Genomic DNA, 57,671 nt, shown 5'->3' with positions numbered 1-57,671 from the left:
AAGTGAAGGATTGGAGCCGCACATTACGCGAGGTAGTCAAATGATCCGTGTCCAGAACGTTTATTATATGCTGGCTTATGCGTTCCAAGTGCTGCATGAGCAAGGGTATAAAAATGTCGCCACCGAAGAGTTTGATAATGTGGCTGAACTTCTGGCTGCTATTCTCTGCCGTGGAGTATCTGTCCAGATAAAGAGAGGCTTAATCAGACAATACATTTCGAGAGAGGAAGCACTTGCGTCTCCCCGTGGGAAACTTGAAATTGGTGAATCCATAAAGACACAGGTTATTCGCAAGAAACAGCTCGTTTGCAATTATGATGAGTTTTCGGTTGATGCCTACCCCAACCGAATCATCAAAACAACAATGGAATTGCTGCTTCGTGGAAGTATTTCAAAAGCCAGAAAAAAGGAGATCAGGAAGTTGATGATTTTCTTTGATGGCATCAGCATATTGGACATCCATAGTATCAACTGGGACATTCAATATGATCGCAATAATCAAACATATCGGATGTTGATAGCCGTTTGCCGATTTGTGATAAAAGGGCTTTTGCAAACGACAGCCGATGGCTCAACAAAGATTATGGATTATGCGGATGATCAAACAATGGCGAAGCTATACGAGAAGTTTATTCTCGGATACTATCAGCGTGAGCATCCAGAGTTAAAAGCATACTCTCCACAAATTGCGTGGCAAGTCACAGATGGGTACAGAACGCTTTTGCCGACGATGCAGTCTGACATTGTGATTACGAATAAGGCAGCAAAGAAAACGCTCATCATCGACGCCAAATACTACACGCACAATATGCAAATGAAAGCACCGTACATGACGCAGACGCTTCATTCTGGAAATCTGTATCAGATTTTCACCTATGTGAAGAACTGGTCTGCCGCGCCGAATGAGGTCGTTTCCGGTATGCTTTTATATGCGGGAACAGACGATGCGATTCAGCCAAACAATGATTATCAAATGAGCGGGAATCAGATCAGTGTGAAGACATTGGACATGGACTGTGACTTTTCTAAAATTGCAGCGCAGCTCGACAGCATTGCTGATCGGATAAAGTAGGGTGTAGGCACTGGACAGCCGTTCTTCTAATCTCACCGCTTCATAAACAAGCAGATATGCTCTCCGTGGAAAGGAGCAATCATGAATATACTTGAAAATCCCATACCGAATGAGGTGTTGGATAATGCAACAAGCCCTCTCACCGATGACAGGGCAGCGTACAAAGACAGCACCTACGAGATCGTTTCAAAGGTGGCTTACCTGATTGGCGTGCCAAAACGCATCTTTGACAACGAACATGAAGCCCCAAAAGTTGAAGTATACAATCGGTTGGACAGCGATAAAACAGCTCGAATTATAAGACATCTTTGCATTGTACGAACTGCGATTGAGCGTAACTTCAAGCGCATCAATGAACGCATGAGATTCCAGTATGAGACCATTCTGAGTATGCCGGAATATGTTCCGCAGGAAAGCATAAACCAGCTAAGTCTTGACGGAGTGAACTTCATCAAAAACACCAGCAAAAAACTGTGCCAACACGTTGTCGAGATTAACAGGTTGATTTGCGATAGAATCAACAACTGCAAGAAGCTCTTTCCCCTCTGGATAAATTGGGATTACATTAAAGCACTTTTCGTCATGCCTGACGGTTTGAAGGAAGATGGTACAAGAGAGGCTGCCAACATTTATTACTCTCATTTGCTTTTTTATCCCTATCAGATGTACATAAACTGGCAGCCGGAGGAAGTCGGCAACATTCTTTACAATGATAAGAAGTTCGTTACCTTGCTGTACAGTTGGAACAATGACTATTTCACTGAATATAGCAAAGTCTCAGATGCAGGGAGTTATATCAAAGGAAGTATCTATGAGTTTATTGAGAGCAGCGAAAAGACCGTTATCGTTGTCGATTGTGAAAACTCTGATCCCTACAAGCTGTGTGCTACCTTAAAAAACCTCGATCACGAGTATACACAAAAAATTGCGTCGATCATTCTCTTTGATGATGTGCATACCGCCTCCGCATGGAGAATATTAGACAGCTTCACCGCAATCCATGTTGAACACATGATGATTGAACGGGTGAAGCAAAGCAAGTCGCTCGTTGATGTCATGCTTATTGCCCGAACTTGTCAGGAACACTACAAGAATAACGTCGATTCCTTTATTCTTGTTTCCAGCGACTCCGATTACTGGGGGTTAATCTCGTCTCTGCCGGAAGCACGTTTTTTAGTTATGATTGAACGAGAGAACTGCGGACCGGACTTGAAGAATGCACTTCTGAATGCAGGGATATTTTATTGCTATATTGATGACTTCTACTCTGGAAATGCTGAGGACATCAAGCTCGGCGCACTTTTCAAAGAAATGGAGCGTTATATTGACCAAACCGTCAGGCTCAATATCAACGAGATGTTCAGTGCCGCTTTGAAGGTAACGCGCATTGAGATGAGTTCGTCTGAGAAAAACCAGTTCATCGCAAAGTACCTAAAATCAATGCAAATGGAAATTACAGATGATGGTGACGTGGTTTTGCAGTTGAAACGAAAATAAGTCCGGTATTTGGGATACTTGCTATGATAAAATAGAAATGAGGACAGGCTGGCAACCAACAAATGATCCTCTAGTATTGGAGATGAAGATATGGCATACCAAAGCGAAGCGGCTCTTGAACAGCAGTTTATAGAGCAACTGAACAAGCAGGAATATACCACAGTCGCAATTCCTGATTATGACGCGCTGGTGGAGAACTTCAAAGTTCAGTTTGAAGCCTTCAATGCGCCAAAGCTGGATACGCCTATCACTGATAAAGAGTGGGAGCGTATCTTCAACCTCATGCTCGGAAAGTCAGTTTTCCAGAGTGCAAAAATCTTGAGGGATAAGTTTGTCCTTGAGCGTGAAGATGGTACAAAGGTATATCTGTCCTTCTTTGATCAGGACCACACGAAGAACATTTTCCAAGTCACTCATCAAACAACCGTAGTTGGAAAGTACGTCAATCGTTACGACGTTACGATTCTCGTAAACGGCTTGCCCCTGATCCAAGTAGAATTAAAGCGCCGTGGCATTGACATCCGCGAGGCAGTCAATCAGGTCATGCGTTATAAGAAGCACTCCTACAACGGGCTGTATCATTTCATTCAGCTCTTCATTGTCTCCAATGGTGTTGACACAAAGTATTTTGCCAATTCCGACAGAGACTTGATGTATAGTCTTGCTTTCTTCTGGACTGATTTCAATAACGTCCGCATCACCAATTTGAAGGACTTTTCGATTTCTTTCCTTGCAAGGGATCACATCATCAAAATGCTGACCCGCTACACCATCCTAAATGATACCGATAAGATTTTGATGGTCATGCGTCCCTATCAGGTTTATGCCGTAGAAGCGCTGATCCGTCAGGCAACGCTCACAAACCGGAATGCGTATATCTGGCACACAACCGGCGCGGGCAAGACGCTTACATCCTTTAAGACGGCGCAAATCCTCGCAGCAAATCCGAACATCAAGAAAGTCATTTTCCTTGTTGACCGAAAAGACTTGGATTCTCAGACAACCGAAGAGTTTAACAAGTTTGAGGCTGGCTCCGTTGATGTGACAGATCGCACCGATGTTCTTGTCCGCCAGATGAAGGACAAGAACAGACAGCTTATCGTCACCACGATGCAGAAGATGGCAAACGCTGTAAAGCGCCCTCAGTACGAGAAAGTAATGGACGCATACAAAGACGAGAAGGTTGTCTTTATCATCGACGAGTGCCACCGCAGCCAGTTTGGGGATATGCACAAGGACATTGTGCGGCATTTCAGAAAGGCACAGTTTTTCGGCTTCACGGGGACACCTCGGTTTGAAGTCAACGGTAAAACTGAGGGTAAAATCACGCAAACAACAGAAATGCTCTTTGGTGAGTGTCTTCACAATTACCTGATTAAAGACGCCATCTTCGATAATAATGTTCTGGGCTTCCACATCGAATACATAAAAACAATGGAGGGTGATTTTGATTGGGATGACCCGACACTCGCGGACGCGATTGATATAGGCGAACTCTATATGTCCGATGAGCGAATGTCTCTGATCGCCAATCACATCATCCAGAACCACAAGGCGAAAACCCGAAATGGACAATATACGGCTATTTTTGCCGTGTCCTCTATTGATGCCCTTGTTAAGTATTACGACATTTTCAAGAAGATCAAGCATGACCTGAATATCAGCGGCATCTTCTCCTACGGGCAGAATGAGGATGCCGAGGGCAAGGACGAGCATAGCCGTGATTCGTTGGAGCGTATCATCAAGGACTATAACGAGATGTACGGAACCAATTTCTCCACGGATACGTTCTCAGCTTATCACAAGGACATCTCTGACCGAGTAAAGGGAAAGAAAACAAAGTCGCTTGATATTCTCATCGTCGTGAATATGTTCCTGACCGGATTTGACAGCAAGCCGCTCTCTGTCCTTTATGTGGACAAGGACTTGAAGTATCATGATCTGCTGCAAGCCTATTCCCGCACAAACCGCGTTGAGAAGGAAACAAAGCCCTTTGGCATTATCATTTGCTACCGCAACCTCAAAAAACGTACTGATGACGCGCTGACACTCTTCTCTAAGAGTCAAGATACCTCTGGCATCGTTGTTCCGGGTTATCAATACTTCGTAGAGAAGTTCAACGAAATGGTGATGAAGCTCAAGGAAATTGCTCTGTTTCCGGAGTCCGTGGACACAATGCAGAACGAGGACGATCAGAAGAAGTTTGTCGTGACCTTTCGTGAGCTGACAAAGTACCTCCAATCGTTGCAGACTTTTATTGAGTTCAGCTTCGATCAGGATGCTCTTATCATGTCCGAGCAGGAATACCAGGACTACAAGAGCAAATACCTCATGCTCTACTCAAGGCAAAAAACAGACCGCGAGGTTGTTTCCGTCCTGAACGACGTTGACTTCTGCATCGAATTGATGGAGAGTGACAGGATCAATGTGGCGTACATCATGAACCTGATTCGCAACATCCATTTCGACGATCCCAAACAGAAGGATTACGATATTAAACACATTAAGGACGAGCTGGGCAGAACCGACAATCCGCAGTTGCTTCGGAAAGTCGAAATTCTGCAAGCGTTCTTGGATCGTGTTGTTGTCGGCTTGGAAAGTGCGGATGAAATTGATGCAGCATATAATGACTTTGAAAATGAAGCAAAGCGCGAAGAGATCGTTGCCTTTGCGAAGACTGAGGACATTGACGCATCTATGTTGACGGATATTATTTCGGAATATGAGTTTTCTGGCACAATGGATGCAGGAAATATCCGAGATAGGATTGAGAAGCCCTTGCCGCTTTTGAAGAAGCGCTCCCTTGTAAATCGGATTGTTGACTTCATCCGGCAGCACACAGAGAAATACCAATAAGGAGAGAGACAAATGGATAATTCGATTCAGGCTCATCAGAAAGAGCTTTGCAATAAGCTATGGGCAATGGCAAATGCCTTGCGCGGAAACATGGAGGCGTATGAGTTCAAGAACTATATCTTGGGCATGATCTTCTACTACTACCTTTCCGACAGGACGGAGAAGTATATGGCGAATCTTCTCAAGGATGACGGTATCGGTTATGAAGAGGCGTGGGCAGACGAAGAATATAAGACCGCCGTTATCGAAGAGGCACTGCGCGATCTCGGCTATGTCATCGAGCCGCAGTATTTGTTCCGCAAGATGGTCAAGATGGTAGAAAACCGCTCCTTCGACATTGAGTTCTTGCAGAGTGCAATCAACGCCCTGATGGAGTCCACAATCGGAAACGATTCTCAGGAAGACTTTGACGGACTGTTTTCTGATATGCAGCTTGATTCATCAAAGCTCGGTCATACTGTCAAAGATAGAAGTGCTGTTATGGCAAAGATCATCGCTTCGCTGGACGAAATCAACTTCGGCGTGGATGATACCAAAATTGACGTTCTTGGTAACGCCTATGAATATCTGATCGGTCAGTTTGCTGCAACTGCTGGCAAGAAAGCCGGTGAGTTCTATACGCCATCCGGTCCTGCCGAATTGCTTTGCCGTCTGGCTTGCCTCGGTCTCACGGATGTCAAGGATGCAGCCGACCCCACTTGTGGCTCTGGTTCACTGCTGCTGCGCCTCAAGAACTATGCCAACGTGAGAAACTACTATGGACAGGAATTAACCTCCACGACTTATAACCTCGCCAGAATGAACATGATTCTGCGTGGAGTCCCATATCGCAACTTTAACATCTACAACGGTGATACCTTGGAGCATGACTACTTCGGAGACATGAAGTTCCGTGTTCAGGTTGCTAATCCGCCTTATTCTGCAAACTGGTCTGCTGATATGCACTTCATGGAGGACGAGCGATTCAACGAATACGGAAAACTCGCTCCGAAGAGCAAGGCTGACTTTGCCTTTGTTCAGCACATGGTTTACCACATGGACGAGGATGGACGAGCCGTCGTTCTCCTGCCGCATGGTGTCCTGTTCCGTGGTGCTGCGGAGGAAGTAATTCGCAAGCACCTTATTCAGAAATTAAATGTTCTGGACGCGGTAATCGGTTTGCCTGCAAATCTGTTCTTTGGTACAGGCATTCCTGTCTGTGTTCTTGTTCTCAAAAGAGAGCGCAATGGCAACTCTGACAACATCCTTTTCATCGACGCTTCCAGCGACTTTGAAGCCGGAAAGAACCAGAACATCCTTCGGGAGTGCGACATTGACAAGATTGTTGAGACCTATGAGCGCCGTCAGGACGTCGATAAATATGCTCATGTTGCGACCATGCAGGAGATTGAAGAGAACGGCTTCAACCTGAACATTCCTCGCTATGTTGACACATTTGAACCGGAACCTGAGATTGACCTGAATGAAGTTGCCGCCGAGATCCGCAAGCTGCAATCTGAAATTAAGGATATTGATGCGGAACTGAAACCGTTTTTTGATGAGCTGGGGCTGGATTTCCCCTTTGACGTGGAGGGCAAATAATTATGGCAAATGTATCCTCAAGTAACGGTCTTGAGAAGCGTCCGAAGATCCGCTTTCCGGGCTTCGATGAACCGTGGAGAGCAGAAAAATTGTCTGATTTTGCAGAACGGATAACACGGAAAAACAGCAATAATGAAACTGATCTACCCCTGACAATATCTTCAAAAGACGGTCTTGTCGATCAAATCAGTTACTTCAACAAAACCGTTGCAAGCAAAGACATGAGTGGATATTACCTTTTGAGGAATGGCGAATATGCGTATAACAAGAGCTATTCCGTAGGTTACGACTTCGGTTCAATAAAGCGGTTAGATCGCTATCCTATGGGAGCGTTGTCTACACTATACATCTGTTTTGCGCTCAAGAAGCACAATACAGATTTCATTAAGGTGTACTTTGATTCACTCAAATGGTACAAGGAAATCTATATGATTTCAGCAGAAGGGGCAAGAAATCACGGATTGCTTAATGTTCCAACAGATGAGTTCTTCGCCACAGAACACTATCTGCCGGAGAATACTGCCGAGCAGAGAAAGATTGCAGATTTTCTCATTGCCTTAGAGCGTCGTATCGACGCGCAGCAATCTCTCGTAGATAACCTCAAGAAGTATAAAAGAGGTGTCATGCAGCACATTTTTCGCCAACTTCCTTCTCGGAATGGCGCAGAGTGGACTTGTGTTCGACTGGGTGATATTTTTAAAAAAGTTTCGCGCCGTAACACAGATGGAGTAATAAAAAATGTAATTACCAACTCTGCGGAATACGGACTAATTCCTCAGCGCGATTTCTTTGACAAGGTTATTGCAGTGGACGGAAACACAGCAAATTACTATGTCATCGAAAATGGAGACTTTGTTTACAATCCGAGAAAGTCAAATTCTGCGCCATACGGACCGTTCAATAGATATACTCTCAGTGAGCAAGGTATTATCTCGCCGCTATATACCTGTCTTGTGCTGCAAGCAGATATTTCTCCTTCATATCTCGCTTGGTACTTTAAGAGCGACGCATGGTACAGGTACATCTATGATAACGGCTCACAAGGCGTTCGTCATGATCGAGTTTCTATGACGGATGATTTGCTTATGGGGATTCCTGTTATGTATCCCAGCCATGTGAAACAACTTCTGTATGCAGATATTCTTGATATGGTGGAGGCACGGTTGCAAGCAACCCAAAAAACACTTGACTTTCTGAATAAAATGAGGGACGGCTATATGAGGCAGCTCTTTATATAAAGAGCTGTTGCAACAAGCCATTTCGCATTTGGGATAATAACGATAGTTCTTTTTCCTGAACCTCTACATACTTTTCGAGTTTAGCCAGTTTGTCGATTATGCGTTGTTGTTGGTCAATGTCAGGCGTTGGTATTTCAATGTTTAAGAAGGAGTCCATCATGAGACTTTGTACCGTTGTTCCGGTTTTCACAAGAGTTCTAATGATAGTGTCCTCTTGCGACAGAATTGCATAATAGAGGTAGAATGCGTTGCAACCATGTACTTGCAATGCTTTGATGTCCTGATTTATCGTTGCATCTACTTCGAGAATAGCGAGAGGCAACGAATGTTTCAAGATACCACTTCGCGCAACCAACAATAATGTCCCCGGATGATAAAGCGTCATCTCATTGAGCGCCAGATTTGTTATCTTTAGCTCGCTACCGGAAATTCTACTACTCTTCATGTCTTTGGAGGAAATCCAAACAATGTCTCCGTTCCAATAGAGCGAATTGCTCATACTTGGCGTTTTGCCTCCTGAAACGCGAACAAGCTCACGAAGTTTTCTGCACTGAGAACTTTTCGAGATTGCAGAAAATATTTGATTGAACAATCCTCTTTTATACTTCTTGAGGGCATCTACCATTTGCTGCTGCTTTTCTATTCTATGACTGAGGGTACAAAACAACTGTGCAATCCTTTCCTGTTCAGAGACATCGCAGTACGGTAAACCAAGCCACTTGAACGCTTCATAGCTGATCTGTCTGCCGTCCCTAATTCCCTCCACTGACTTTGAGAGGATATGATTGATGAATTCATCCGTGTGAAAGTATGCTTCATAGAAAAGGCTTGAATGTGGTTTCTTGCAGCGCAGAATGGTATACGCCGGACTCACTATGCCATCTTCATTAGCCATTTCGAGTCCGCCTTCAAAGGAACGAAGATGAATAATGAAGTCTCCCTGTTCCACCTTTTTGTAGTTTGCGAGAGACGCATCATCATAGTGAATATTCCTCCCAGCTTGTTCTCTCGGAAGGGTTCCTTTGCCCTGAATAATGGTCAAAACAGTTTCCATAGGGTGATTCTTGTCCGCTACATTCTTAAAGAGTTCTTCTGCCTTATAGATGCTCCACGGCTCATCGAAGCCCGGAAAGCGGAGCTTCGGACGCTTCTCAAGACCGTTACTTGAGGTCTATTTTCAGACCTCATTCCGGTATGAACCAAAAGTAAAATCCCTTGCAGTAGCAGAGATTTTCCGCTATTGCAAGGGATTTCGTCTGTCATATAGCTATTTCTGCTTGCTTGATCAGAAGTATAAAAGAGGACTTATTAAGTTGGTTTTCGAGAAAGTAATGAGCGAGGCGCATTACCAATTACCATTATCTGATTTGTGCATATCAATATCCTCTGGTCGCACAACCGTGAATGAATCTAATGGCAGATACCCTTTATTTGGATCAACGGGTATTGTGGGAATGACAAACACTATTGAGCATGATGGAGATATTGTCATGGTAGCCCGTGTCGGGGCAAATGCAGGAAAGGTAAACTTTTTTTCTGGAAGATGTGGAGTAACTGATAACACGCTCGTAATCCGCGTCAAAGAAAATACCATTCATCCGAAGTTTCTCGCATATTTCTTAGAAAACTTCGATCTACACAAACTAATTTTTGGCTCAGGGCAACCACTTGTTACAGGTGGACAACTGAAAAAGATACAGTCTCCAGTCATCGCTTACAAGGCACAACTGCTCATTACAAGAAGTCTTGAATCTCTGGATCGAATTATTGGAACGCAAGATACCTACATGGAAAAACTCATCCAGCTAAAATCAGGTTTGATGCAACGGCTTTTTATATAAAGAGCTGCTGTAATAGACCATCTCTATTTGAAAGCAGATAATCAAGAATGCTTTGCGCTTTGTCTGTCCTTTGGTCAAAGGCAGACAGGAAATCAGCAATGTGACATTGTTCTTCGTAAACGGGTAAAGCAAGCCCAATTCTACGGCACTTATCTTGGTTTAACTTAGGTTGTGCCGTGCCAGTGTTATAGCGTGTATAATCGAGACTTTCAAGTAGCTCACAAAGAAATTTGATGTTCTGCCCCGCTTTAGGTCGCATTACATGAGCATGGTTGTTTACCCAATATTTACCTTCCGCGATAAAACACAATGGCGTACTGCGATTAAGTATATTTGCCCCATCTTCACCAAGAAGGAGCAGCGGCTCATCGAAGATGAAATCGTCAATATAGTCTATTATGCCCGATGCGCCGTAATATGGATACTGTCCTTGCCGTTTGGCTCTGTCCGCACTTTCAAGCGGTTTACGCTGTCCGTCCAGAAAATCCACTGCGTCTTGTAGCGTGCAGGATGTCCATTCTGGATATGGGTTTCCGGTTGCATCAGAGAACTTTAGCTGATGTGAAAAAATAGCCGCAACGACACCTCTTTTATACTTCTTGAGGCTATCAACCAGAGCGCGTTGCATTTCAATTCTCTGTTCAATTCTCTCAAGGAAAATGGCGATTTGCGCTTGCTCGTGAGCAGACGGAATATTGATCGGCATAGCAAAGAAGGTGTCATCCTTTATGCTAACTCTGTCATGTCTTGCTCCGCTGTCACCGGACATATACACATACCTATGCCACGCAGAAGACCGGAAATACCATTCAAAGAACGCAGGATTGATCTCTTTCTTAGCTCTAAAGCAAAGGTACAACGGTGAGACAATACCAGCTTCGGTATATTTGTAGCTACTTATAGGACCGTATGGAGCGTCGGCTGATTTGCGAGGATTATAAACGAAGTCATTTTCCTCAATGATGTAATATCCGTTGGTATTGTCGCTGTTGGCGATGTTCTTGTCAAAGTATTCGCGCTGTGGTATCAAGCCCTGCTTTGCCGAGTTACAGATAACATTAGTTATTCGCCCATCTGTATTTTTCTGAGTGTTCTTTGCAAATACGGATGATAACAAGGTTGTCTGCCATGGCTCATCGAAGCCCGGAAAGCGGAGCTTCGGACGCTTCTCAAGACCGTTACTTGAGGGTGTTAATGCCCTGATTATCCCTCCACCGGATAATGTTCGTGGAGGTGGTCATTATGACTAACAATACACAATTCAAGACGCTTGTGAACACATGGCTAAATCAAAAGAAGCCCATGATCACGCCGTCAACCCATGCCAGTTTTACGCTGATTGCCGAAAATCACCTGATCCCGTATTTCGGCAAGCGCAAGATTGGCAGCATCACCGAAGCGGACATCCAGAGTTACATTTCCTATCTCTACAATGCTGGACGCTTGGATAAGACCGGAGGACTTACCGTGAAGACGATAAGGGATGTTATCCTCGTTCTCCGGCTGTCAATGGAGTATGCCTACAAGGAACGGGCTATTCCACTCCTGAACTGGGACTTAATCGAATACCCAAAAGAGCTTGGCATCAAGAAAGTAGTTTCTCTCTCAAAAGATCAAGAGCAAGCTCTAATCCAGTGTATCTACATGGACTTGAACCGGAAGACAGCGGGGATTCTGATTGCATTGTTTACCGGAGTCCGGATAGGCGAGCTGTGCGGCTTGCAGATGAGGGACATTTCGCTGACGGACAAGACCATCAGCATCAACAAAACCGTCCAGCGTATCTACGACAAGAAGAAAGGAGAATCGTATCTTCATATAGGACCGCCGAAAACGAAGACCTCCGCTCGAACGATTCCTGTTCCGTCTCTTCTCATGAATATCATCAAGAAGTTTTACGCGGAAAACCCGAACCACTATTTCCTCACGGGCAAGACCAAGCCAACCGAGCCGAGAACATATCGGCAGTTTTTCACACGTTTCTTGAAGCGGAACGGATTGGAGAAAGTGAAGTTTCATGAGATCCGGCATACATTCGCAGTTAGAGCAATCGAGATACCGGAGTTTGATATAAAGTCCCTTTCTGAAATTCTCGGACATAAGAATGTATCTTTTACCCTGAATGTGTACGGGAGTGCAAATCTCCAACAGAAGGTTAAGTGTATGAATCTTCTGAATGACCTCTTGTGATGAAAAAATGCCCCCGGCGCTGTGCCAGATGCACAGTGCCGGGGCATTCCCGTTTCCAGCGATTTAATTTTCTCCCAACGAAGGACTGTTCATAGGGTGGCGCTTTCCATTTTGCGAAGCCGTGAAATCTCAGTGCATTCCGTGGAAAAGTTCACGGGGCAGCATACGCCGTACACGTTTCCAATAATCACTGTTCAGCGCAATGTGTATTCGCTATCGTAAGTATATTTACGGTTTTCACAATGCTTAATTCAGAGGGGAAATTATTTGCCTTATTCTTGTGTGACATCAAGGGAAACCGGGTCAATGACCGTAACAGATTTACCCTGCTGATGAGCATATCTGACCGTCTTTCCGGTTCCGCTGGGGCTTCCATCCCAAACCGCGATCAGGACATCCGCATGATCAGCCATATAACGGTTGCGCTTGTCCATGCAGTCGGGCGAATAGCGGCTTTGGAGCATGGTTTCCTTATCGCACCGCGCAGCAATGTCATAATAGCGTTCTCGCTGTGCCATCGACCATTTGACCGCCTGAGTTTCGCAGGGAATAGCACTTTCAAGTGTAATGTTGGGATAACGAGCCTTCAAATCAAGCACGATCTCGGCGGCATACATATCTACACCGATTGCCATTCCGGATATAAAGTGCGTGACACCTTCATTTTCAATGAGATTGATGATTTGCTCTCTGAGAGTTTTTTTGAGGTTTATGCAGCATTCGTCTTCCTCGTTGAAACCAAACGGGAGGTTTTGCGGTCGATGCCCGGTAAAAGCACAGGTCTTCATTCTCTTTTTCATCTCCTGACTATGTATTAGAGACTGTTTCTATATCTCTAATACATAGTATAGCACGGAGATATGCAAGATTCTGTCGAAATAAGGAAAGAAAAAAGGCTGCGTGAAAAAATCACACAGCCCATGACGTATTCAGCCATTATCTGCCGTTTCCTGTTGGATCATCAGCTCGACCATCTGCAAAATGCGCTTCTGCGCTTGCGGAGACAACGAAGCAAGTTTCTCTGAGAGTTCAGACGATTTATAGCTTGTCGAATGCTCTAGGACATCACAGAAGATCGCGTCAGCCGAAACCTCAAGCCCATTGAGAAGAATGATCAATTTCTCACAGCGAGGGAACGACATACCACGTTCAACCGTAGAAATATAATTTGCAGTCAGCCCGGTCTTTTCCGCAAGCTCTTCTTGCGAGATTCCGAGGCGTTCCCGGCATTGTTTTACTCGTTTACCTATTCGTTTGTCAATCATAGTGCATACCTACACCTTTTCTATAACGCTCATGGTAATTATATGGGTTAGAGGCATAGTTATACAGAAACGCTAATAGCGTCTCTCTGCATTAGCGTGTGATTTCGACGGTATTTACAGAAAAGATACAAAAAAAGAGCCTCTGCCGATACCCAAACCGGGCATCGACAGAGGCTCTTGGTTCGTTTTCCGGGCATTCAAACAAGTGCCGAAATCGACACTTATTTCCGAGCTAAAGAAGAAACTGCGCAGGGAATACAATCACTTAGGTTGATCAATTTGCGCCGCTCTGAGGCTTGCAATCACAGGCTATTTTGACCCCTAACTGTCTACACTGCGATGCCTTGCGGGAGAAGTGCGGACAGGCGATGAGATCGGCACGGAAACTCTGCTTGCAGCTATGGACGCAGCGGACGCAGACGCGGTTATACTTCCGGCGTCCGCTGTCCCCGATGAAGAACGACCACTCCTGTCTCCATTTCTGACTTCTGCTCACAGCTCAATCTCTCCTTTGTGCTTTTTGGGAGGGCAGCATTCCTTCTGCTTTTCAGCCTTTGCAGACTTGAGCCTGTCCATGATGGAGGACTTTTCGACCCTTTCGGGGGCTTTGACCTCTGCGGTCTTGTCCTCCTTCGGACCGTTGTTGATGATTCCGTCAATCATGCCGTAGTCATCCTCCATCGACATCTCCGCCGCCTTGAGGTAGTTTTCCTTCTCAAGAGCTGCCATCCAGCTTTCCTTGCTGATACCGAGCATTCCGCCCTTTGCCGCATGATCGGCAATCTCTTTTGCATCCACGCACAAGCCCTCGGTATTATCGGAATATAGACGGTAAACCTCGCACCCCTTCTCCAAAGCCTTCTCAGCCGCCTCCTGACCGGCGGGAAGAACGCCAGCCCATGCGTAGCCGTAGTCCTTCATATCCTGAACGGAGAGCGCGGGATCGGGCATTTCCGGCACTTCCTTGACCTCAAGGTCGAGAAGGCGGAGCGTGTCATCGTCAAAGCCGTTGTAGACATCATCGAGGACGAGCTTGCCGCGCTCATCGACAATGATACAGGCAGCTTCATCGCCGTAGGTGTCATGCTCCATCAGATAAAAGCTGTGACCGCCGACTTCGTGCTGGTCAATGGTGTGCCACGTCCCGATGTGACCGGCAACCGTCAGACCGGAAGTGTCGGCATTCATCTCAAAGTCCTTCTGCTCGATGCTTTCCTGCTTCTGCTGCTCCTTCGAGATCATGGGAATCGCCACAATCTTATCGCCCAGCTTGACAAACTGCTCCGGCACTTTGAAGTGGTCAGAGAACTTCTGCATCTGCTCTACGGTCAGAGAACCGAAGCTGTCATCCGTCAAGCCGACTACCATGAATGTTCCGGCAACAACGTCGTAGATGTCACCGTCCTCATCTCGCAGAGCGCGGTTCAGGGGCAGACCTTCCAGCTTGCCTTCCTCATTACAGACTAAGGCAACCGGGTCTTCGTAGGGGTAAATCGCCTCGATGCAGCCGCCGACCTCATGCTGCAAGGACTCCAGACCGGAGTCAATCTCCTTCACATAAGGCTCCTTTCCCGGCTCAACGACGAGAACGGCGATGGTGCTGTCACGCTCGGCGGCTTCCCCTGAGCCGGTAATCCGGTATTCATCGGGAATGTCATCAAGCTCACCGTCAAACTGCCTGTCCCACCTCTCGCTTGCGACACGGACATAGCCCTCATCGGTGAATCGCCCCTGCTCATCCATCGCAATGTCGCGCCCATAGCGTTCATAGTCGATGTAGTTTGCCAGAGGACCGAGATCCTTTTCAGAGTAGATACCGGCTTCGTGGGCGTAATAGTAGCCGAGGTCGGATTCGTCGTTGATACCGGGCATGATGTCGTAGCAGTCCAGATTGAACGTCAGGTTGATGAGATCGTCGATGTCGCTGACCTCATCGCAGCCAGCCTCCATAATGGCAACGAGCTTTTCCTGATCGCTCAGGGAAAGCTCGTCAATCAAGGCGGCGAGATAGTTGAGCTTATCAAGACTCTCGTACTCGCCAAGCATCTTCTGGACGCCGTAGATTGGGCATTCGTAGTCAGTGATAAACCACTCTTCATAGGGCTGACCGAACTCGTCCTGCTTGCCGATCCCGATGCGCTCAAAGACCTTCTGCATCTCTTCTTCGGTTGTCGGGAACTTCACCCATTCACCGACCAGCATCCCCTCGTTGTACTTGCCAAGGTTCGTGACGAAGGCTTCAAAATCACCGTCTAATACGGGCATAGGCATCCTCCTTTCAGTCATCCACCATGCCGTCCGGCATGATATACAGTTCCTCAAACTCCGCGTCGGTCATGGCTTCGAGCTTCCGGACGGTCTTGTACATCAGCTCTGCGATCTCGCCGTCCATGTCATTCAGGGTGACGCTCTTCATATCGTCGATCAGCCGCTTCCGGCTGGACGTGTTGAAGCAGCACATCAGGTTGATTTCTTCCACAGTAAAGTTCTTCATATCAGAGTTCCATATCCTTTCCTTTCAATTTCTGCGCCTTTGGTGTGTGGGGCGGCTGTGTTTTCTGTGCGGATTTCAGCTTGTCGCGGATGGATTCACGGGCAGCAGGCTTCTTCGGGATGGTGTCGTAGATGGCAGTTCCGGCATCCTCCACATACGAGCGGACATACTGAATGCTTTCAGAAAAGCGGATCGGTCTGTTCTTGTCCTCAATATTGGTCAGTTGGACTTCATCGGCGGCAAAATCAACCGCGTCGATTCTGCACCTGATCCCGTCCACATTCAGTGTCGCGCCGACAGGAATGTAATCTGCGGCTTTGAGTTCCTTGAAGGTCTCGCCGTCCTTGCTGAGAAAGACATCTGCGCCGGATTTCCAGAGCTTGTGAGAACCGGCTACCCATGCGGTTTCACGGAAGCCGGTCACCGGCATGGAGGGCTTGCCGCGTACCTTCTTCTTAAGGAGCTTTGTGCCGAGCAAGGGCGCAGCTTTTTCCGCGTCCTTGCCGTACAGCTCAAAATAGCCGTTCTGGGCAAAACAGACCAGCGCGTCCGGATGCGCCTTTTTGACCGCCTCATACTTCCGAAGTTCTGCGACGGGCAGAGGCAAAAGTGCCTCTGTCTTTTCTGCATCCGGCAGTCTGTCACGGCGGGTTTTCTGCTTGGACAGCACTTCCGCCAGAGCATCCGCGTCCTTCGGGAGCGTCTGGTGAGTTTTGACGCCGCCATGCTCACCGACCAGAGCCATTGCTGCATCGAAGCTGCTGCGGCAGGGTGCGTCCAGCACAAAGCCGTCTGCGAAGGTCAGCCGGTCATGATCCGGCGCAACCGAGTTCTGCGCCACATTTGCCGCCTGTTCCCTGTAGTTGATCTCAAAGACATCCCCGAACACCTTGCCACGCTTGACGGCTTTTGGGACGATGACGCGGGCAATGCACTCGTCGTAGGTCTGTTCCGCATAGAAACGGAAGGTGTTGTGATCTCGCGTTCCCTGAATAAAGACCTGATTTTCATTGAGGCAGTGCGTTCCATGCGGACGGCAGAACCACATCAGCGTCTTATCCTCGGGATTCTGGCTTTCGGCAGCGCGGCGGATGATACGCTTGTCGATGTCGAAGTCTTCCTTGTAGCTGTCTACATGACTGTCCACGAGCTTCTTCAGCTCCGCAACGATGTCAACGTCTGTGTATTTCTTCATGCGTCTCCTTTCTCACAACTCCATGTCGTGCGTTTTGGATTTGACTGGTAACTTCTTCTCCGGCTGCTGTTTCGCGGCAGCTTTTAGCTGATCGCGGATGGAGGGCTTTTCCTGCTTCTGCTCCTGCTTGACGTATTCCAGCGTCGGCAGCAGCTCACGGTAACAGCCCTGTGTTTTCCGCGCCGCGTGACGGCGATGGATTTTGAACAGCGGCTCACCGTTCTGCGTGACCGTGTTGCCTTCAATCCTGACGCCGTTCCGTGCCAGCAGATTGAAGGAGTGGTTAGAGGCGCGGTAGGAAGCCCGCATTCCGTCGTTGTTATAGGCGATCTGCCCCTTGAGCGTGTCCATGACGGCGGCTTTGATTTCCTTCTCTTCGGCGGTCAGACGGTGTGCCTTCGGTGCTTTTTCCGCTTCCTCCGGCGAGGGAGCAAAGGGAGACTTAACCTCCATGGTCTTTACCTCAATAGAGGTAATCTCATCATTCTCCCATGCAACGACCTCCGGGTCTCTTTCCTCCGTTTTCTCAGAAACAGCTTCCTTCTGGGGTTCGGTCTGCTGACGGAACGCATCCACGAAAAGTGCCGTCAGTCCGGGATTGGGTTTATCCACAAGGAAGCGGGTGGCGTTTTCGGGGCAGACATCAACGGTCTTCGCCCATTCCTTGAGGGGCTGGGGAATGCGCCCGTCAAAGTCTTTCTGCTGAATGGTGTTTGCAAGGACATATCGGACACGCTCCGGAGAGAACTGCTCAAGGACGCTTTTCACAGCAGCATCCGCATCCAGCCGGTTGTCTCCGTAGTTGGTGCTGATCGCCGCTTCAATCGCACGGCGGCATTCCACGTTTGCGGCGAGAGAAGCACGATATGAATCCAGCTCACCAGCTTCATAGGCGTAATTCGCCGTCTCGCGGTAAATAGCGGCTTCCGGCATCGGCTCTGCGGGCATTTCGCTTTCCTTCTCTGCGGACTGTGCTTTCTCCGCCAGCAGCACCTTGAGCTTGGCGTCAATGCCCTCGATCATTTCAGCCGCCGTCTTGCGGATGGTGTCCAGAGAGCTTTTCAGTTCCTTGGTTTCCTTGCCGGATGACCAACCGGCGATGTAGCCGAAGGAATAGTCTGAGGTTTCAATGCCGTAACGCTGGCAGACGGTGTAGGCAACGCTCTCCGCCTCAACCTCCTTGGTGTGACGATCCTTCTTATCTTCTGGCGCGGCTTTTTCATCCGGCTTGACGGCGTGGAGCTTTGCGTGAGCAATCTCATGAATGGCGGTCTTGACCGTCTGGATTTCGCTCATGCCTTCCTGAATGGCAATGCGGCTTTCAACCGGAGAGAAGAATCCCTTTGCACCGCCCGGAATATCCTCAAAGGATATGGGGACGGGAGATTCCTGCTTGAGCGCATCGAAGAATGCCTCGTAGTTTTCGACGGTGCCTTTCAGCTCATCGACGATGATGTCCGGAAGCTCCTTGCCGTCCGTCTGAGAGACATCGAAGACGCTTACCACCTTGAAGGCAGGACGCAGGACTTCGACCGTCTCTGTAACGGTCTTTCCGTCTGCACCGATCACCGGCTTCTGCGTTACGGGGTCAATCTTCTCACGCTCTTCCTGCGCCTTGTACGGCGCGGGTGCAAGAATCTTGATGCCCTTTTCGCCCTTCATAACCTGACGGTCAAAGTTGCGCTGCCACGAGGTATAACCGGCAACATAGGTTGCCTCCGGCTTCTGCATCGCAATGAGCAGCGTGTTGTTGAAGGAATAGTTGTAGAACTTGGACATCGTGCGGAGATATTCCTTGAACCGCTCGGATTCAAAAAGCTCCTTGATGCCCTGTTCCAGCTTGTCCGTGATTTCGCGGACTTGCTGTGCATTTTTGTTTTCAGCCATCTCAAACCTCCATTTCTTATTTGCTTTTGGGCGAAGAAAACCCCGTCTGGGATTTGCTCAGTAAACGAGCCTTTACCTCAGACGGGGTTTCTCTGCGCGTCATCCGACGATGGAAGATGTTATCCTCGTTCTCCCATTCAATCAGCCGGTAAAACAGCTCCGGGTGTTTTGTAATCATGTGCAACAGCTCTTCGTCGCTTGCGTTGGGACAGAACCAGCAGCCGTTTCTCCGGCAGTGAGTGTAGATTGGGGAAAGCAGCCCGTGTTCCTGACAGAGCTTGTAGGCGTCAACCTCGGTCATGCCGTACTTGGCAAGCAGACTGACCTTCGTTATTCCATCCAGACGAGCAAGGCGTTTTGGCTCATCCTCCGCGATGCCGACATAGCTCACAGTGTCCGGAGAAAGCGCGGTATTGTACTTTCGGACGGGCGGGATTTTGCAGTCCCGATTGACCGCGCACATTCCAGCCCACGCAAAACCGCGAACCTCGCCCTTATGAGGTCCGCGGGTGATGACATGATGGAACACGTCATCGTAGGTCTTGTCTGCATGGAGAATGGTGAACTTGACGCCCAGCTCTTTTTCACAGAAGGGCTTGAGCCGGTCATAGATGAAGTCCCGGTGTTCCGGGATTTCGCCGCTTGTGTCCTTATCAAACATGACCTCGCTGAAAACTGCCTCGTCCAGCGGCTCATTGTGCTGTGCAGCCAGCAGGAGCGTCGCTACACTGTCCTTGCCTCCGCTGCAAGAGGCAACATACTTCGGGCGGATCATCGGTCAAACTCCATCTTGAAGCTGACGTATTTGCCACCGCTGTCATCCAGACGGATCACCGCATCATAGAGCTGAGGCTTCTTTGGCGTGTAAAGCCCGGTCACGCGGCACCAGCCCTTATCCAGCAGCTCCTTTGCAATCTTCTTGGTCAGCTTCTTTTTCTTGCTGGAAAAGAACTTGTTGTCTTCCCACAGGCAGAAGGAGCATTCCTTGTTCGAGCAGTAGAAATTGCCCTTGCCGACATAGACCGGAGATCCACAACGAGGACATTTGCCGATTTCCTCCTTGCCCGTGCCGAAACGCTGGGCTTCGGCATCGGAGAGAAACGGGTAGGCTTTCACGAGATCCCCGGTCATCTGGACAATGCCGCTGAGGAAGGCGTCTGCATCCGCATTGCCGCGCTCAATCTCCATGAGCGTGTTTTCCCATTCCGCCGTCATTGCGGGAGATGTGATCTGTTCCGGCAGGACGCAGACAAGGTTGCAGCCGTCCTTCGTGGGAATGAGGGATTTACCCTTGCGCTCTGCAAAGCCGGATTTCACCAGCTTTTCAATGATACCGGCGCGGGTCGCGGGTGTGCCGAGACCTTTCTTCTCGGTGTCATCGTCGAACTGATCGTTTCCGGCAGTCTCCATCGCAGACAGGAGCGTGTCTTCCGTGTACTGCTTCGGGGGCGTTGTGAAGTGTTCCGTGATACTGGCAGAGACACCATCCAGAACATCGCCTTCGTGGACTTCGGGCAGGGACTTCATGGGATCATCCTTTTCCTTCGTCTTGAGGGATGCCTTGAACAGCTCTTCGATGGCTTTCCATCCGTTTTGAACGACGGTCTTCCCCTTGGTCTTGAACTCGTAGCCCTCGCAGGAGAGCGAGATCTGCGTTTCTGCGTAGGTGTGCTTCTCGCCGGTCGCACACAGAAGGCGCATCCCGACAAGATTGAGGATTTTCTGCTCCGACTGAGGGAGCGCGAAAACATCCTGCTTTTCAAGCTGGACGGTTGGGAGAATAGCGTGGTGATCTGTGACCTTGCTGTTGTCGGTTACGCGGGCAATGTCCGGCGTAATCGAAACGCCGGAGAAAAGCGGAAGCTGGCGGCAGACGATGGAAATGACCTGACGGGCGGTGTCCTCCATATCGTCCGTGATAAACTGGCTGTCCGTGCGCGGATAGGTCAGGAGCTTCTTTTCGTAGAGTGTTTGTACGAGATCGAGCGTCTGCTGGGCAGTGAAGCCGTAGTAGCGGTTCGCCTCGCGCTGCAAGGTGGTCAGATCATAGAGCTTCGGAGGGTTGACCGTCTTCGCTTCCTGCCTGAGAGAAGAAACGACGGCTTGCTTTTTCTCGCAAGCCGCCGCAATTCTTTTTGCTTCCTCTTCGGTTTTGACCTTTTCCAGATCGGCAGTCAGATCGCCCTTGCCGACGTGGACGTTGAAATACTTCTCCTTCTGGAACGTGGAGATTTTCCCGTCGCGCTCCACCAGCATTGCAAGGGTTGGCGTCTGGACGCGCCCGACCACCAGCTTCTTGTGATAGAGCGTGGTGAAAAGGCGGGTGCCGTTGATGCCGACAATCCAGTCCGCCTTCGAGCGGCTGAGTGCCGCTTCATAGAGACGGTCATATTCCTTGCCGTCCCGGAGATGATTGAAGCCTTCGCGGATGGCGGAGTCCTCCAACGAGCTGATCCACAGACGCTTGAAGGGCTTGACGCATCCGGCTTTGTTGTAGACCAGCCGAAAGATCAGCTCTCCCTCGCGTCCTGCATCGGTTGCACAGACAAGCTCGGTGACGCGCTTGTCCTTCATGAGAGAGGACAGCACCTTGAACTGCTGTGCTTTGTCCTTCGTGACCTCAAACATCCAGCTTTCCGGGACAATGGGCAGATCGTCATACCGCCACTTGGCATACTGCTCATCGTAGGAGCTGGCGTCTGCCAGCTCCACCAGATGACCGAAACACCACGAAACGATGTAATTGCCGCCCTCCATGTAGCCGTCCTTGCGTGACGTCGCGCCCAATACCTTTGCGATGGACTGGGCAACGCTGGGCTTTTCAGCAATGACTAAGATCAATCTTCATCACCATCCGTTTCAGCATCCTCCGCAATCTGCGGTTCATCATCCTCGTTGATGTACGGCTCTTCCTCGTAGCCTTCATCATCAAAGAAGTCCATGTCCTCATCCTTGGGCTTTCTGCCCTTGACGAACTTGATGTAGTAATAAGCTGCACCCGCAGCACCGGCAAGGGCAAAGATGACGAGGATCACGCCAATGTTGGATTTCTTTTCGGGTTTAGGGGCGGGAGCATCGGTTTCTGCATCCTTATCCGGCTCAGGTGTAGCGGGGGCTGTGCCGGTGCATTCGCTCATGTTGGTCTTGCAGACCGGGCAGTCGGTGTTGACCTGACCGGCAGCGCATTTTTCCTTGCAGTTACAGGTGGTCAGAGCAGCCGCAGTATCATCATCCAGCAGTGCAAGCAGGTCGCTCTCATCGACCATGTTGAGGAAGTATGTCTGATACTGTTCCTCGTCTTCGTTGATCGGCGCATCGTAGTCGATGACAATGAAGAAGGTGTTGCCGTTCTTCGTCTGGACAGTGATGAACTGCTTGTTGGTTGCCTTGTCATAGAGCAAGTCGCGGGTGTAGGCGTTGCCCTCATCGTCAATCGGCTCACCCTTCGGCTTTTCCGGCGCGGGTGTGGTTTCAGGCTGCTGTTCCGGCTGGGTTGTCTCAGTGACCGGAAGGTTCTGATCGGTATCATCGGCATAGGCAAACGCCGTCACCGAGAAGCAGGACAGAACCATGACGCAGACCGCAAGGACGGTCAGAAAACGAAACTTCTTACGCATTGTCGATTACCTCCGTATTTTCAGCGGGCTTGGTGCCGCCCTTCATGGAAGACAGGAACGCCATGATCTGATCCTTGTCCATCACCATAGAGCGCACGGTGTTGATGATTTCAAGGTTTTCCAGCTCTGTCTTCTTGTCATACAGCTCCTTGAGCTGACCTTCGATTTCGGATTTCTTCTTTTCAGCCTTCTCGATGTCGGAGAGGACTTTCTGATACTTGGGATTCATGCAAAACTCCTTTCTTTTAATAGGCGGGTCTTCCGAAGGCGTAGAAATGCTGCTGCCAGTAGGAAGAGTTGATGGATGTGTACTGAATGGGATCGCCGCAGTGGATCATGACCCCATCACCAACATAAATGCCGACGTGAGACACGCCGGGGGTGTCATACGTTCCGACGAAAAAGATAAGATCACCGGGCTGTGCATTCGCCTTTGAAACCGGCGTACAGACGTTGTAAAGCCCCTGTGCGCCCAGCCGCCCGGTATTTACAAGCCCGCTGTTCGTGAGAACGTAGCTGACGAAGCCGGAGCAGTCAAAGGACGTGTCGGGATTGGAGCCGCCCCACACATACGGATAGCCGAGATACTTTTCCGCCTCGGTAATCAGCGTTGCAAACCTCTCGTCGTTCAGGTATTCCGGGTTGACATCGTAGTCGGCGGGCGGATTTGTGATGTACTTGTCCACATAGGGAGAGTCACCGAACAGATCCTCGCGGTTTCCCAGCACCGACATATACGTTGCGTACATGGAGAGCTGTTCCTGAGACATGATGTAGACCGGGACATGGGAGAGATTGAAGTTTTCGAGCTTCACATTGCAGATGTAGTAGTCATACGGGACGCGGTAGGTTTCCGTGTGCGTGTTGCCGTCTGCATCCGTCCATGTGTCGGTTTCCGTGCGGTATCTGGTTTCGACGATGACCTCTTCGGTGAGGATGTACTGCTTTTCAAACAGCATTTGGAGCGTACCCTGCACCTCATCCAGCGTGAACTCGCCCTCGTGGAGAGCCGAGAGAATGGAGATCAGCACATAGGGGTCATGCTCAATATCGTCCAGATCGAAGTGGTATTCATCATAGTTGTGAGTGCTTTCGTAGGTGTCGAGATAGCTTTGCAGCTCTTGCTCCATCCGGCAATACTGTGCCTCCGCACCGAGCATCGCGTCATCCTCGCTGAGATAAGAGGAAGCGATAACCGACGAGCCGGTAGAGGTGAGCATCGAACACGAGCTGATACCGGCACCGAGCAAAACGAGAAGGGCAACTCCGACGCCGATCCAGATGAAGACCTTCTTGTTGTTCTCAAAGAACTCCTTGAGCTTGTCGGACACCTTTTCGCCGAGCTTCTTGCCGGTATTCTTCGTGGCAGTTCCGGCAGTCTGAGAACCGGCATTCCGTGCAGCGGCATATTCCTTCTTGATGTTCTGCTTCTGGTAGTGCTTGTTCATGTTCTGCTTCTTCATCTCAGGATGCTCCTGCTGATTTCTCTCATATTGGAGCTTGGCGTCAGCTACATCCGCCTTGTGTTCCAGCTTGGAAACCTTCTCATAAGGCTTGTTGACGCTGCTTTCCCGATGATGACGGAAATGCCTCGCAGCGGTCTCAGCGGCAATCTCTGTTTTATGCGCCGCCTCAACCGCCGAGTTTTCCTGCTCGACCTCATGGATTTTGCCGTGAATGCCGGAAGCAAGGGTGTCACCGACCTTGCGGACGGTTTTATCTGCCTCAAATTGCAGCTTGCCTTTGCTCTTGGGCTTTTTCAGCTCATCCTCAAAATGAAGGCGGGTTTTGCCCTTTCCGGTCTCTTCATCAAAGACACGCTCTTTCTTGAGAACCTTGTGCGTGGGCAGCTTTTCACGGGCAGCATCCAGACGCTCATGTGCCTTCTCAGACTTCCTTTCGAGCTTCTGCATCCGCTTCGTGGGCGGGACGGCATCGTCCGAGAGCGGCTTTGCAGAGGCAGTCTCCGCCGCTTGAGTGAGAACGGCATCTGCATCAACGGCTTCAACCGCAGAGGTCTTGCGCAGCTTGTGGGTGACAACCGTTTCGGCAATCACCGTGCCGGTATGCGAAGAAACGCCGTGCTGCTTCAAAACAGGGGGCTTGAACGGCGTTTCCGAGGGCAGCGGTTCAGGTGCATTCTGGGGTGGATTTTCTGCCCTTTTCTCTTCTGTGACGGACGTTTCCGAGGGCGGCTGTGTGTCGTTATCCTCGGCGTGTTCCGCCTGAAACTGACGATGCTGACGGCGCATCTGCACCTTTTTCTGTTCCTCCGCAGAAAGAGCTTCGGAAAGCGCGACTGTCTCAGCGGACTTCACCAACTCTGCTTCTTCCAGCCGCTTTGACACACGCTGCTCGGTGCCAGCCGTCAGGTTTTTCTCGACCGCGCCGTCTCGCGTCATCCGCAGAACTACCTTGTCGCGGGCTTTGAGTTCCGGTTCCTTGGACATCAGATTTCACCTCCAATCCGCTTGTAGGCAAGCTCAGTGTATTCAGGGTTCAGCTCGATGCCCACGAAATGACGCCCCATCTGTGAGGCAACCATGCCGGTTGTGCCGCTTCCCATGAAGGGATCAAGCACAATGCCGCCTTCTGGACAACCGGCGAGAAGACAGGTTTCAACCAGCTTCGGAGGGTAGGCGGCGTAATGACCGCCCTTGAAGGGAACGGTGTTGATCTTCCAGACATCGCGCTTATTGCGGAGCGGATTGATGTCTGCGTCCTTGATCTCACCATGCTCACGCGGGCGGTTGATGGACTGCGGCTGAGGCTGACCGGGAACGGGCTTACCGTACTTGTTGCCGCCCTTCATGCCGCGCTTGAGGCGTTCTGCCGTTGCGGGAGCAATCGGCTCTGAGATCGCCTTGTAGTCAAAGAAATACTTCTTCGACTTGGAGAACAGGAAAATATGCTCGTAGCAGCGGGCGCAGCGGTCTTTGACGCTCTCCGGCATGGGGTTATCCTTCATCCAGATGATGTCGTTGCGCAGATACCAGCCGGTATCGCGGAGGGCAAAAGCCAGCATCCACGGAATACCGATCATGTCCTTCGGCTTGCAGCCCTCAACCTTGTTGTTGAGAGCCACAGCCTGACCGTTTCTGCCGCTGGGGTTCTTCGGATCAACGAAATCACCCTGATTGCCTTTCCCTGCGTAGGTGTCCGAGATGTTCAGCCAGAGCGTTCCATCCGGACGCAAAACGCGCCTGACTTCGGTAAACACTTCCGTCAGGCGCGAAATATATTCCTTCGGCGTTGTCTCTCTGCCGATCTGGGCATCCATGCCGTAATCGCGGAGCGCGTAATACGGAGGGGACGTCACACAGCAATGAACGCTGTCATCGGGCAGAGTTTTCAGGATTTCAAGGCAATCGCCGGTATGAATGATGTCAAGCTCTATGGGTATCAGCTCCTTCCTTTGAGAGCCGGACGGCTCAATCAGAGAAGAACTCGTCCGGCTCGTAGTCCTCATCGAGATCGTCAATCTCGTCCGCCCAACGGTCGAAGATTTCCTCGGCTTCCTTCGCCGCCTCACGATAGAGGCTCAGGCGGTTCTTCTCAAAGGCGGCAAAGGCGGGGACGAACTTGCCGAACTCGCGGATTGCCTTCACATCCTGCGTGCGCATATCTGCGACGCACTGAATGATTTCGGACATCGTGAGCAGATCGTCGATCATGGTTTCGTAGTCTTCCTTGGCGATGGTGACGGTATCGGCATCGTCCTCAGCCGCTTCCTGCTTGCGGACTCGGAACGTCTCGTGGACATCCTTCATCAGCTTGATCACACAGTCAGTGGTCTCATCGAAAATCTCCTGCATACGCTCTGCCATCTGGTCGGCGCAGTCCTCCAGTTCCTCATGAACGTGGAGGTAGGCGCGATGGTGCTTTTTCAGTTCGGTTTCCTCGTGGATGAGGGCAATGAGATCGGCGCTCATGTCGATGACCTCAAGCAGAAGGTCAATCAGCTTGGTGATGCTGCCAAACGTGGTGTTTACGGGGACACCGCTGGCTTCTGCGATGATGCTCTTGGCGTTCTCAAGATTGAAGTTCTTATTCATATTCAAAATCCTCCTTAATTCTGTACGGTTTCTTCGGGCTTGGTGGTCATGATGCGGTAGAGCTGCGTGTTCTTGGGGAAATCGTCCTTGAATGGCACGATGGTTGAGCCATAGAAGATCAGCCCCTCACCGGCGTTGGAATTGGTGATGTAGTTCTGCTGGCTGGGTGAGATGTTCAGCGACTTCGAGAGAATCTGCCGGTCTCCGGACGCCTGATTCAGAAGGTAGACAAAATCCGAGTTTTCAAAGATGTTCTCTACCTCGCGGGACGCAAGCAGATCCTTGACGTTCTGCGTAATACCGGTGGGAATGCCGCCCCATTTTCTGAAACGCTTCCAGATTTCCACGCTGTACGCGGCGGTCTGTTCCTCTTTCAGCAAAAGGTGGAACTCGTCCATGTAGTAGCGCGTTGCCTTGTGCTGGGCGCGGTTGATGGTAACTCTGTTCCACACCTGATCCTGCACGATCAGCATACCGAGCTTTTTGAGCTGCTTGCCGAGTTCGCGGATGTCATAGCAGACGAAGCGGTTGTTGACATCCACATTCGTTCTGTGATTGAAGACGTTCAGAGAGCCGTGAACATAGATTTCAAGGGCAGTTGCGATGCGCTGTGCCTCCGGCTCCTTCTGATTTCTCAGAATGTTGTAGAGGTCTTCAAGGATCGGCATTTTCTCCGGTTTTGGGTCTGCAAGAAACTCCTGATAGACCATGCGAACACTGCGGTCAATGATGGTCTTCTCAACCGGCTGCAAGCCGTCCTTGCCGCCGACAATCAGCTCACACATGGAGAGGATGAAGTCGGATTTCAGCGTCAGCGGGTTTTCCTCTTCGGAGTAGTTCGTGTTGATGTCCAGCGGATTGATGTAATCCGTGCTGACCGGCGAGATGCGGATGACCTGACCGCCGAGCTTCTGCACAAGGGGGAAATACTCGGCTTCGGGGTCGCAGACGATGATGTCATCCTCCGTGATGAGGAAGGCGTTCGTCATTTCACGCTTGGCGGAGAAGGACTTACCGGAGCCGGGTGTACCCAAGATCAGACCGTTGGGGTTCTTGAGCTGCTTGCGGTCCACCATGATCATGTTGTTGGACAGCGCATTCAGCCCGTAGTAGAGAGCTTCGCCGCCCTGAAAAAGCTCCTGCGTGGTGAACGGCACGAAAACCGCCGTGCTGGAAGTGGTCAGTCCGCGCTCAATCTCCACCTGATTGACGCCGATAGGCAGGGAGGACATCAGCCCTTCCTCCTGTTGGAAGTCGAGACGCTTGAGCGCACAGTTGTACTTCTGAGCGATGGCGGCGGTCTGGAACACCGCGTTTTCGAGCTTCTGGCGGTTGGTTGCCGTGTTCATGATGAGGATGGTCACGAGGAACAGTCTCTCGTTGCGGGTCTGGAGATCCTGCAACAGACGCTTTGCCTCACCGCCGAAGGTGGCGAGGTCGGACGGGATGATGTCCATATCGTAGCCGGAGCGGACTGCCTTTTTCTGCTCTTCGATCTTCATCTTGTCGAGGTCGGTGATCTTTGACTTGATGCTCTTGATTGCCTTCGCCTGGTCAATCGTCCGGATATGAAAATTGACCGTGATGTTGCTGTCCATCTCAAGGAAGTCGGCAAGCATACGGTCATTGAGTTCCGGCGCGAGGATTTGCAGGAAGCTCACCGCGCCGATGGTTTTGCCCATCTTGAAGCACTTGCCTTCACGGAAGTCAAAGGAAGTGGGAGCGATGAAGTCCTTGCTGGAAAGCCCCGTCCGGGCAACCATATCGAAGGAAAAGCGGAACGGCTCATTGCTGTCCATATTGAACACATCATGAAGCACTTTCAGCCGTTCGTAGCCGGACAGCGGCTCGGTTTTCACGCCGAGAGTTTTGAAGTTGTTGAGGATGTCGGTTTCAATGCGTTCGAGCTTCGGCTTTGCCGTGCGGAGGGAGTCCGCCTCAATGCCGAAGGTGATGTACTTCTTCTTGATCAGCCCGTTGTTGCCCTTGGTGAGCTGGTTTTGCAGCATACCGGAATACTCGGAGCGGATGTCGTTGAAATCGTCCTCCTGTGCCGGAATGTTGATGCGTTTGCGAAACTCATTGAGGCTTGCCTTCTGATTGATGAAGGAGAGCTGGACGAAAATCGAGCTGTCAAAGTAGTTCAGAAAGTCGCACCAGTTCTCAAAGATGGCAGTTTTGTCCTCGTTCTGCGCGAGCTGGTAGTTGATGTCCTCAAAGGCGATGGACTTCGTGTAGAGGCGGCTGTTCACCTTGCAGATACCGTCACGGCACATCTCCACATAGGGGATGGTCTGCTGTGCGGACTTGCGGACTTTCTTTGCCTTCCTGTCCTTTTTCTTCTGCATGACGATCCGCTTCTTTTCCTGAGCGGAAAGGGCATCGCCGTAAACGACGCCGTTCTTGACGGTCATCTTAGGCTTTGCCCTTGCTGTGCTGTTGTTCAAGCTGCAATTCCTCCTGTTCTTTGATTTTCTGCTGAATTTCAGCGTAGAGATTGTTAGTGCGATAGGGACGCACCTTGTCCCGGATGAACATGGACTGTACAATGTGGTACAGATACTTTTCGGCGGGCTGACCGTCCTTCTCGTAAAGCGCGAAGAAGATGAACGGGAGCATGATCACCACCATCAGCATTGCCGCCGTAGACAAGTCGAGATGCGCCTTCGCCAGAAAGAAGATCGGGACGCCGACCGCCGCAGCGATGGAAAAACAAATGAGCTGCCGCTTGGTCAGGTTGAACATGACCTTCGTTTTGACGCGGTTAAGATCCTTCGGGACCGGAACAAATGCCATTGACTGTTTCCTCCTTTCTAAGCTGCTTTTCATAACGCAGCTTCATTTGTGCGGGATATTGATCCTCCTTCGGCTGACGCTTACCCGTCCAGCGAAGCCCACCCGCTTTGCCTTGACAGATCCAGCCGGAAGCCCGAAGGCTTGCACCGTTTTCACTTTCCAGTGTGTAGGTGATGATGCGCTTATAGCCCATAGCCGCAGCAGCTCTTGCCGCCGCGCCGTAGAGAAAGCTGCAAGCGTTCTTCTCTCCGTTGGTGCATAGCCTTGTAACCTCCAATGTGAAGCCGTCATCCAGATACCGGCTGACGGGACGCCCGGCGATGATCACGCCGACCAGCTCACCGTCTGCTTCACAGCCGATGGAAAACTTGTGACCGGCAACCGGCTTGTGATGCCGGTGATGCTGCCGGACATACTCGTTGGCGTCTCGAAGGGAGATGGGTCTTAGCCGCAGCATGGTGTTTCCTCCATAGGAAGATGAGCCGTGCATTCGACCTCGTTGCCCCAAACGTCCCAGCCTTCGGGAGACTGACGGGCAAAAAGCTCTACGCGGGGAAGGTCTCCCATGAGCCGGACAATGCGCTCCCGCGCTTCATCCGGCTTTTTGGAATGCTCTTCGATATGGCTGAGGATGACCTGACGCACACCGGCGTCAACACGCTTCGGATGTCCCTTCGTAGCAAGGATGCAGATTTCGGCGTTCGCCCTTGTCCAATACCCCATGCCAGTGAAGAGATCATCGTTCTTGCGGTTTTGCTTCACCCATACAAAAGCCACGGTCTTATAAGAAAAGCCCCATGCCGCCAGCACTTCGAGTGCTTCACAGAGGCACGGGAACGTGATCCAGAGGAACAGAGCGCAGTCCTTGGCGGCAAGCTCACCGACCGGAAGTGCCTTGATGTCTTCAATACACATTGTCGGGTAGTGGCTTTCTGCCGACCGTCCCTGTCCCTTCTTGGAGTAAGTCCGATACGCCCAAGGGGGATCGGCGTAGATGATGCTGTACTTCTTCATGCTGCCGACCTCCTTAGTGCGCATGGAAGATGGATTTTGCAAGGCTTCCGGTCTTGAACAGTGAGAAGCACAGAATGACCGTGTACGCTGCCACAGAGAACAGAGCCGAGTGAATGTTGTCTGCGATAATCATGCCGTTGATCAGCACCGCATAGATGCCGACACAGACCATGATGAGGAAGCCCTGAAATGCCAGAGCGAACAAGCCTTTTAGATAGTTCGTGCCGATGCTGCCCCATTCGCGGTTGCTCATGGTTGCGATGGGAATAGGCGCAATGCTCACGGTGCAGTAAATCTCAATCATGCGCCCGTAGAGAATGACCGTAATGAGGATTGCCATGATTTTGAGGCACAGGCTGATCAGGAGCGTTTCTATCGACAGTCCGAGCAGTTCTCCGACGCCCATGTTCTCCATGCCGGTACGCATCTGCGCAATCGTCGAATCAATATCAATACTGGTGTTGCCGTGGATGACTCCTGCTGCACCGGAAACCACGTTCTGCCCGATGTCGAATACTGCCATCACGATGTCAAACGTGTGCGTCACGAGATAGATCGCCACAGCCGCCTTGAAAAACCACTTGAAGAACATCCATGTGTCCATGTCGTGAAGGTTGTTTTTCTCGGTGATCATGGAAATCAGCTCGTAGCACAAGACGAAGGTGATGATGATGCCAGCGATGGGGACTATCACGTTTTCGGATAGTCCCCGGATCATCTGGTACACGCCGCCGTTCCAGCCGGACGGTGTTTGCCCAACTTCGGCGGCAATCGTTCCTACCTTCTCGTTGACATCGGTGAACATATTGGTCAGGTTGCTCTCGATCCATCCGATCAGCATATCCTTGAGAGCCTGCTCAATCTTTTCTAAAATGCTGCCCAATATTTCACCACCCTTCGGTTAAGCTGGGCTTGCCGTGGATTAGCCGAACAAACCGGAGAGCAGAGGGATGAGGGTCGTGCCGATCAGCACCACACCGCCGCCCGCCATGAGCTGCTTGATGCCCTGAGACTTAGCGCCGGGGTTGTCGTTGCCGTAGCCTTCCATGAGGTTGACAACACCCCACACCGCAAGACCTGCGCCGAGGGCGATAACAAGCGTCTGGAGAACCGTAACTGCCTGATTGATAAATGCCATACTTGAATTTCCTCCTTAAATCGTTGGTGAATTGTGAAGAGCGAGTGCCTTTTCCGCACCCGCCCCGATGGTTACTTCTGCGCGGCTGCCAGATTAACCGAACAGACCGGAGAGCAGAGGGATGAGGGTCGTGCCGATCAGCACCACACCACCGCCAGCCATGAGCTGCTTGATTCCCTGAGACTTGGCGCCGGGGTTGTCGTTGCCGTAGCCTTCCATGAGGTTGACAACACCCCACACAGCAAGACCCGCGCCGAGCGCGATAACGAGCGTCTGAAGAACCGTGACAGCCTGATTGATGAAAGCCATAGATTTTCCTCCTTGATTTGAAAAAGATTGGTTGTGTATTTTTGAAAATGGGCATAAAAAAAGAAGCCCCGTCGCTGTTCTGCTTTGGGATGAGCCATCAGGCTTTACCCACTGCGCAGTGCAGCGACGGGGCTTTAATCCGCTTCGACCTCGCCCATATCATAGAGGTCGAATGTGTCATCGGGCTTGACTACCAGCTTGTGCTGCCGGTACTTCTCAATGTCAAAGGCGTTCCGCTTGTTATAGTCGGAGAGCTGCCGGTACTTTGGATGCTTCGTGATGTCGTATTTGTTACTGAGAAAAGGTCTCACGCCTCGAAGCTGTAAAATACACTTGGCTCCGTCCATGACGGCGATCTCGTCCTGAGACATCAGTTCCTTGCCGGTCTTCTGATAGTTCAAGCCATAGGAGTTGTTGTTGGAACGGGTTTCTGAGGTGTTGTAAAGGTCGATTGTCTCCTTGCCCAGCACCTCGCTGATTTCCTTGAGCGTCGATTTTTCTTTTCCGCCGAGGAAAAGTGTGCAGTCGCAGTTGCCCGTGATGGTGTCCGCCGCATCCTTGTAGATGGTCTTGAGCTGAGACTGGGACTGTAAGATGATTGACGCCGAGATTTCCCTGCTGCGGATGGTGGCGATGAGCTTATCAAACTTCGGGATTTGACCGATGTTCGCAAACTCGTCCAGCAGACAGCGCACATGGACGGGAAGCCGTCCGTTGTAAACGTCATCTGCCTTGTCGCAGAGAAGGTTGAAGAGCTGGGAATACATGATCGCTACAACGAAATTGAAAGTGTCATCGGTATCGGAAATGATGACAAACAGTGCCGTCTTCCGGTCTCCGATGGTGTCCAGCTCCATCTCATCGTAGCTCATCAGCTCCCGCAGCTCTGCGATGTCGAAGGGCGCAAGCCTTGCACCGCAGGAAATTAAAATCGACTTTGCAGTCTTGCCAGCCGCCAGCTTGTATTTGCGGTATTGCTTAACCGCAAAGTGGTCAGGATCGCGGGCTTCCAGCTCATCGAACATGACATCCACTGGGTTCTTGAAGGTCTCATCGTCCTCTCTGGCTTCCGAGGCATTGATCATTTCGAGCAGAGTAGTGAAGTTTTTCTCGTGGTCGGGTGCCTCGTACCAGATGTAGCCGATGAGGGCTGTGTAGTAGAGCTTTTCTGCCTTTACCCAAAAATCTTCGCCGGACTTATCGCCATCTCCCTTCGTGTTGACGATGATCGTATTGACCAGTTTGAGGATGTCCTTCTCTGAGCGGATATAACTGAACGGGTTGTAGTGCATGGATTTTCGGAAGTTGATGGTGTTCAGCGACTTGATGATGTAGCCGCCCTTTTCAAGCATTTTGCCGCACTCCACCAGCACCGTACCCTTCGGGTCAGTCACAACATAGCTGCTGTGCATCTGCATCAAATTGGGTTTGACAAAAAATCGCGTCTTGCCTGAGCCGGAACCGCCGATGACAAGGATGTTCTTGTTGCGGGCGTATTTCGGCTGCTTTGGACGGCTGTTCATGGTCAGGAACTCCGTCTGCGTCAAAATGACGTTGTTCGAGAACTCCGGGTCCATGTACGGCTTGATGTCCTCCGGCTTACCCCATCGTGCAGATCCGTATTCTTCGCCCTGCCGGAACTTCTTGCGGTTTTTGCCCTTGATGTAGACTGCCAGCTTGAGCAACACGCCAGCCGACAGACCGATGAGCAGATCAACGGGATGAAAGCTGGGCAGCGGATTTGCGAAGGCAGTGCCGAACACGGCAAAGCCGTTTGTCAACCTGTCGATGAACGCCGTGCCGGGTGCAAGTCGGAACACGGCGGCAATCTTATCCGCAAAGTAGAAGGCGAAGACATACGGTAGGTTCAGAAGAACGAGCTTCTTCACATCGGGTTTGTTCACAGCTCCACACCCCGATCCTTGGTTTTAACCTTGACCTTCTCCTTGTGCTGCGCCTTGCTCTGGGCTTTCTCCTGATCCAGCTTGTGCCGGATGGACGGCTGTTCCTTCTGCTTGACCGTCTTAGCGGAAAACTCCTTGAACGCGGCGGTCATCACATCAACGTCCCGCCCCTTGAAGAAGACAAGATAGCTGGGCGGCTCAACGGAAACGTCCTTCTTGAGCGCAAAGTCCAGACCGTATTTGCTGGCAGTCCGCTCAAAGGACTTGATATTGCCATCCGTCACTTCGATGTTGGAGATGGCGGCGTTCTGGCTCATCAGATGCTTGATGGACTGCTTGCCGCGATAGGTTTTGGGCTGCTGCATCTGCTTCTGTGCCTTCTCAATCTCCTGCACGAACTTGTCCAGCGCCTTTTTCAGCACCTCGGCTGAGATTTTGCCGCCCTTGATCATGATTGCAACAACTTTGGTGTTGACTTCATCCTGCATTGCGGCGTTTACCTCCTTTCGTTGGAATGATTATGGGGACTGCTGCCGAAGCTAAGGCGGCACAATCCGGCGATAGATGATTTTCATTTACACTGTCCTCCTTTCCGAGCATTGCTCACGATGGTATTCATTAAAGAGTGTCTTCACAAAGGCTATAATCGTAGGTCTTCGGCTTCTTTGACCCTGCCAATCTGTCCTGCCCGTAGAAATCATGGTTGACGAGGGCGGAATAGTAATTGTCTATCGTAGCCGGTGCGTTATAGAGTGCCGTCAGCATATAGGCTCTGATGTTCCGAATATCCGATGGACTTTTCCGCATTGCGTCGAAGACATAATCAATATGGCTGCTGTTCAGCTTCAAGAGACGAGATTTGACTACCTCCTTCGGCATATCTGCATTGTTGACACGGAGCGTTGGACTTGTAGAACAGATGGCATCCAGCATGACTTCGATAATTTCATTCACGCGGTCAATGTCATACCGGCTGTCCTGAGATAAAATATCTACCTCCAAGTTTTCACGAATAATTTCTTCATAACGCTCTCTTTCATCCATCGCATCCATCCCACCAGGATTGATAGATTGATATTTACTAAGTGAGTCATTTCTTTTTTTAGGGATTACTTGATTAGTATTTATTTGCGTGGGTTTTTCCGTCATCGGTTCATCCGGTGGCGGCTTAACCGTTGTCGGGTCTTCCGATGACGGTAAATCCGGTGACGGCTTTTCCTTCTGCGGCAGTGCGTAAACCGTGTATTTGTTGCGGGACATTCTCCCGCGCTCGTCTCTGGATTGAACACGAACAACATATCCTTCGTCTTCCAGCTCTTTCATAGCCGTTCTGATACCGTCAATGCCGTCTGTATTCAGCATTGCAAGTCCACGGATGGAATAGTCCCAATCGGGAGGAAGACTGAGCATCTTTGAGAGAAGACCTACTGCCTTGAGAGAAAGATTCCTGTTTCTCAGGTGGTGGTTAAGCATGGTGGTGAAGCCACCGGTATAGGTGTTGACGCTGATCTCACGATCTGCGCCGGTTTTACCTCTCATTGGACATCACCTTCTTTGTGGACTGCTTGGTAATGCAATATGGGCATTCCTCGAATACGCAGGACTGATATTTCCATAGGGGACGATGGAAACGGCAATTCCGGCATTCAGGAAGGATTCCATCGTAGCCGCTGTCATAGTGATCAAAGCCGGGAGCGTCTTTCATCAGAGCTTCAAACGCCACGGCTTTATCGGGTGCATTCATCTTGTACGACCTCCATTTTCAGATTGAAACAAGAAAAGCCCCGGTATTGTTCTGCTATGCGCAGTGCAATACCGGGGCTTCCCGATGATATTCAGTTTTATGCTGCTGCCTCCTTTCACGGTTGCGGTTGCAGCTTACCGCAGTCAAAGAGCTTTGCTCACTTTTTGCTCGTGAAAGTTGGACAAAATCAGCGAAACACCAGTGTTTTCAAGGCTTTCTGACCTTGCTCCTATTATAACCTAATCGTCAATCCTTCTGACAATTCCCGTAGCTTTCATATAAAAATTCCTCCGTTTTACATATTTTTCTACATTTATCTTTCTGTGTTACCCGTAAATGTAGTATCTGTAAAACAGAGGAATTTATACCACAGACTTTCCTGTCTGCTCTTCATTGCTGACTGTTCTTTTATGGAAATTAAAAGGATTTCTGCACAGGCTATCACCCTTTCCTGTTTTTTTTCATCCAGAACAGAAAAACAAACACCAGAGCTGCTGCTGTCCCCGTTCCCGTCCAGCCGTTTCGCGTCAGTCCGGCGGCCAGGTAGCCGATGACACAAAAACCAGCTGTACACAGCACATAAGGAAGCTGTGTGGACACATGGTTGATATGATCGCACTGGGCGCCGGCGGAAGCCAGAATCGTGGTATCTGAAATGGGAGACATGTGATCCCCGCAGACCGCTCCCGCCAGAATTGCCGATGTGGCGATGGTGAGTCCATTCAAATCCTCAGCCCCCACCACGGCGAAGGCAATGGGGATGAGAATCCCGAAGGTCCCCCAGGAGGTACCCGTGGAAAAGGAAAGGCCGGCAGCCACCAGAAAGAGGAGAGCCGGCAGCAGCGCTCCCACCAGAGGGCTTGCCCCAACCACACTGCTCACATAGCCTCCGATATTCAGATACTCCTCGCCGCAGATTCCCGACAGCGTCCAGGCCAGGCACAGGATCATGACTGCCGGTATCATAGCCCTGATGCCGGAAGCGAATGTGCCGCAGAAATCTTTAAAGGAGAGCACCCGCCTGGCCAGATAGAAGACAAAGATAAACACCAGAGTAAAAAAGGAGCCAAGTACCAGACTCAGCGCCGAGTCACACCCGGAAAAGGCCTCCACAACACCCTTGCCTTCCAGAATTCCGCCTGTGTAGAGCATAGCTCCCACACACAGAACGATCAGCACAAGAATCGGCACAGCCAGGTCTGCGACCTTTCCTCTTCCTCCGGCTTCGATTGTTTCCCCTTCCACGGTCTTTTCCCTGCCGGTTTTCAGAAATTCCTCCTCATATCGCTTCATCGCTGCAAAATCAAAGTCATTTAAAATTACAAACAGCAGGAAGATGATGGTGAGAATCGCATAGAGGTTAAACGGGATGGTGTGCAGAAACAGGGAAAAGCCGTCCACTCCGCTGTCCGCCGGAAGAGAGGAACCCACAGCCGCCGCCCAGCTTGAAATGGGAGCAATGATGCACACCGGAGCTGCCGTAGCGTCGATAATGTAGGCCAGCTTTGCCCGGCTGATCCTGTGCTTGTCCGTCACAGGGCGCATCACCGTGCCGACCGTCAGGCAGTTAAAATAGTCGTCCACAAAAATAAGGGCGCCCAGAAACATGGAGGCAAGCAGCGCTCCTCTCCTTGTCTTAATCGCACCGGACGCCCATTCCCCATAAGCCCTGGAGGCACCGGATCGGGTAATCAGCGCCACAATTATTCCCAAAAAGGAGAGAAATAAAAGAATATTAACATTTTCACCTATCTTTCCTCCCATAATCCCAGTCATGGTTTCCACTGCATGGATGGGATTTGCCCCTGAAAACAGAAAGCAGCCTGCCAGAATTCCGATCAGAAGGGAGAGATAAACCTCCTTCGTCAGCAGAGCCAGCCCGATTGCAGCCACCGGGGGAAGCAGGGAAAAAACAGTTCCGCTCATAGAATTTTCCTTTCTCTACTCAGTTTTCTGCCCTCCGGTTTTACACCTCAAACTAAGGCCGTATTCCGGCTTGGGCAAATTTCTTTTATACTCTAACGGCTGCCGGCACATCTGTCAAGCGGTTCCCTGTTTTTGTGCCCCAGTGCGATCCCCGCGGAGCGTTTTTATATAACAGGGAAGGAATTTTCCTGTTATATTTAAGAAAGAATCCTGCGAAGCAGGATTCTCCGCCTGCGGCGGGTCGCAAAAGCGGCAGTTTCCTTTCCGCCGCAGTGCGATCCCCGCGGAGCGTTTTTATATAACAGGGAACGAAGTTTCCTGTTATATAAAAGAAGGGAAGGACTTGCACCCCAGCGTGCATCTTCCTTCCCCTCTTTTTTATCTTTTGTATTTATCTTTCAGGCCGGTTCGTCTGCAAACGGTTTTACAGCCATCATCAGCAGACGCCTTCATGCTTGTCTGCCGCCTCTGCTATGCTTCCGGCTCGTTCTGTGCAAGCTCCTCTGCCGTCTGCTCGTATTTCTCGAGAATCACCTTCTGGATCATATCTCTTGTCGAAGAGTTGATCGGATGAGCGATGTCCCTGTACTCGCCGTCAGTGGCCCTGCGGCTCGGCATGGCAATGAAAAGTCCCTTCTCCCCCTCAATTACTTTGATGTCGTGGACGACAAACTCATTGTCCAGTGTGATGGACACAATCGCTCTCATCTTGCCTTCCTTTTCAATCCGTCTTACTCTCACATCTGTAATCTGCATAAATTAACCCCTCTTCCGTCCCATGTCAAGTTAAGTCTGTGCACTGTCAGCTGACCGGCTCACTATATGGTAAAGCGCTCGTTTTTCTCAATCACAATCTTTACATTATCCGGCGCCCCGATATGCGTAGTGTTTGCACGAATGGTATCGCGGCTTTCTACGATACAGTTTTCAATAACTGTGTTATCACCGATATACACATCATTCAGAATAATCGAATTCTTAATCACACAGTTGTTTCCGATATAGACCTTTTTAAAGAGGACGGAGTTTTCAACGGTTCCGTTCAGAATACAGCCGCTGGAAACAAGACTGTTCTTTACCTCCGCTCCCGGATTGTACTTGGCAGGCGGAAGATCGTCTACCTTGGAATAAATTTCAGGATACTCACGGAAGAAGTAATGCCTTACCTCCGGCTTTAAGAAATCCATATTCGTCTTGTAATAGGAATCTACAGAAGCAATATTGCTCCAGTAAGAATCCAGCTTGTATGCGTAAATTCTCTTTAAATTCTTATAGCGCACCAGAATATCCGTCACGAAATCATATCTGTCTTCAGCAGCGCAGCGCTCCAGAAGTTCAATGAGCTGGCGTCTTCTGATTACATAGATGCCGCAGGAAATCGTGTTGGAGGTGGCAAGCATCGGCTTCTCCTCAAAGTCAATGATCCGTCCCTCCTCGTTTGTCTTGACAAGTCCGAATCGGGTGGTATCCTCTTCCGGCCCTACATCCTTGCACACAATGGTGATGTCGGCCTTCTTTTCAATATGATACTCCAGAACCTTGTGGTAATCCAGCTTGTAAATACAGTCTCCTCCTGCAATCACCACATATGGCTCATGGCTCTTTTTAAGAAAATCCAGATTCTGGTAGAGGGCGTCAGCCGTTCCCCTGTACCAGTCGCTGTGCTCTGCCGTGATTGTGGGGGTGAACACATACATGCCTCCCTGTTTTCTTCCGAAATCCCACCACTTGGAAGAACTTAAATGCTCATTCAGGGAACGGGAATTGTACTGGGTAAGCACAGCCACACTCTGGATATGGGAGTTGCTCATATTGCTGAGTACAAAGTCAACGCTTCGGAAGCTTCCTGCCACCGGCATGGCAGCGATTGCCCTCTTGTTGGATAGTTCTTTCATTCTCTTGCTGTTTCCGCCTGCTAAAACAATACCGATCGCTCTCATTGTACTCCACCTGCCTTTATGATATAGTCTCCGCTTTCCAGTAATCCGCCATGATAATCTGAGCTCTCTGTCTCACCTGAGATAGCAGTGTTCCTTCCCACCTTCACGCCGTCGGGAATGATGGAATGTTCACCGATGGTCACAAGGTCAAACTGATATACTTTCGGATCATATTTGCTGGGAGCATAATCGCCTACGCCGATCTGTGCATTCTGGCCGATCACCACATCTTCGGCAACTATAGCCTTGTCCACAACCGTGCCTGCGCCAATCACACTTCCCTTCATTATGATGGAATCCCTCACCACTGCCCCTTCGCCGATGGTGACGCCTGCTCCTACTACGGAGTTAGTCACTTCGCCGTAAATCTCAGAGCCCTCTCCTATGATGCTTCTCTCAATCCTGGCATCGGAGGATATATACTGGGGCGGAATAATATCGCTCTTTGTGTAGATTCTCCAGTACTCCTCATACAGATTAAACTCGGGAATAATATCTATCAGCTCCATATTTGCTTCCCAGTAGGAGCCGAGAGTTCCCACATCCTTCCAGTAACCGTTGTACTCATAGGCGAATATTCTCTTTCCGGACGAGAAGCAGTAAGGGATGACATGTTTTCCGAAGTCGCAGCCTGGTTCCTCTGAGAGCTTAATAAGAGCGTCACGAAGTACAGGCCAGCTGAAAATATAAATTCCCATGGACGCCAGATTGCTTCTCGGGTTAGCAGGTTTCTCTTCAAATTCCGTAATGCGGTTTTTATCATCTGTGATCAGGATTCCGAAACGGCTTGCCTCTTCAATCGGTACAGGCATAGCTGCGATCGTGACATCCGCATTGTTTGCCTTGTGATATTCCAGCATCACTTCGTAGTCCATCTTATAAATATGATCGCCGGAAAGGATCAGCACATAGTCCGGATTATACGTTTCCATATATTCCAGATTCTGATAAATAGCGTTGGCCGTTCCTGTATACCAGTCGCTTCCCTTGCTCCTCTCATACGGCGGAAGGACGGTAACCCCTCCAACATTGCGGTCCAGATCCCACGGAATACCAATTCCGATGTGGGCGTTCAGACGCAGCGGCTGATACTGAGTAAGAACTCCCACCGTGTCAACTCCCGAATTAATACAGTTGCTGAGCGGGAAGTCAATAATCCTGTACTTTCCGCCAAAGGAAACCGCCGGCTTTGCCACTTTCTGTGTCAGAACGCCCAGGCGGCTGCCCTGCCCACCTGCTAAAAGCATAGCAATCATTTCTTTTTTGATCACGTTATCACCCCTTGATGTATATTTGCTTGTGTGCTTTATTCTGTATCATGTATTATAGCACAATAATTGGAAAAAGTGAACAAATTACCAAATGATTTTCTATATTTTTTGTACATATTCCGACATTTTGTCTGTCATATCACCATAAAATGTCAAATTCCACTGTATATTGTGCTTTCCGTCCCCTGTATATACAACCAGCAGTTTAAAAATCCCTTTCTTCCCCTTGAATCCACAGGAAAAATACAGTATAATGGCTTCATTGAAAATTTGTCTGAAAATCTCAGACAGAGTCTGGTTCTATTTCTGAAACACAAATCGGTTCGGAAGGCCTCCGCAGAAAAACTGCGTCATCGGCGCCGTTTCTGTTCTGGGGAGCGGTCGGCTTTAACGGCATCCGGGCCGTTTATTAAACACAAAAGGAGCACTGTTATGGATTTAATTACCGTTAGAGAGATTTACAGGGACAGGGAAAAATTCCTTGGAAAAGAAATCCGGATCGGCGGATGGGTGAGAAGCGTCCGCGATTCCAAAACCTTTGGCTTTATCGTAGTCAGCGACGGAAGCTACTTTGAAACGCTTCAGGTCGTTTACCATGACAATATGGAAAATTTCAGCGAGATCAGCAAGCTGAATGTAGGAGCGGCTATACTCGTAAAGGGAACTCTCGTCGCCACACCGGAGGCCAAGCAGCCCTTTGAGATCCAGGCCACAGAGGTTTTAGTGGAGGGAGCATCCTCCCCTGACTACCCGCTTCAGAAGAAACGCCACAGCCTTGAGTATCTGAGAACCATCTCCCATCTGCGTCCGAGGACGAACACCTTCCAGGCTGTGTTCCGCGTGCGTTCCCTGATCGCCTACGCCATCCACCAGTATTTCCAGGAGAGGGACTTTGTCTATGTCCACACGCCTCTGATTACGGGAAGCGACTGCGAGGGCGCAGGAGAGATGTTCCAGGTGACAACCATGGATCTGGCCAATGTTCCCAAAGCTTCCGACGGTTCTGTAGACTTCTCCCAGGACTTCTTTGGAAAGCCCACAAACCTGACGGTCAGCGGCCAGCTGAACGCGGAGACCTACGCCATGGCCTTCCGGAATGTCTACACCTTCGGCCCCACCTTCCGCGCTGAGAACTCCAACACCACCCGCCATGCGGCTGAATTCTGGATGATCGAGCCGGAGATGGCATTCGCCGATCTGAACGACAATATGGCTCTTGCAGAGAGCATGTTAAAATATGTGATCCGCTACGTGCTGGAGCACGCACCGGAGGAGATGAACTTCTTCAACCAGTTTATTGACAAGGGACTGCTCGACCGGCTGAACCACGTATTAAACTCCGAGTTCGGCCATGTGACCTACACAGAGGCCGTGAAGCTTCTGGAGGAGCACAACGACGAGTTTGATTACAAGGTATTCTGGGGCTGCGACCTGCAGACAGAGCATGAGCGCTACCTGACAGAGCAGATCTTCAAGCGCCCTGTATTTGTTACAGATTATCCGAAGGAGATCAAGGCCTTCTATATGAAGATGAATGAGGACGGAAAGACTGTAGCCGCCATGGACTGCCTGGTACCTGGAATCGGAGAGATCATCGGAGGAAGCCAGAGAGAGGACGACTATGAGAAGCTCCTTGCCCGCATGGATGAGCTGGGTCTTAAGAAGGAGGACTACGGCTTCTATCTGGATCTGAGGAAATACGGTTCTGTGCGCCACTCCGGCTTCGGACTGGGCTTTGAGCGCTGCGTTATGTACCTGACCGGAATGGGCAACATCCGCGACGTAATCCCATTCCCGAGAACCGTCAACAACTGTGAGCTGTAAGGGCATCACCGGATAACCGAAGAGCTGCAGCTCACAGACAGCAGCCGTTTAAGTTCCGGCATAAAAGAATATCAGTGTGCAGAGAGGGTATCTCAAAAGATGGCTGTGTGCCTTCCTCGAGATACCCTTTTATCTTTATCTGTTGCCGCTGTCTGGCTGGAATTTGACGGCTGTATTTCAGCGGATGCTGTCTGTGGGCTGACGCTTATTTTTAACTGTTTTATCTTGCCGCCCGCGTTCTGGCAAGCCTTCCTTTGGCGGATGTTTCCTCCTCTCTGGAAGGAAAGCTGCACAGGCGGTCTAAAAGGGGGACTGATATCTTGAAATTTATCCATACGGGGGATATTCACTGGGGAATGGCTCCTGACAGTGACAAGCCCTGGAGCAGGGAGCGGGCCAGGGATATCCGCGAAACCTTTGCCGCCATTATCGGCAAGGCCAGAGAGCTGTCTGTGGATTTTCTCTTTATCGCAGGCGATCTGTTTCACCGGCAGCCGCTCTTAAAGGACTTGAAGGAGGTGAATTATCTCTTCTCCACCATTCCCGACGTGCGGGTGGTTTTGATTGCTGGAAATCATGACCGGGTGAGAAAAAACTCTGCTGTCCTGAGCTTTACCTGGGCGTCCAATGTGACATTTCTGGCAGACGAGGAGTTCTCCTCCGTCTATTTTGAGGAGCTGCACACAGAGGTCACAGGCTTTTCCTACTGGAGCGCAGAGATTGCCGAAGCAAGGCTGAACGATTTATCAGCGCCTGACGACGGTCTGATCCACATTCTTCTCGGCCACGGAGGGGATGTGAAGCATGTCCCTGTGGACCGGGAGGCTCTGCTTCGGGCAGGCTTTTCCTATGTGGCCCTGGGCCATATCCACAAACCTGAAATTTCCCAGAGCCTCCGCCTTGCCTGGTGCGGCTCTCCCGAGCCTCTTGACAAGACGGAAACAGGGCGGCACGGAATCATCTATGGAGAGATCAGCGAGACAAGCCTTCGGGTAACCAACCTGGAATTTATCCCCATGGCTAAGATTCAGTATATTCCCCTGATGGTAAATGTGACCCCAGGCACCACCAACACGGAGCTGTTTCTGCGCATGTCCCAGGAGATAGAAAAACGGGGCACAGAACATATTTACCGGTTCCGCATCCGCGGCATGAGAGATCCCGACATCTCCTTTGATCTGGAGTCTCTGATGATGCGCTACCGGATTGCGGATATCCTAGACGAGTCGGAGCCGCAGTACGATTTCAGCGCCCTTTTTGCGGAGCATCCCAGCGATATGATCGGTTTTTATATCCAGGCGCTGCAGAAGCCGGACATGAGCCCTGTAGAGAAAAAAGCCCTCTACTACGGCATCCACGCCCTGCTTCTGACTACAGACGAAAGGAGCTAGGGGAATCAGACCATGCGTTTTCTCGATTTATACATAAAGGGATTTGGAAAATTTCACGATACCTTCCTCTCCTTCGAGGACGGCCTTAACATCGTCTACGGAAAAAACGAGGCCGGGAAGTCCACCATTCACACCTTTATCCGCGGAATGCTCTTCGGCATCGAGCGTCAGAGGGGAAGGGCCGCCAAAAATGACCTCTACAGCAAATATGAGCCGTGGGAGAACAGCTCCACCTACGAGGGGCAGCTGCGCCTTGAGTCTGACGGCGTTGTATACCGCTTTGAGAGGAGCTTTCAGAAAAACAAAAAGGGCTTTATCGTGATCAATGAGACAGCCGGCAGGGAGGTGGAGCCCACGAAGGCCTTCATGGACGAGCTCCTCTGCGGTCTCAGTGAAACAGCCTACAACAACACCATCAGCATCGGCCAGTTAAAGAGCGCAACCGAGGACGGCATGATCTCGGAGCTGAAAAACTACATTGCCAACATGAACACCTCCGGAAATATGGCTCTGAATATCACCAGGGCCACAGCCTACTTAAAAAACCAGAAGCGGCAGTTTGAGAGCCAGCTCATGCCGGAGGCCGCCAGAACCTATACCTCTCTTCTGGGGGAAATCAAAAATCTGGAAAGGGAAATTTCTTCCCCTGAGTATGAAAACCAGCTCCGGTCTTTCACCCGGGAACGCTCTGAGCTCAAAGCAGCCATTGAAAAGAAGCAGGCAGAGCGGGATGAACTTCTCCACCGCATTGAAAAGGGCCGAAAGGCCCTGGCTGAATTTGAGTTTACGGACGCCCAGTCTGTCTCCTCCTATCTGGATCATGCCGAGGACATTTACAGACAGTACAGGGAGGCCGCTGCCGGAGCGGAGAAAAAATCTCTCCGGATTCTGGGGGGACTCTTTGCAGGGGCCGGCTTTCTTCTGCTTCTGGCTGCTGCCTACTTCTTTTACTGGGGCTTTGTGCCGGACAATACGCTCCTTCCCTGGATGCCCCAGGAGATCGACGCCCTGCTGTCCGCCTCCGCCGTGTCCTGCGCAGCGGCTGTGTCCTTCTTTGCAGCCGTTATCCTGCGCCTGAAGATCCGGCAGTCAAAAAAGACGGCCTCCCTGTGCGCCTCCACCCTGACAGAAATTTTCCGGAGGCATCTGGGAGACCAAACGGTGGGTGAGAACGCCATGGAGGCTCTCCGTGCCAGAATGGAGGAGTTTGTAAGGCTGTGCCATATGCTCTCCCGCTCAGAGGAGGCTGTGAGACAGCAGAGGGATATGGTAGAGCAGCTGCAGGTTCGACAGAATGAATGCTCAGAGACCATTGAACGCCAGCAGAGGATCCAGTGGGAGCTGGAAAAGAAGCTGGAACACCTGGCGGAGCTTAAGGATCAGGCCGCTGCCCTGCGCCAGATTATCGCTGAAAATGACAGAATCAGGGAAGAGATCGCAGCCATTGAGATGGCTCAGGATACTATGAAGGAGCTGTCCATGTCCATCCGCGACTCCTTCGGACTCTATCTCAACAAGGCGGCCTCTGAACTCATAAGCGGGATTACAGGAGGGCTATACAGCAGCATGAGCATCGACGAGAACCTGAACGCCTTCCTCAACACGAAAAGGAAGCTGATCCCTCTCGAACAGGTGAGCAGCGGAACGGCTGACCAGATTTACCTGGCTCTCAGGCTGGCGGCTGCCAAGTTTATCCAGAACGGGCGGGATGCCATGCCCCTGATCTTTGATGACAGCTTCGTCCTCTACGACGACGACCGGCTTAAAACGGCCTTAAAGTGGCTTACAAAAGCCTACAGCGGCCAGATTATCGTGTTTACCTGCCATAAGAGAGAGCTGGCAATCCTCGATCAGGAGGGAATTGCCCACCACGTAGTTCGGATATAAAAAAGTGTGCGCCAAGGCGCACACTCGCGCCGAGCGCGGTTGCCTTCAGGCAACATCTACCTTGCGTGCGAGTGCGAAGCAGGATTCTCCGCCTGCGGCGGGTCGCAGAAGCGGCATTTTCCTTACCAACCCAGTGCGATCCCCGCGAAGCGTTTTTATATAACAGGGAACGAAGTTTCCTGTTATGAAATGCCCTGCCAGATATTCTTCTTTTCTGGCAGGGCATTTTTTGCATATTTCTGTATCACTTCGCACATCCCTATGAATTCACAGCTCTCTGCGGCGTCTGGCCGCCTCTCTGAGCTATCTGCGCTCCCCCCGGGGCACCTCCTCATGCTCCTTAAACATATAGGCTCCGGATCTGTAATTTCCCATCTCCTCATATACATTTGAGAAGCCCTCGCCCACCGGAATCGTGTGGCTGACTCCGCTGCGGTAGGCCAGCTTTAGAAATACAGGCGTTACAATAGTGGTGATAATGACCACCAGCACCACAGGTCCCAAAAATGTGCTTCCCAGCAGGCCCAGAGCCTCACCCTTGCTGGCCACAATCAGGGCAACCTCGCCTCGGGAAATCATTCCGACTCCAATTCTGACACATTCCTCATTGGTGTAGCCGCAGAGCCTGGCGCCGATTCCGCAGCCGATCACCTTTGTCAGAATGGCAACCAGCACAAGGCTGGCAGAGAAGAGAATCACTGTGGAGTTCATAGACGGCAGCGATACCTTCAGCCCGATGCTGGCAAAAAAGATGGGAGAAAGGTAGGCATAGGACAGCACGTCAAACTTGGAGGCCAGGAATTTCGTTCTCTGCGTACTGGAAATGACAACTCCTGCGATAAAGGCGCCTGTGATATCTGCCACTCCGAAAAAGGTTTCCGCAGCGTAGGACATAAGCAGACAGAATACAAAGGCAATCAGAACATGGCGGTGGAGGCCCCGCTCTGCATGCATTATCCAGTTTACATAAAATTTATGAAACAGAACTCCCACTACCAGGGCAAAGACGAAAAAGCCGGCTATTTTTAGCAGAATCACACTGAGATGGACGCTGGAATCTGCCACACTCGTAATGATGGTAAGGGCGATAATGCCCAGCACGTCGTCGATGATCGCAGCTCCCAGAATGGCATTTCCCGAGCGGGTTTTGAGCTTTCCCAGCTCCTTCAGAGTTTCCACGGTAATGCTCACAGAGGTCGCCGTCAGTATGACTCCGATAAACATATTCTGTAAAAAAAGGCTTCCGCCCGCATCCGATTCAATCATACCGGGACGGTTAAAAAGCATGGCGACGGCATATCCGCCTAACAGAGGCACAATCACTCCGATCAGGGCAATAATAAACGACGCACGCCCGCTTTTTTTTAGCTCATCCAGATCCGTTTCCATACCGGCGCAGAACATAAGGACAATGACTCCTATCTCCGCTGTCTTTTTCACGAAATCCGTTTCCTGAACCAGACCGAGCATGGCCGGCCCGAGAATGAGCCCTGCCAGCAGGGCTCCCACTACCTGCGGCATCTGAAATTTTCTTGTCGCAAGTCCTAACAGTTTTGTGCTGAGCAGAATGGCTGCTATATCACACAGGTATTGGTATTCCCCCATCTTCACACACCCCTTTTATATATTTTGTCTAAAAATACCCCTTTTTCCTCCAGATTTTAGTACGTATTTATGAATTTTCTATGAACACTGGCAGACCTTTGTATTAAAATTATGCTAAGATCTGAATCTTTGACTCTTAAGGAGCAGTTGTCATTCCCCCGTCACCACCCACTTGATGCAGCCGTCCTGTTTTTCCTCAAATATCTCATACCCTTCTAAGATATCGTCCAACCTTCCTCTATGAGTAATGAGAAAGTCTGTTTTCAGCTTACCTTCCTTTAAAAGCTCCAGAAGCCGCGGACAGCGGCAGGCGTCCACTCCCCCTGTCTTAAAGATCAGATTCTTTCCATACATCCGGGTCAGCGGCAGTACCGGATCGGTCTCGTACATTGCCACCAGAGCCACGATGGCGTTGGGGCGGGCCAGCTGCCAGGCCAGTTCAAAGGACTGTTCATTTCCGGCCGCCTCAATGACAGAGTCGGCTCCTCTCCCCTCTGTCAGACGTTTCACAGCCTCCGCTGCAGCTCTTCCCGTCTCCTCCAGATACACGTGGGCCAGCTCATTTTCCCTGGCCACACGGAGCCTGTATGTATTGGGATCAATGAGAATCACCTGGCCGGCCCCCATCAGCCGGGCGGACTGGGCGGCGCACATTCCCACAGGGCCTGCGCCGATCACTGCCGTCGTATCCCCCGGCTTAATCTCGCACAGCTCTGCCCCCCAGTAGCCGCTGGACAGGATATCCCCCGTAAAGAGCGCCTGCTCCTCAGTCAGCCCATCGGGAATCCGGTAAAGACTCGTGTCGGCCAGGGGAACCCGGACGTATTCTGCCTGGCACCCGTCTATGGTGCAGCCCAGAAGCCAGCCCCCATGGAGGCAGTTGTTGACATATCCGCGCCGGCAGTACCAGCACTCCCCGCAGATGGTTTCGCAGTTGGCTGCAACCCTGTCTCCTGTTTTCAGCCCCTTCACTCCTGTTCCTGTTTCTACAATCTCTCCGGCAAACTCATGTCCCAGGATCACCCCTTCCCTGGCTCTCGGGACTGCTCCGTTTCGGATATGGAGATCGCTGGTGCAGATGGTGGAGCGCGTCACCTTCACAATCGCATCCCCGGGCTCTTGAATCGTCGGTATCGGCCGTCTCGTAAGGCACAGCTTGCCCGGTCCTTTAAATACAAGTGCTTTCATCATGTTGTTTTCCATATAGGCTTCCCCCTTCCATATTCTCCTGCCTGACGAGTTTTCCTGCACGGGAAATCAGGCGGTCTTTCCTGTGCGGCAGCTGCAAAAAGGAGGCAGCCCTTCAAAAGCGGCAGCCTCCTTCCCGTTCTCTGTCTGATCTTTTCTGATCGTTTCTGATTTTTTCTGTTCTATTCTGATCGTTTCTGTTCTCTGCTGATGCTGTTATGGGTGTTTTAAACAGTCCGGCCCGGAGAATCCCCTGGCTCAGCTCCCGCGCATCACCCGGCTATTCTCTGATGCCTGCCTTGTATTTGCTGATCAGCCGGTTGATCCTCCCTGTGGGGTTTAAAAGCTCGCTTAAGGAGGCATCGTGGTTCAGGTTGTCGATGATCAGCGCAATATATTTGCTCATATCCACATCGATGTAGTAGGGCCTGGACAGCAGATCTGCTGACTGATAAACCAGGTTTGTGGTCAGCACACGGTCAATCAGGCCATTCTCATAGTATTCGTCAAATTTCTGAAGGCCGTTTGTGAAAAGTCCGAAGGTAGCGCACACAAATACCTTTCTCGCCTTCCTTCTCTTTAACTCCTTGGCCACATCCAGCATACTCTCGCCGGAGGAGATCATGTCATCCACAATGATCACATCCTTGCCCTCCACGCTGCTTCCCAGGAACTCGTGGGCGACAATCGGGTTTCTTCCGTTCACGATCTTGGTGTAGTCGCGGCGCTTGTAGAACATGCCCATATCCAGTCCCAGGACGTTTGCGAAATAGACGGCACGGCGCATTCCGCCCTCGTCGGGGCTGATGACCATCATATGCTCGTTGTCAATCTCAAGCTCCTTCTCATTCTTTAAGAGGTACTTGATAAACTGGTAAATCGGCTGTACGGTTTCAAATCCCTTTAAGGGGATCGCATTCTGAACCCTCGGATCGTGGGCATCGAAGGTGATAATATTCTCCACTCCCATTTTCACCAGCTCCTGAAGGGCCAGGGCACAGTCTAAGGATTCTCGGCCGGTGCGCTTGTGCTGGCGGCTCTCATAGAGGAACGGCATAATGACGTTGATTCTTCTGGCCTTTCCGCCCACAGCGGCGATCACGCGCTTTAAGTCCTGGAAATGGTCGTCCGGCGACATGTGATTCACCTTTCCGCTCAGGGAATAGGTAAGGCTGTGATTGCACACATCCACCATCAGATAGAGATCATCTCCGCGGACAGATTCATTCAAGGTTCCCTTGCCCTCGCCGGAGCCAAAGCGCGGCGTGCCTGCGTCGATCATGTAGGAATCCTTCTGGTAGCCGGCGAATGCGATTGTGGTCTTATGCTCGCTCTCCCTCTCTCTTCTCCAGTCAACCAGATACCGGTCAACCTTCTCGCCCAGGGTCCTGCAGCTCTTAAGCGGAATTAACCCCAGAGGCCCTACGGGGATCGTTTCAATGATTTTCTCTTCGTACAGCATGTTTTTCCTCCAAACCTGTCATCACTCTCTGCGGCAGGGCCGCAGCTGCTGTCTGACAGTCAATAAGATTATGAAATAAATGTAAAAAGAACGTAAATCCTTATTCTTTATATCATTATTACGCGTATCAAGTCAACCCTGGAGTGCATCAAAATCGCGAAGCCACCAGTTCTTCTCTTTCAGCTTATCCTGGCTCCCACGACCCCTACTGTCTTCTGGCCTGCATGAGCTTTTTTCTGATTCGTATATCCTCCCCGTAAAGAGGGATCACCGTGTACTGGCTCACAATCCTCGACATGACCCGATCTGTGAACTCATCGCGCATCTCATTGACCGGAAGATTGGTGGAAATGATGGTTCCCTTTCTGCGGTTCAGCCGCTCATTGATGCAGTAGAAGAGCTGGGAGGTGGTGAAGGTGTTTACCAGCTCCGTTCCCAGATCGTCGATGATCAGGAGATCGCAGTCCAGCAGATAGCGGGAGCGATCTCTGTCCTCCTCTGTGGAATCGTAGTCAAACCTTTCCTTTGAAAAGATCTCATACATTTCCACAGCCGGCAGATAGACGACGGAATAGCTCTGATCGAGAAGCTCCTTCGCAATGCAGTTGCTGAGAAAGGTTTTTCCAAGCCCTGTCTTTCCCGTAAACAGAAGGTTGTCCTTGTGCTCTCCAAAGTGCTCCACATAGGAACGGCACAGGGCCACCACCTGGCGCATGTACTCCCTGGCTGTCTTGTTGCTGCGCTCGTCCACCTTGGTGTCGTCAAAGTATTCGTAGGAAAAGGTGTCGAAATTCTCTCTGCTCAGGATTTCCCTGATATTGGACTGATCGTACAGAAGGCTGATCTCCCGCTTCTTGAAACAGTGGCATTTTTTCCCGTCCCTGTAGCCTGTGTCACGGCAGTCCGGGCAGTCATAGTGAAGCTCCAGGTAATCGGCAGGATAGCCGTAGGCGGACAGCAGAACCTCTCTCTCCTCGCACAGATCTGCAATACGCCTTTTAAGCCCCTTAGCCGACCTGTCATCTCCTGCCAGAAGCTGTCTCGCACTCTTGACGGCAGAGGCGGTGATCTCCTCATTGATCTCTTTTACGGCAGGAATTTTTTCATAAACCTCCTCCCGGCGCTTATCCAGCTCCCTCTTCTGTCGAAGCTGTGCCTGGTTGTAAATACGCATGATGGAATCGTACTGGGAATTGCTCAGTGCCATGGTTTCCTCCTGTATTCTGTCAATCGTTCTCTGAGCTGCCCTTGCTGCAGAGTATTTCTATTTGTCCGGGAATCCCCGGGACGCCCCGGGATTCTCTCCGCCCCGGGCCTCCTGTCGGACGCTCTGAGGCTCCCCGGGGCTGTCTGAGGCTCCTGTATTGATCATATTCCAGATCATTTCATCATAATCATAGCCGTGCTCCTCCAGGTTGTGGAAGCGGTTGGAGCTCTTTCTGGCGCCCTGGCGTCTGGAGCCGGACGTCCCTGTCTGTCTTGCGGAAGCTGCCGCTCCCCTGGCTCCTGCCTGCAGGGAAGCGGACTGGCCTGACTCTCTGGCCCTTCTCGCCTCCTCCTTTCTCATCCGCGTCACTTCCTCCACATCTCTCATGGTGCGCACTCCTGCCCGGTTCCACTCAGTCAGAATGCTGTCCGTATACTGGAAGCTGGGCTTATGAATGGCCGCCATCGTCCGGTTGCAGGCTTCCACCACAATCTCCCTGGTAAAGCCGTAGGTTCCAAACCACTTGTCCATCAGATCAATCTCGCCGTTGGCCGGGTTTCGCCCAGACAGGCCGAAGGCCTTCATCACGGCAAAAATATCCTTCTTATAGCCCATGGACTGGGATTTGGCCTCCTCCGCCGTCTTAAAGCCCCTCTCATGCCAGCTCAGTCCCACCTTCTCTATGTAGCGGATGCTGGTATGTCCATTCTGGGCGCAGGACTCTATCAGATACTCCAGAAGCTCCGTGGGCATATGGAGGTTCCCGTAGAGGTTGGCCAGCACATCGCAGTCTGTGGGGGTAAAAGTCCTGTTCAGGTACTTCTGGGCGATATACAGAAGCTGGGAGAATTCCTCATCCCCTGACAGCCTGCAGAGAATATCTCCCGTTCCGGGGCTGCCTCCCTCCATGGAGCCGGCTCCCTGGCAAGGCTTTGTCTGACCGGAAGCAGAGACGCCCTGTCCAGAGGAAAGGGAGAACCCGCCTAAAGGAGCCGGGGACTGCCGGGCGGAAACAGACGGGCGGGCGGGCGCCGGCCTGTCTGTAAGCGCAAGGACTCCCACCCTCTCCCAGTAGACGAGGGCGCGGCGCACGTCTGCCTCCGTGTGATTCAGGGCATCCGCAATCTCGGAGACATCGTCTGCACTGCCTCCGTGTCTGAGAATATAGAGGTATACCTTCACATACTCGCCGTTAGCCTCTGCCATGTATCTGTCTATAAATTCATTGGGGATGACCGTCACCTCATGGGCCAGACGGTTCTGTATGAACTGTCCCATCTGCTTCACCTTTCTGTCTGCCGTTTTTCCTGTCTTTCGCCTCCGGAACCGCCAGCCCATCTGCAGGCTGACGGCTTCGGGGACTTATCCACTGGAATCATCATAACACAGGTTCTGTCAAAAGGAAACACTTCCACTTATCCCCAGAATATCATGTGGATATTGTGGATAATGTGGACAAATTTATTTTTCTTCTGCGCTGATCCTGTCTGTTCCTGTCGAAACTATTGAATTTTCAATGTTTTTCATACAATAGAAACTTTTATTATGTAAATCAAACAATCCACAGTGCTCCTTTACATAAAATGTTGAAAACTTTGTGGATAATGTGGATAACTACTCTGCAAGCAGCGCTTCTCCCACATTTACAATGTCTCCGGCCCCCATAGTTATCAACAAATCGCCGTGTATACAGCTTTTTTTGAGAAATTCTTCAATTTCCTCAAAGGTATGAAAATACCAGACTTTTTTACCCAGCCTCTCAATTTTTTCTGCTATGTCGCGGGAGCTGATGCCCAGTGTATCCGTTTCCCGAGCCGCATAGATATCGGCCAGAACGATACAGTCTGCCATGGAAAGCGCCTCTGCAAACTCGTCGAGAAATGCTTTTGTCCTCGTATAGGTGTGAGGCTGGAACACGCACCAGATCCGGTTGTGGGGATAATTCTGAGCTGTCTTAAGGCTCGCCCGAATCTCCTGGGGATGGTGGGCGTAGTCGTCTATGATCGTCACCCCATTCAGGACTCCCTTTTTCTCGAAGCGGCGCTTGGTTCCCGTAAAGCTCAGAAGTCCCCGCTTCACCGCTTCCAGGGAGAGCCCCGCCTCAAGGGCTGCGGCTGCGGCTGCGAGGGCATTGTATACATTGTGCTCGCCGCTGACTCCAAGGCTCAGGGTATCCCGCTTTTCCCCTCTTATATAGAAGTCAAAGGTCGGCCTGGCAAGGGAGTCGTAGGAAATCTCCCCTGCGCTGTAGTCAAACCCTCTGTCTGTTCCGAAGGTAATCACCCTGCCCTCTGTGTTTTTCACAATCTCCTGCCAGTCTTCAATCTCCCCGTTTATGACAACGGCTCCCTGCTTTGGAGTTTTCTTTGCAAAGCGTGTGAAGGAGCTGCGGATATCTGCCAGATCCTTGAAGAAATCCATGTGATCCTCCTCGATATTCAGGATCACCTCAATAGTCGGGAAAAATTCCAGAAAGCTGTTTGTATATTCACAGGCCTCTGTGATGAAAAATTCCGGTCCGCCGACGCGGATGTTTCCTCCTATGGACGGAAGGATCCCTCCCACAGATATGGTAGGGTCTGCCTCGGCAACCAGAAAGATCTCCGAGAGCATGGAGGTTGTGGTGGTCTTTCCGTGAGTTCCCGACACGGCGATAGCCTCCCTGTAATTTCGCATCATCTCCCCCAGAAGGACGGCTCTGGAAAGCATGGGAAGCCCCGCCTCCCTCGCAGCCGCAAACTCCGGATTGTCGGGATGGATAGCTGCCGTGTACACCACGGCGTCAATCTTCTTTCCTGTCTGCTCTGCCTGTCTGATGTTTTCTGCCCGCTGTCCGATATAGATCACGGCCCCTCTGCTTCTCAGATGCTCCGTGAGCTCGCTCTCTTTGGAGTCAGAGCCTGTGACGGTAAATCCCTCATCCATCAGAATCTCCGCCAGGCCGCTCATGCTGATGCCTCCGATTCCCATAAAATAAATGTGCTGCGGTTTATTAAAATCAATCTGATACATGTTTCTTTCCACCTTTTACCTGATTTTTCCTTTCCATGGAATCAGGCGTCTCTAAAAGCCGCCTGCCTTCCCCTGCCTTCCCGTCCGGCAGACTGCGCCAGATAAGCATATGCAGGATGTTTCTTTAATTTAACTTCTTTTAAAGGGAAATGTCAACAGATTTGAGCCATATTGGCGGGTTGCCCCAGGGCTGACAGTGGAAAGGAGTGCTTGTCGGGCAGAACCTCACAGAAAAAGGGAAGAGCTGTGAGATTTGGAAACATTCACAGCTCTTCCCTTTATCGTTCTTCTATGGCTATCCGCGCCTTATCTATCAGGCAGTTCTCACGCCTCCGAAAATCGTATGCCTGTATCGCTCCAGTCCGCGGATCAGGATGCTTCCCAGCACTCCCACTGCCAGAATCTCCCCGATTCCAACAGTCACCATGGCTACCGGGATCAGATCTGTACTGCCGTAGGCGTAGCGCAGAACCCACGGAACGATCACAGCGTTGGAGATAATCGGAGGCAGAAGAACCAGGAATCTGTTTCTTCTGAGGGCATAGGAGCCCACAGCTCCGATCAGTGTTGCCAGGCTTCCGAAGATCACATCCATGGTCATGGCTCCTGCCAGAAGATTGGACAGCAGGCAGCCGATAAACAGACCGGGAATCGCGGCCGGTGTGAAAAACGGAAGGACGCAGAGCGCCTCGGAGATCCGGAACTGAACCGGGCCAAAGCTGATTGGCGCAAAGATGAGGGTCAGCACAATGTAGATCGCTGCGATGGCTGCGCCCTGGGTGAGCAGGTACACGGATTTCTTGTTTGATTCTTTCATATTCTGTTTCTCCTTTAGTTTTGTTTTACGAGTGGAAGGTCTCGAACACTCGATTCATTTAACGCCGGGAATCGGCGGCAGGCCCGTAAGACCTTGGTTTTTATGGGCTTATCTGCGTGTCATAGGATACCATGGAAGAAGGGGATTGTCAAGAAACTTTACAGTGGAGCGTTGGACTGCCTCAACTGCCTCATAGCGGCTGTTCCAGGATCCGTTGGAAGGAATGAACCATCTGCAACACCGATTTCTCCTGATACGATTCCAAGATCTATACACTTCAATACGATCTTATTAAAAATTTCCCGGAATATGCCGGCCTCTTGAAAACGTCTTCTACTATTCTGGCTAAAAGTTGAATGATCCAGTACTCTATCCATAAGATCAATTCCGCAAAACCAGCGGTAAGCAAGGTTAAGAGATACTTCCTCCTCAAGTCTCCGATCTGGTTTGATCCCATAAAGATAACCAATTAGCAGCATTTTCATCAGAACAACGGGGGCAATAGATCTTCTGCCAACATGAGAATAATAGGGGACTGTCTTTTCGTACATAAAGTCAAAATTTACACAGTTTTTATCTGTCTCAGAAGATGATCCTCTGGAATTATAGAATCTATGTCTAAGATTACCATCTGGATTTGTCCACTTTGCTTTCCCATCATAAAAAATGACCTCCTGCAGTTGATATAATAAATATGTGTTTTTGTAAAACATCTGTTTACAAAAAATTGTTTTTTTCATAAATCTCTGCCCGGTAGCGGAAGGTGGAAAGCGGCATCCCGCATAGTTTCGCAGCAGTTTTTCCAGTAATTTTTCCGTTTTTCCATTGGTGATACAGGTGATGAAAGTTTTCCGGTAAAGGCGCTGGGGGTCTTCCAAAACGAATGCCCCTGGCTTTGGCGGCAGCGATTCCTTCTGCCTGACGCTGCCGTATATTGATACGCTCATTCTCTGCCACAAGGGATAGCACCTGCAGGACAATATCGCTTAAAAACGTTCCCATCAGGTCTTTGCCTCGGCGGGTATCCATAAAAAGGTTTTTCTCCGGGATAAACAGCTCTTTCAATGCAAGAATCTGCCTGTCCCCATTCTGTTCTCTGGTACTGACACGAATATAGCCATACAGATTTCCCATTGTTTTCCCTCCTCTCTCCCGACCGGGATAACAACTCCCAAATCAGGCAATTTCTCAACTCATAACCCATAACAGCGTCCTTAAGACCTGCGTAAAGAATACAGTTCTGAATAATATATAAAATAAGGGTGAAAGGCTTCCTTATCCGGCCTCTCACCCTTAATCCCTAATCCCATTCGCTTTCCATTAAAAAATCCCGAATATTCCGATGTTTAATCCCATTCCGGCTCATGTCCAGTTCATCCATTGTGACTACATATTTCGGGAAATTATCCCGAATGGAATCATATACTCCAAATTCCCGCTTTACTGTACTTTCATCTGCCAGCAGATAAGCTACCTGGATATAAAGTTTTTCACCTCTCCTGTCACAGACAAAGTCTATTTCCTTTTCTCCAACTTTCCCGACTGTTACCTTATATCCGCGGCGCAGAAGTTCCAGGTACACTATATTTTCAAGAACCAGGTTAATGTCCCGCATGTTTCCCCCGTACACAGCTTCCCGGATCCCATGGTCTGCAATATAATATTTTTCATTGGTCGCCAGAATCTGCTTTCCCTGTAAATCCTCCCGCTTCACCTGATAAAACAGATAGGAGTCACAGCAGTATTTTATATAGTTAAGTACTGTATCTGTTGATGTGGTCCGATGCTCATTTTTGAGAAATTTTGTCAGAGAAGATGCCGAAAAAACGGTTCCTATATTTGCCATTACATATGCCATTACCCGTTCCAGTAAATCCACATCCCGAACCTTGTTCCTCTTTACGATATCTTTCAGCTGAACTGAATGGAACAGATCCGTCAGGTACTGTTTCGCCGGTTCTTCTTCGTAACGGATATTGGAAAGATATGGCATACCGCCCACCAGAAGATAACTCTTAAAGCACTGCTGTACGGAAGCAGCTGGATCCATTGTATGATATAATTCAAGAAATTCTGAAAAAGAGAAGGGATAAATAACAAACTCCACATATCGTCCGCCCAGATATGTTGCAAACTCCCCTGATAAAAGTTTTGCATTGGAACCGGTAATATAAATATCACAGTTCAATGAGACTCTGAAAGAATTGATACATTTTTCCCAATCCGTCACTTCCTGTATTTCATCAAAAAACAGATAAACCTTTCCTTCTATCTGCTCTGCCCGTCTCAGAATTTCTTCATGCAGTGCCATGGCATCCAGAAGACGCATATATCTCAAATCTTCAAAATTAATAGAAATAAAATGCTCTGGCGTTACACCAGAACAAATCAGTTCCTCCTGAATCAATTCCAGCATTACCGATTTACCGGCCCGCCGGATACCAGTCA

The 57,671-nt window shown here is 50.4% G+C and carries 51 protein-coding genes (2 of these 51 only partly in view); 11 read left to right on the top strand and 40 right to left on the bottom strand.

Annotated elements, in window-relative coordinates; all coding sequences use genetic code 11:
• The 6 genes from LK436_RS03405 to LK436_RS03380 all read left to right on the top strand — a co-directional run.
• A protein-coding gene (locus LK436_RS03405) for an AAA family ATPase (RefSeq protein WP_008396805.1) crosses the window boundary here: on the top strand, nt 1-44 show its 3' portion. 2,074 nt of this gene lie to the left of the window's left edge; only the last 44 of its 2,118 coding nucleotides appear in the window; its start codon lies beyond the left edge, outside the window; it ends in the stop codon at nt 42-44.
• Entirely contained in the window at nt 41-1,072 is a 1,032-nt protein-coding gene (mcrC, locus tag LK436_RS03400; protein ID WP_008396806.1) for a 5-methylcytosine-specific restriction endonuclease system specificity protein McrC, read from the top strand. The genes LK436_RS03405 and mcrC overlap by 4 nt, the downstream gene beginning before the upstream one ends.
• Before the next feature lie 81 nt (nt 1,073-1,153).
• The gene (locus LK436_RS03395; RefSeq protein ID WP_008396808.1) at nt 1,154-2,569 is read left to right on the top strand and encodes an NYN domain-containing protein; all 1,416 of its coding nucleotides are present in this window, start codon (nt 1,154-1,156) and stop codon (nt 2,567-2,569) included.
• Between the two features lie 90 nt (nt 2,570-2,659).
• Nucleotides 2,660-5,425 carry a type I restriction endonuclease subunit R gene (locus tag LK436_RS03390; RefSeq protein WP_008396810.1) on the top strand — a complete coding sequence of 922 codons (2,766 nt, stop codon included), beginning with the start codon at nt 2,660-2,662 and terminating at the stop codon, nt 5,423-5,425.
• Between the two features lie 12 nt (nt 5,426-5,437).
• Complete coding sequence (locus LK436_RS03385) at nt 5,438-7,006, top strand: type I restriction-modification system subunit M (RefSeq protein ID WP_008396812.1); 1,569 nt, start codon at nt 5,438-5,440, stop codon at nt 7,004-7,006.
• Nucleotides 7,007-7,008: 2 nt separating this feature from the next.
• Nucleotides 7,009-8,244 (top strand): restriction endonuclease subunit S, encoded by a 1,236-nt coding sequence (locus LK436_RS03380; protein ID WP_008396813.1) that lies wholly within the window; start codon nt 7,009-7,011, stop codon nt 8,242-8,244.
• Here LK436_RS03380 and LK436_RS03375 read toward each other — a convergent pair.
• Nucleotides 8,237-9,298, bottom strand: coding sequence for a restriction endonuclease subunit S (locus LK436_RS03375; protein ID WP_008396814.1), 1,062 nt, complete (start codon nt 9,296-9,298; stop codon nt 8,237-8,239). The genes LK436_RS03380 and LK436_RS03375 overlap by 8 nt on opposite strands.
• A 259-nt stretch (nt 9,299-9,557) precedes the next feature.
• On the opposite strand from LK436_RS03375, the gene LK436_RS03370 reads away from it, so the two are divergent.
• Nucleotides 9,558-10,085: a restriction endonuclease subunit S gene (locus LK436_RS03370; protein ID WP_166460505.1), complete on the top strand. Its 528-nt coding sequence runs from the start codon at nt 9,558-9,560 to the stop codon at nt 10,083-10,085.
• Here the strand turns inward: LK436_RS03370 and LK436_RS03365 are convergent.
• Nucleotides 10,078-11,202, bottom strand: coding sequence for a restriction endonuclease subunit S (locus LK436_RS03365; RefSeq protein ID WP_008396816.1), 1,125 nt, complete (start codon nt 11,200-11,202; stop codon nt 10,078-10,080). The two genes, LK436_RS03370 and LK436_RS03365, sit on opposite strands and share 8 nt — an antisense overlap.
• 125 nt (nt 11,203-11,327) lie before the next feature.
• Between LK436_RS03365 and LK436_RS03360 the strand changes: the two genes are divergently transcribed.
• The gene (locus LK436_RS03360) at nt 11,328-12,275 is read left to right on the top strand and encodes a site-specific integrase (protein WP_044930868.1); all 948 of its coding nucleotides are present in this window, start codon (nt 11,328-11,330) and stop codon (nt 12,273-12,275) included.
• Between the two features lie 272 nt (nt 12,276-12,547).
• On the opposite strand, the gene LK436_RS03355 is transcribed toward LK436_RS03360, so the two are convergent.
• From LK436_RS03355 to LK436_RS03215, 28 genes are all read right to left on the bottom strand, one after another.
• Entirely contained in the window at nt 12,548-13,063 is a 516-nt protein-coding gene (locus tag LK436_RS03355) for an SLOG family protein (protein ID WP_227910166.1), read from the bottom strand.
• Between the two features lie 141 nt (nt 13,064-13,204).
• Nucleotides 13,205-13,540, bottom strand: coding sequence for a helix-turn-helix domain-containing protein (locus LK436_RS03350; protein ID WP_008396821.1), 336 nt, complete (start codon nt 13,538-13,540; stop codon nt 13,205-13,207).
• Nucleotides 13,541-14,032: 492 nt separating this feature from the next.
• Nucleotides 14,033-15,805: an antirestriction protein ArdA gene (locus LK436_RS03340; RefSeq protein ID WP_227910165.1), complete on the bottom strand. Its 1,773-nt coding sequence runs from the start codon at nt 15,803-15,805 to the stop codon at nt 14,033-14,035.
• 13 nt (nt 15,806-15,818) lie between these two features.
• Nucleotides 15,819-16,034 carry a transposon-transfer assisting family protein gene (locus LK436_RS03335; RefSeq protein WP_008396825.1) on the bottom strand — a complete coding sequence of 72 codons (216 nt, stop codon included), beginning with the start codon at nt 16,032-16,034 and terminating at the stop codon, nt 15,819-15,821.
• Nucleotide 16,035: 1 nt separating this feature from the next.
• Complete coding sequence (locus LK436_RS03330) at nt 16,036-17,229, bottom strand: MutS domain I (RefSeq protein WP_008396826.1); 1,194 nt, start codon at nt 17,227-17,229, stop codon at nt 16,036-16,038.
• A gap of 12 nt (nt 17,230-17,241) precedes the next feature.
• Entirely contained in the window at nt 17,242-19,116 is a 1,875-nt protein-coding gene (locus LK436_RS03325) for a DUF3849 domain-containing protein (RefSeq protein WP_008396827.1), read from the bottom strand.
• A gap of 16 nt (nt 19,117-19,132) precedes the next feature.
• Nucleotides 19,133-19,891: a phosphoadenosine phosphosulfate reductase gene (locus tag LK436_RS03320; RefSeq protein WP_008396828.1), complete on the bottom strand. Its 759-nt coding sequence runs from the start codon at nt 19,889-19,891 to the stop codon at nt 19,133-19,135.
• Nucleotides 19,888-21,957, bottom strand: a complete 2,070-nt coding sequence (locus LK436_RS03315) for a DNA topoisomerase 3 (protein WP_008396829.1) — start codon at nt 21,955-21,957, stop codon at nt 19,888-19,890. Before LK436_RS03315 ends, LK436_RS03320 begins: the two co-directional genes overlap by 4 nt.
• Nucleotides 21,954-22,733, bottom strand: coding sequence for a DUF4366 domain-containing protein (locus LK436_RS03310; protein WP_008396830.1), 780 nt, complete (start codon nt 22,731-22,733; stop codon nt 21,954-21,956). Before LK436_RS03310 ends, LK436_RS03315 begins: the two co-directional genes overlap by 4 nt.
• The gene (locus LK436_RS03305; protein ID WP_006573549.1) at nt 22,726-22,962 is read right to left on the bottom strand and encodes a DUF4315 family protein; all 237 of its coding nucleotides are present in this window, start codon (nt 22,960-22,962) and stop codon (nt 22,726-22,728) included. The genes LK436_RS03310 and LK436_RS03305 overlap by 8 nt, the downstream gene beginning before the upstream one ends.
• A 16-nt stretch (nt 22,963-22,978) precedes the next feature.
• The gene (locus LK436_RS03300) at nt 22,979-25,183 is read right to left on the bottom strand and encodes a C40 family peptidase (protein ID WP_008396831.1); all 2,205 of its coding nucleotides are present in this window, start codon (nt 25,181-25,183) and stop codon (nt 22,979-22,981) included.
• A complete protein-coding gene (locus tag LK436_RS03295; RefSeq protein ID WP_044930964.1) occupies nt 25,183-26,136 on the bottom strand; it encodes a DNA-methyltransferase in 954 nt (317 codons plus the stop codon). The genes LK436_RS03300 and LK436_RS03295 overlap by 1 nt, the downstream gene beginning before the upstream one ends.
• A 28-nt stretch (nt 26,137-26,164) precedes the next feature.
• A complete protein-coding gene (locus tag LK436_RS03290) occupies nt 26,165-26,788 on the bottom strand; it encodes a hypothetical protein (protein WP_008396834.1) in 624 nt (207 codons plus the stop codon).
• A 14-nt stretch (nt 26,789-26,802) separates the two neighbouring features.
• Nucleotides 26,803-29,202, bottom strand: a complete 2,400-nt coding sequence (locus tag LK436_RS03285) for a VirB4-like conjugal transfer ATPase, CD1110 family (protein WP_008396836.1) — start codon at nt 29,200-29,202, stop codon at nt 26,803-26,805.
• A gap of 1 nt (nt 29,203) precedes the next feature.
• Nucleotides 29,204-29,584: a PrgI family protein gene (locus tag LK436_RS03280; protein ID WP_005934790.1), complete on the bottom strand. Its 381-nt coding sequence runs from the start codon at nt 29,582-29,584 to the stop codon at nt 29,204-29,206.
• The gene (locus LK436_RS03275; protein ID WP_008396842.1) at nt 29,553-30,041 is read right to left on the bottom strand and encodes an XF1762 family protein; all 489 of its coding nucleotides are present in this window, start codon (nt 30,039-30,041) and stop codon (nt 29,553-29,555) included. Before LK436_RS03275 ends, LK436_RS03280 begins: the two co-directional genes overlap by 32 nt.
• Complete coding sequence (locus LK436_RS03270) at nt 30,029-30,598, bottom strand: MT-A70 family methyltransferase (RefSeq protein ID WP_044930869.1); 570 nt, start codon at nt 30,596-30,598, stop codon at nt 30,029-30,031. The genes LK436_RS03275 and LK436_RS03270 overlap by 13 nt, the downstream gene beginning before the upstream one ends.
• A gap of 13 nt (nt 30,599-30,611) precedes the next feature.
• Entirely contained in the window at nt 30,612-31,481 is an 870-nt protein-coding gene (locus LK436_RS03265; protein ID WP_007046101.1) for a VirB6/TrbL-like conjugal transfer protein, CD1112 family, read from the bottom strand.
• Between the two features lie 39 nt (nt 31,482-31,520).
• Nucleotides 31,521-31,736 carry a Maff2 family mobile element protein gene (locus tag LK436_RS03260; protein WP_005934794.1) on the bottom strand — a complete coding sequence of 72 codons (216 nt, stop codon included), beginning with the start codon at nt 31,734-31,736 and terminating at the stop codon, nt 31,521-31,523.
• Nucleotides 31,737-31,829: 93 nt separating this feature from the next.
• Nucleotides 31,830-32,045: a Maff2 family mobile element protein gene (locus tag LK436_RS03255; protein WP_005934794.1), complete on the bottom strand. Its 216-nt coding sequence runs from the start codon at nt 32,043-32,045 to the stop codon at nt 31,830-31,832.
• Between the two features lie 134 nt (nt 32,046-32,179).
• On the bottom strand, nt 32,180-33,949 hold the full coding sequence (locus tag LK436_RS03250) for a VirD4-like conjugal transfer protein, CD1115 family (protein WP_008396846.1): 1,770 nt from the start codon (nt 33,947-33,949) through the stop codon (nt 32,180-32,182).
• On the bottom strand, nt 33,946-34,437 hold the full coding sequence (locus tag LK436_RS03245; RefSeq protein WP_005934796.1) for a PcfB family protein: 492 nt from the start codon (nt 34,435-34,437) through the stop codon (nt 33,946-33,948). Before LK436_RS03245 ends, LK436_RS03250 begins: the two co-directional genes overlap by 4 nt.
• A gap of 130 nt (nt 34,438-34,567) precedes the next feature.
• Nucleotides 34,568-35,488 carry a DUF6017 domain-containing protein gene (locus LK436_RS03240; RefSeq protein ID WP_008396850.1) on the bottom strand — a complete coding sequence of 307 codons (921 nt, stop codon included), beginning with the start codon at nt 35,486-35,488 and terminating at the stop codon, nt 34,568-34,570.
• Nucleotides 35,478-35,693 carry a hypothetical protein gene (locus LK436_RS03235; protein WP_008396854.1) on the bottom strand — a complete coding sequence of 72 codons (216 nt, stop codon included), beginning with the start codon at nt 35,691-35,693 and terminating at the stop codon, nt 35,478-35,480. The genes LK436_RS03240 and LK436_RS03235 overlap by 11 nt, the downstream gene beginning before the upstream one ends.
• Nucleotides 35,694-36,134: 441 nt before the next feature.
• Nucleotides 36,135-37,619, bottom strand: coding sequence for a Na+/H+ antiporter NhaC family protein (locus tag LK436_RS03230; protein WP_008396857.1), 1,485 nt, complete (start codon nt 37,617-37,619; stop codon nt 36,135-36,137).
• Nucleotides 37,620-38,090: 471 nt separating this feature from the next.
• On the bottom strand, nt 38,091-38,375 hold the full coding sequence (gene spoVG, locus LK436_RS03225; protein ID WP_008396860.1) for a septation regulator SpoVG: 285 nt from the start codon (nt 38,373-38,375) through the stop codon (nt 38,091-38,093).
• A 62-nt stretch (nt 38,376-38,437) separates the two neighbouring features.
• On the bottom strand, nt 38,438-39,559 hold the full coding sequence (gene glgD, locus LK436_RS03220; protein WP_008396862.1) for a glucose-1-phosphate adenylyltransferase subunit GlgD: 1,122 nt from the start codon (nt 39,557-39,559) through the stop codon (nt 38,438-38,440).
• Complete coding sequence (locus LK436_RS03215) at nt 39,556-40,830, bottom strand: glucose-1-phosphate adenylyltransferase (RefSeq protein WP_008396864.1); 1,275 nt, start codon at nt 40,828-40,830, stop codon at nt 39,556-39,558. The genes glgD and LK436_RS03215 overlap by 4 nt, the downstream gene beginning before the upstream one ends.
• Nucleotides 40,831-41,262: 432 nt before the next feature.
• On the opposite strand from LK436_RS03215, the gene asnS reads away from it, so the two are divergent.
• From asnS to LK436_RS03200, 3 genes are all read left to right on the top strand, one after another.
• Complete coding sequence (gene asnS, locus LK436_RS03210) at nt 41,263-42,654, top strand: asparagine--tRNA ligase (protein WP_021966801.1); 1,392 nt, start codon at nt 41,263-41,265, stop codon at nt 42,652-42,654.
• A gap of 320 nt (nt 42,655-42,974) precedes the next feature.
• A complete protein-coding gene (locus tag LK436_RS03205; RefSeq protein WP_044930966.1) occupies nt 42,975-44,045 on the top strand; it encodes a metallophosphoesterase family protein in 1,071 nt (356 codons plus the stop codon).
• 12 nt (nt 44,046-44,057) lie between these two features.
• Nucleotides 44,058-45,932 (top strand): ATP-binding protein, encoded by a 1,875-nt coding sequence (locus tag LK436_RS03200; protein WP_008396872.1) that lies wholly within the window; start codon nt 44,058-44,060, stop codon nt 45,930-45,932.
• Between the two features lie 303 nt (nt 45,933-46,235).
• Here LK436_RS03200 and LK436_RS03195 read toward each other — a convergent pair whose 3' ends face one another.
• The 10 genes from LK436_RS03195 to LK436_RS03150 all read right to left on the bottom strand — a co-directional run.
• Nucleotides 46,236-47,537 carry a cation:proton antiporter gene (locus tag LK436_RS03195; RefSeq protein WP_008396876.1) on the bottom strand — a complete coding sequence of 434 codons (1,302 nt, stop codon included), beginning with the start codon at nt 47,535-47,537 and terminating at the stop codon, nt 46,236-46,238.
• 150 nt (nt 47,538-47,687) lie between these two features.
• Nucleotides 47,688-48,740 (bottom strand): alcohol dehydrogenase, encoded by a 1,053-nt coding sequence (locus LK436_RS03190; protein WP_008396878.1) that lies wholly within the window; start codon nt 48,738-48,740, stop codon nt 47,688-47,690.
• A 265-nt stretch (nt 48,741-49,005) separates the two neighbouring features.
• The gene (locus LK436_RS03185) at nt 49,006-50,187 is read right to left on the bottom strand and encodes a ribose-phosphate pyrophosphokinase (protein ID WP_008396882.1); all 1,182 of its coding nucleotides are present in this window, start codon (nt 50,185-50,187) and stop codon (nt 49,006-49,008) included.
• 205 nt (nt 50,188-50,392) lie between these two features.
• Nucleotides 50,393-51,394, bottom strand: a complete 1,002-nt coding sequence (locus LK436_RS03180; RefSeq protein WP_008396884.1) for an ATP-binding protein — start codon at nt 51,392-51,394, stop codon at nt 50,393-50,395.
• Nucleotides 51,395-51,451: 57 nt separating this feature from the next.
• The gene (locus LK436_RS03175; RefSeq protein ID WP_227910164.1) at nt 51,452-52,672 is read right to left on the bottom strand and encodes a DnaD domain protein; all 1,221 of its coding nucleotides are present in this window, start codon (nt 52,670-52,672) and stop codon (nt 51,452-51,454) included.
• A gap of 336 nt (nt 52,673-53,008) precedes the next feature.
• Nucleotides 53,009-54,406: a UDP-N-acetylmuramate--L-alanine ligase gene (murC, locus tag LK436_RS03170; protein ID WP_008396888.1), complete on the bottom strand. Its 1,398-nt coding sequence runs from the start codon at nt 54,404-54,406 to the stop codon at nt 53,009-53,011.
• Between the two features lie 313 nt (nt 54,407-54,719).
• Nucleotides 54,720-55,223: a QueT transporter family protein gene (locus LK436_RS03165; RefSeq protein ID WP_008396891.1), complete on the bottom strand. Its 504-nt coding sequence runs from the start codon at nt 55,221-55,223 to the stop codon at nt 54,720-54,722.
• A gap of 158 nt (nt 55,224-55,381) precedes the next feature.
• Complete coding sequence (locus tag LK436_RS03160) at nt 55,382-55,963, bottom strand: transposase (protein WP_008396893.1); 582 nt, start codon at nt 55,961-55,963, stop codon at nt 55,382-55,384.
• Entirely contained in the window at nt 55,941-56,357 is a 417-nt protein-coding gene (locus LK436_RS03155) for a recombinase family protein (RefSeq protein ID WP_008396894.1), read from the bottom strand. Before LK436_RS03155 ends, LK436_RS03160 begins: the two co-directional genes overlap by 23 nt.
• Before the next feature lie 166 nt (nt 56,358-56,523).
• On the bottom strand, nt 56,524-57,671 hold the 3' portion of the coding sequence (locus LK436_RS03150) for an ATP-binding protein (protein ID WP_044930970.1). It continues 67 nt past the right edge of the window; the window shows 1,148 of its 1,215 coding nt (coding positions 68-1,215); the start codon falls outside the window, past its right edge — the gene reads right to left on this strand; it ends in the stop codon at nt 56,524-56,526.

It is taken from the genome of Clostridium sp. M62/1, assembly GCF_020736365.1.
Classification (GTDB): Bacteria; Bacillota; Clostridia; order Lachnospirales; family Lachnospiraceae; genus Otoolea; species Otoolea saccharolyticum_A.
This window is presented reverse-complemented; position numbering and strand designations above follow the sequence as displayed.

Excerpts from the sequence above, each read along its gene's own strand:
- LK436_RS03165 (WP_008396891.1), bottom strand. The coding sequence starts at position 55,223 with ATGAAAGAATCAAACAAGAAATCCGTGTACCTGCTCACCCAGGGCGCA.
- glgD (WP_008396862.1), bottom strand. The coding sequence starts at position 39,559 with ATGAGAGCGATCGGTATTGTTTTAGCAGGCGGAAACAGCAAGAGAATG.
- LK436_RS03330 (WP_008396826.1), bottom strand. The coding sequence starts at position 17,229 with ATGAAGAAATACACAGACGTTGACATCGTTGCGGAGCTGAAGAAGCTC.
- LK436_RS03385 (WP_008396812.1), top strand. The coding sequence starts at position 5,438 with ATGGATAATTCGATTCAGGCTCATCAGAAAGAGCTTTGCAATAAGCTA.
- LK436_RS03360 (WP_044930868.1), top strand. The coding sequence starts at position 11,328 with ATGACTAACAATACACAATTCAAGACGCTTGTGAACACATGGCTAAAT.
- LK436_RS03340 (WP_227910165.1), bottom strand. The coding sequence starts at position 15,805 with ATGCCCGTATTAGACGGTGATTTTGAAGCCTTCGTCACGAACCTTGGC.
- LK436_RS03350 (WP_008396821.1), bottom strand. The coding sequence starts at position 13,540 with ATGATTGACAAACGAATAGGTAAACGAGTAAAACAATGCCGGGAACGC.
- LK436_RS03185 (WP_008396882.1), bottom strand. The coding sequence starts at position 50,187 with ATGCTGTACGAAGAGAAAATCATTGAAACGATCCCCGTAGGGCCTCTG.
- spoVG (WP_008396860.1), bottom strand. The coding sequence starts at position 38,375 with ATGCAGATTACAGATGTGAGAGTAAGACGGATTGAAAAGGAAGGCAAG.
- LK436_RS03255 (WP_005934794.1), bottom strand. The coding sequence starts at position 32,045 with ATGGCTTTCATCAATCAGGCTGTCACGGTTCTTCAGACGCTCGTTATC.
- LK436_RS03320 (WP_008396828.1), bottom strand. The coding sequence starts at position 19,891 with ATGATCCGCCCGAAGTATGTTGCCTCTTGCAGCGGAGGCAAGGACAGT.
- LK436_RS03240 (WP_008396850.1), bottom strand. The coding sequence starts at position 35,488 with ATGAGAGGTAAAACCGGCGCAGATCGTGAGATCAGCGTCAACACCTAT.
- LK436_RS03270 (WP_044930869.1), bottom strand. The coding sequence starts at position 30,598 with ATGAAGAAGTACAGCATCATCTACGCCGATCCCCCTTGGGCGTATCGG.
- LK436_RS03160 (WP_008396893.1), bottom strand. The coding sequence starts at position 55,963 with ATGAAAAAAACAATTTTTTGTAAACAGATGTTTTACAAAAACACATAT.
- asnS (WP_021966801.1), top strand. The coding sequence starts at position 41,263 with ATGGATTTAATTACCGTTAGAGAGATTTACAGGGACAGGGAAAAATTC.
- LK436_RS03280 (WP_005934790.1), bottom strand. The coding sequence starts at position 29,584 with ATGGCATTTGTTCCGGTCCCGAAGGATCTTAACCGCGTCAAAACGAAG.
- LK436_RS03230 (WP_008396857.1), bottom strand. The coding sequence starts at position 37,619 with ATGAGCGGAACTGTTTTTTCCCTGCTTCCCCCGGTGGCTGCAATCGGG.
- LK436_RS03395 (WP_008396808.1), top strand. The coding sequence starts at position 1,154 with ATGAATATACTTGAAAATCCCATACCGAATGAGGTGTTGGATAATGCA.
- LK436_RS03325 (WP_008396827.1), bottom strand. The coding sequence starts at position 19,116 with ATGGCTGAAAACAAAAATGCACAGCAAGTCCGCGAAATCACGGACAAG.
- LK436_RS03200 (WP_008396872.1), top strand. The coding sequence starts at position 44,058 with ATGCGTTTTCTCGATTTATACATAAAGGGATTTGGAAAATTTCACGAT.
- LK436_RS03300 (WP_008396831.1), bottom strand. The coding sequence starts at position 25,183 with ATGTCCAAGGAACCGGAACTCAAAGCCCGCGACAAGGTAGTTCTGCGG.
- LK436_RS03275 (WP_008396842.1), bottom strand. The coding sequence starts at position 30,041 with ATGCTGCGGCTAAGACCCATCTCCCTTCGAGACGCCAACGAGTATGTC.
- LK436_RS03260 (WP_005934794.1), bottom strand. The coding sequence starts at position 31,736 with ATGGCATTTATCAATCAGGCAGTTACGGTTCTCCAGACGCTTGTTATC.
- mcrC (WP_008396806.1), top strand. The coding sequence starts at position 41 with ATGATCCGTGTCCAGAACGTTTATTATATGCTGGCTTATGCGTTCCAA.
- LK436_RS03155 (WP_008396894.1), bottom strand. The coding sequence starts at position 56,357 with ATGGGAAATCTGTATGGCTATATTCGTGTCAGTACCAGAGAACAGAAT.
- murC (WP_008396888.1), bottom strand. The coding sequence starts at position 54,406 with ATGTATCAGATTGATTTTAATAAACCGCAGCACATTTATTTTATGGGA.
- LK436_RS03305 (WP_006573549.1), bottom strand. The coding sequence starts at position 22,962 with ATGAATCCCAAGTATCAGAAAGTCCTCTCCGACATCGAGAAGGCTGAA.
- LK436_RS03235 (WP_008396854.1), bottom strand. The coding sequence starts at position 35,693 with ATGAATGCACCCGATAAAGCCGTGGCGTTTGAAGCTCTGATGAAAGAC.
- LK436_RS03195 (WP_008396876.1), bottom strand. The coding sequence starts at position 47,537 with ATGGGGGAATACCAATACCTGTGTGATATAGCAGCCATTCTGCTCAGC.
- LK436_RS03335 (WP_008396825.1), bottom strand. The coding sequence starts at position 16,034 with ATGAAGAACTTTACTGTGGAAGAAATCAACCTGATGTGCTGCTTCAAC.
- LK436_RS03355 (WP_227910166.1), bottom strand. The coding sequence starts at position 13,063 with ATGAAGACCTGTGCTTTTACCGGGCATCGACCGCAAAACCTCCCGTTT.
- LK436_RS03285 (WP_008396836.1), bottom strand. The coding sequence starts at position 29,202 with ATGACCGTCAAGAACGGCGTCGTTTACGGCGATGCCCTTTCCGCTCAG.
- LK436_RS03290 (WP_008396834.1), bottom strand. The coding sequence starts at position 26,788 with ATGAATAAGAACTTCAATCTTGAGAACGCCAAGAGCATCATCGCAGAA.
- LK436_RS03375 (WP_008396814.1), bottom strand. The coding sequence starts at position 9,298 with ATGGAAACTGTTTTGACCATTATTCAGGGCAAAGGAACCCTTCCGAGA.
- LK436_RS03175 (WP_227910164.1), bottom strand. The coding sequence starts at position 52,672 with ATGGGACAGTTCATACAGAACCGTCTGGCCCATGAGGTGACGGTCATC.
- LK436_RS03190 (WP_008396878.1), bottom strand. The coding sequence starts at position 48,740 with ATGGAAAACAACATGATGAAAGCACTTGTATTTAAAGGACCGGGCAAG.
- LK436_RS03380 (WP_008396813.1), top strand. The coding sequence starts at position 7,009 with ATGGCAAATGTATCCTCAAGTAACGGTCTTGAGAAGCGTCCGAAGATC.
- LK436_RS03310 (WP_008396830.1), bottom strand. The coding sequence starts at position 22,733 with ATGCGTAAGAAGTTTCGTTTTCTGACCGTCCTTGCGGTCTGCGTCATG.
- LK436_RS03245 (WP_005934796.1), bottom strand. The coding sequence starts at position 34,437 with ATGCAGGATGAAGTCAACACCAAAGTTGTTGCAATCATGATCAAGGGC.
- LK436_RS03180 (WP_008396884.1), bottom strand. The coding sequence starts at position 51,394 with ATGGCACTGAGCAATTCCCAGTACGATTCCATCATGCGTATTTACAAC.
- LK436_RS03390 (WP_008396810.1), top strand. The coding sequence starts at position 2,660 with ATGGCATACCAAAGCGAAGCGGCTCTTGAACAGCAGTTTATAGAGCAA.